This is a genomic window from Rhodopseudomonas faecalis (assembly GCF_003217325.1).
Lineage (GTDB): Bacteria > Pseudomonadota > Alphaproteobacteria > Rhizobiales > Xanthobacteraceae > Rhodopseudomonas > Rhodopseudomonas faecalis.
This window is the reverse complement of sequence record NZ_QJTI01000010.1, coordinates 56,170-113,051: the sequence shown is the minus strand read 5'-3', so window position 1 is coordinate 113,051 and position 56,882 is coordinate 56,170. Positions and strand designations below refer to the sequence as shown.

At 64.0% G+C, this 56,882-nt stretch carries 55 protein-coding genes (2 of these 55 only partly in view); 15 read left to right on the top strand and 40 right to left on the bottom strand.

Annotated elements, in window-relative coordinates; all coding sequences use genetic code 11:
* Positions 1–646 carry the 5' portion of a polyprenyl synthetase family protein gene (locus tag BJ122_RS10175; RefSeq protein ID WP_027279530.1) on the bottom strand. The gene continues 221 nt to the left of window position 1, outside the view, so only the first 646 of its 867 coding nucleotides appear in the window; its start codon is at positions 644–646; its stop codon lies off the left edge, out of view.
* Positions 647–751: 105 nt separating this feature from the next.
* Between BJ122_RS10175 and crtD the strand changes: the two genes are divergently transcribed.
* Both crtD and BJ122_RS10165 read left to right on the top strand, forming a co-directional pair.
* Positions 752–2,302: a 1-hydroxycarotenoid 3,4-desaturase CrtD gene (crtD, locus tag BJ122_RS10170; protein ID WP_181418922.1), complete on the top strand. Its 1,551-nt coding sequence runs from the start codon at positions 752–754 to the stop codon at positions 2,300–2,302.
* 35 nt (positions 2,303–2,337) lie between these two features.
* Entirely contained in the window at positions 2,338–3,297 is a 960-nt protein-coding gene (locus tag BJ122_RS10165) for a carotenoid 1,2-hydratase (protein WP_110780961.1), read from the top strand.
* A gap of 33 nt (positions 3,298–3,330) precedes the next feature.
* On the opposite strand, the gene BJ122_RS19255 is transcribed toward BJ122_RS10165, so the two are convergent.
* The 7 genes from BJ122_RS19255 to BJ122_RS10140 form a co-directional block, all read right to left on the bottom strand.
* The gene (locus tag BJ122_RS19255; protein ID WP_181418921.1) at positions 3,331–3,495 is read right to left on the bottom strand and encodes a hypothetical protein; all 165 of its coding nucleotides are present in this window, start codon (positions 3,493–3,495) and stop codon (positions 3,331–3,333) included.
* A gap of 138 nt (positions 3,496–3,633) precedes the next feature.
* Positions 3,634–3,768, bottom strand: coding sequence for a hypothetical protein (locus BJ122_RS19775; RefSeq protein ID WP_283808445.1), 135 nt, complete (start codon positions 3,766–3,768; stop codon positions 3,634–3,636).
* Between the two features lie 20 nt (positions 3,769–3,788).
* Positions 3,789–4,682, bottom strand: coding sequence for an oxygen-dependent coproporphyrinogen oxidase (gene hemF, locus BJ122_RS10160; RefSeq protein ID WP_110780928.1), 894 nt, complete (start codon positions 4,680–4,682; stop codon positions 3,789–3,791).
* A 229-nt stretch (positions 4,683–4,911) separates the two neighbouring features.
* Positions 4,912–5,964, bottom strand: a complete 1,053-nt coding sequence (locus BJ122_RS10155) for a phytoene/squalene synthase family protein (RefSeq protein ID WP_110780927.1) — start codon at positions 5,962–5,964, stop codon at positions 4,912–4,914.
* Positions 5,961–7,493: a phytoene desaturase gene (locus BJ122_RS10150; protein WP_110780926.1), complete on the bottom strand. Its 1,533-nt coding sequence runs from the start codon at positions 7,491–7,493 to the stop codon at positions 5,961–5,963. Before BJ122_RS10150 ends, BJ122_RS10155 begins: the two co-directional genes overlap by 4 nt.
* 95 nt (positions 7,494–7,588) lie before the next feature.
* Positions 7,589–8,476 carry an alpha/beta fold hydrolase BchO gene (gene bchO / locus BJ122_RS10145; RefSeq protein WP_110780925.1) on the bottom strand — a complete coding sequence of 296 codons (888 nt, stop codon included), beginning with the start codon at positions 8,474–8,476 and terminating at the stop codon, positions 7,589–7,591.
* Positions 8,477–8,488: 12 nt separating this feature from the next.
* Positions 8,489–9,442, bottom strand: a complete 954-nt coding sequence (locus tag BJ122_RS10140) for an alpha/beta hydrolase (RefSeq protein WP_110780924.1) — start codon at positions 9,440–9,442, stop codon at positions 8,489–8,491.
* 112 nt (positions 9,443–9,554) lie between these two features.
* Here BJ122_RS10140 and hemE point away from each other — a divergent pair, with 112 nt between their 5' ends.
* Positions 9,555–10,601 (top strand): uroporphyrinogen decarboxylase, encoded by a 1,047-nt coding sequence (gene hemE, locus BJ122_RS10135; protein WP_027279522.1) that lies wholly within the window; start codon positions 9,555–9,557, stop codon positions 10,599–10,601.
* A gap of 163 nt (positions 10,602–10,764) precedes the next feature.
* Here the strand turns inward: hemE and BJ122_RS10130 are convergent, their stop codons facing one another.
* Positions 10,765–11,094, bottom strand: coding sequence for a hypothetical protein (locus BJ122_RS10130; protein WP_110780923.1), 330 nt, complete (start codon positions 11,092–11,094; stop codon positions 10,765–10,767).
* Positions 11,094–12,800 carry a methyl-accepting chemotaxis protein gene (locus BJ122_RS10125; RefSeq protein WP_110780922.1) on the bottom strand — a complete coding sequence of 569 codons (1,707 nt, stop codon included), beginning with the start codon at positions 12,798–12,800 and terminating at the stop codon, positions 11,094–11,096. Before BJ122_RS10125 ends, BJ122_RS10130 begins: the two co-directional genes overlap by 1 nt.
* A 144-nt stretch (positions 12,801–12,944) precedes the next feature.
* Here BJ122_RS10125 and BJ122_RS10120 point away from each other — a divergent pair, with 144 nt between their 5' ends.
* Positions 12,945–14,336: a helix-turn-helix domain-containing protein gene (locus BJ122_RS10120; protein WP_110780921.1), complete on the top strand. Its 1,392-nt coding sequence runs from the start codon at positions 12,945–12,947 to the stop codon at positions 14,334–14,336.
* Positions 14,337–14,403: 67 nt separating this feature from the next.
* Here the strand turns inward: BJ122_RS10120 and BJ122_RS10115 are convergent, their stop codons facing one another.
* The 4 genes from BJ122_RS10115 to hemC form a co-directional block, all read right to left on the bottom strand.
* Positions 14,404–15,534 carry an acyltransferase family protein gene (locus BJ122_RS10115; RefSeq protein WP_146227178.1) on the bottom strand — a complete coding sequence of 377 codons (1,131 nt, stop codon included), beginning with the start codon at positions 15,532–15,534 and terminating at the stop codon, positions 14,404–14,406.
* Between the two features lie 341 nt (positions 15,535–15,875).
* Entirely contained in the window at positions 15,876–17,645 is a 1,770-nt protein-coding gene (locus BJ122_RS10110) for a magnesium chelatase subunit D (RefSeq protein WP_110780919.1), read from the bottom strand.
* The gene (gene bchI / locus BJ122_RS10105) at positions 17,642–18,664 is read right to left on the bottom strand and encodes a magnesium chelatase ATPase subunit I (RefSeq protein WP_027279517.1); all 1,023 of its coding nucleotides are present in this window, start codon (positions 18,662–18,664) and stop codon (positions 17,642–17,644) included. The genes BJ122_RS10110 and bchI overlap by 4 nt, the downstream gene beginning before the upstream one ends.
* A 41-nt stretch (positions 18,665–18,705) precedes the next feature.
* Positions 18,706–19,686 carry a hydroxymethylbilane synthase gene (gene hemC, locus BJ122_RS10100; protein ID WP_110780918.1) on the bottom strand — a complete coding sequence of 327 codons (981 nt, stop codon included), beginning with the start codon at positions 19,684–19,686 and terminating at the stop codon, positions 18,706–18,708.
* A gap of 291 nt (positions 19,687–19,977) precedes the next feature.
* On the opposite strand from hemC, the gene BJ122_RS10095 reads away from it, so the two are divergent.
* The 4 genes from BJ122_RS10095 to BJ122_RS10080 all read left to right on the top strand — a co-directional run bounded on the left by BJ122_RS10095 (position 19,978) and on the right by BJ122_RS10080 (position 24,978).
* A complete protein-coding gene (locus BJ122_RS10095) occupies positions 19,978–21,291 on the top strand; it encodes a DUF3422 family protein (RefSeq protein ID WP_110780917.1) in 1,314 nt (437 codons plus the stop codon).
* A gap of 21 nt (positions 21,292–21,312) precedes the next feature.
* Positions 21,313–22,938, top strand: coding sequence for a dienelactone hydrolase family protein (locus tag BJ122_RS10090; protein ID WP_245407685.1), 1,626 nt, complete (start codon positions 21,313–21,315; stop codon positions 22,936–22,938).
* Positions 22,939–23,178: 240 nt separating this feature from the next.
* Positions 23,179–24,408 (top strand): Coenzyme F420 hydrogenase/dehydrogenase, beta subunit C-terminal domain, encoded by a 1,230-nt coding sequence (locus BJ122_RS10085; protein ID WP_110780915.1) that lies wholly within the window; start codon positions 23,179–23,181, stop codon positions 24,406–24,408.
* 111 nt (positions 24,409–24,519) lie between these two features.
* Complete coding sequence (locus BJ122_RS10080; protein WP_110780960.1) at positions 24,520–24,978, top strand: DUF2383 domain-containing protein; 459 nt, start codon at positions 24,520–24,522, stop codon at positions 24,976–24,978.
* A 303-nt stretch (positions 24,979–25,281) separates the two neighbouring features.
* Here BJ122_RS10080 and BJ122_RS10075 read toward each other — a convergent pair whose 3' ends face one another.
* The 8 genes from BJ122_RS10075 to pufB form a co-directional block, all read right to left on the bottom strand.
* Positions 25,282–25,731 (bottom strand): hypothetical protein, encoded by a 450-nt coding sequence (locus tag BJ122_RS10075; protein WP_110780914.1) that lies wholly within the window; start codon positions 25,729–25,731, stop codon positions 25,282–25,284.
* Positions 25,732–25,824: 93 nt separating this feature from the next.
* The gene (locus BJ122_RS10070; RefSeq protein WP_110780913.1) at positions 25,825–28,989 is read right to left on the bottom strand and encodes a multidrug efflux RND transporter permease subunit; all 3,165 of its coding nucleotides are present in this window, start codon (positions 28,987–28,989) and stop codon (positions 25,825–25,827) included.
* A gap of 9 nt (positions 28,990–28,998) precedes the next feature.
* Positions 28,999–30,201, bottom strand: a complete 1,203-nt coding sequence (locus tag BJ122_RS10065; protein ID WP_110780912.1) for an efflux RND transporter periplasmic adaptor subunit — start codon at positions 30,199–30,201, stop codon at positions 28,999–29,001.
* A 486-nt stretch (positions 30,202–30,687) separates the two neighbouring features.
* Entirely contained in the window at positions 30,688–30,942 is a 255-nt protein-coding gene (locus BJ122_RS10060; RefSeq protein WP_110780911.1) for a hypothetical protein, read from the bottom strand.
* A 10-nt stretch (positions 30,943–30,952) separates the two neighbouring features.
* Positions 30,953–31,603: a hypothetical protein gene (locus BJ122_RS10055; RefSeq protein ID WP_110780910.1), complete on the bottom strand. Its 651-nt coding sequence runs from the start codon at positions 31,601–31,603 to the stop codon at positions 30,953–30,955.
* Positions 31,600–33,048, bottom strand: coding sequence for a PucC family protein (locus BJ122_RS10050; protein ID WP_110780909.1), 1,449 nt, complete (start codon positions 33,046–33,048; stop codon positions 31,600–31,602). The genes BJ122_RS10055 and BJ122_RS10050 overlap by 4 nt, the downstream gene beginning before the upstream one ends.
* Before the next feature lie 182 nt (positions 33,049–33,230).
* Positions 33,231–33,410 carry a light-harvesting protein gene (locus BJ122_RS10045; protein WP_110780908.1) on the bottom strand — a complete coding sequence of 60 codons (180 nt, stop codon included), beginning with the start codon at positions 33,408–33,410 and terminating at the stop codon, positions 33,231–33,233.
* A 24-nt stretch (positions 33,411–33,434) separates the two neighbouring features.
* Entirely contained in the window at positions 33,435–33,590 is a 156-nt protein-coding gene (pufB, locus tag BJ122_RS10040; RefSeq protein WP_027279504.1) for a light-harvesting antenna LH1, beta subunit, read from the bottom strand.
* Positions 33,591–34,405: 815 nt separating this feature from the next.
* Between pufB and BJ122_RS10035 the strand changes: the two genes are divergently transcribed.
* Positions 34,406–34,999 (top strand): LuxR C-terminal-related transcriptional regulator, encoded by a 594-nt coding sequence (locus tag BJ122_RS10035; RefSeq protein ID WP_245407684.1) that lies wholly within the window; start codon positions 34,406–34,408, stop codon positions 34,997–34,999.
* Positions 35,000–35,015: 16 nt separating this feature from the next.
* On the opposite strand, the gene BJ122_RS10030 is transcribed toward BJ122_RS10035, so the two are convergent.
* The 11 genes from BJ122_RS10030 to glgX all read right to left on the bottom strand — a co-directional run bounded on the left by BJ122_RS10030 (position 35,016) and on the right by glgX (position 46,223).
* Complete coding sequence (locus BJ122_RS10030; RefSeq protein ID WP_110780906.1) at positions 35,016–35,279, bottom strand: DUF2249 domain-containing protein; 264 nt, start codon at positions 35,277–35,279, stop codon at positions 35,016–35,018.
* 29 nt (positions 35,280–35,308) lie between these two features.
* On the bottom strand, positions 35,309–36,526 hold the full coding sequence (locus BJ122_RS10025) for an NnrS family protein (protein ID WP_110780905.1): 1,218 nt from the start codon (positions 36,524–36,526) through the stop codon (positions 35,309–35,311).
* 107 nt (positions 36,527–36,633) lie between these two features.
* Positions 36,634–37,350, bottom strand: coding sequence for an NnrU family protein (locus BJ122_RS10020; RefSeq protein WP_110780904.1), 717 nt, complete (start codon positions 37,348–37,350; stop codon positions 36,634–36,636).
* A 382-nt stretch (positions 37,351–37,732) separates the two neighbouring features.
* Complete coding sequence (locus tag BJ122_RS10010; protein WP_110780903.1) at positions 37,733–38,440, bottom strand: hypothetical protein; 708 nt, start codon at positions 38,438–38,440, stop codon at positions 37,733–37,735.
* 131 nt (positions 38,441–38,571) lie between these two features.
* Entirely contained in the window at positions 38,572–39,285 is a 714-nt protein-coding gene (locus tag BJ122_RS10005; RefSeq protein WP_110780902.1) for a helix-turn-helix transcriptional regulator, read from the bottom strand.
* 144 nt (positions 39,286–39,429) lie between these two features.
* Complete coding sequence (pgm, locus tag BJ122_RS10000; protein WP_110780901.1) at positions 39,430–41,079, bottom strand: phosphoglucomutase (alpha-D-glucose-1,6-bisphosphate-dependent); 1,650 nt, start codon at positions 41,077–41,079, stop codon at positions 39,430–39,432.
* 305 nt (positions 41,080–41,384) lie between these two features.
* Positions 41,385–42,242, bottom strand: coding sequence for a glucose 1-dehydrogenase (locus BJ122_RS09995; protein ID WP_110780900.1), 858 nt, complete (start codon positions 42,240–42,242; stop codon positions 41,385–41,387).
* Positions 42,243–42,305: 63 nt separating this feature from the next.
* Positions 42,306–42,524, bottom strand: coding sequence for a hypothetical protein (locus BJ122_RS09990; RefSeq protein WP_110780899.1), 219 nt, complete (start codon positions 42,522–42,524; stop codon positions 42,306–42,308).
* 87 nt (positions 42,525–42,611) lie between these two features.
* Positions 42,612–43,445 (bottom strand): alpha/beta fold hydrolase, encoded by an 834-nt coding sequence (locus tag BJ122_RS09985; RefSeq protein WP_110780959.1) that lies wholly within the window; start codon positions 43,443–43,445, stop codon positions 42,612–42,614.
* 115 nt (positions 43,446–43,560) lie between these two features.
* Complete coding sequence (locus BJ122_RS09980) at positions 43,561–43,935, bottom strand: response regulator (protein ID WP_110780958.1); 375 nt, start codon at positions 43,933–43,935, stop codon at positions 43,561–43,563.
* Positions 43,936–44,057: 122 nt separating this feature from the next.
* Positions 44,058–46,223 carry a glycogen debranching protein GlgX gene (glgX, locus tag BJ122_RS09975; protein WP_110780898.1) on the bottom strand — a complete coding sequence of 722 codons (2,166 nt, stop codon included), beginning with the start codon at positions 46,221–46,223 and terminating at the stop codon, positions 44,058–44,060.
* 181 nt (positions 46,224–46,404) lie between these two features.
* Here glgX and treZ point away from each other — a divergent pair, with 181 nt between their 5' ends.
* From treZ to BJ122_RS09960, 3 genes are read left to right on the top strand one after another with little or no spacing between them, the layout of a single operon-like run.
* Entirely contained in the window at positions 46,405–48,255 is a 1,851-nt protein-coding gene (treZ, locus tag BJ122_RS09970; protein WP_110780897.1) for a malto-oligosyltrehalose trehalohydrolase, read from the top strand.
* Between the two features lie 56 nt (positions 48,256–48,311).
* Complete coding sequence (locus tag BJ122_RS09965; RefSeq protein WP_110780896.1) at positions 48,312–48,902, top strand: VOC family protein; 591 nt, start codon at positions 48,312–48,314, stop codon at positions 48,900–48,902.
* A gap of 40 nt (positions 48,903–48,942) precedes the next feature.
* A complete protein-coding gene (locus BJ122_RS09960) occupies positions 48,943–49,269 on the top strand; it encodes a hypothetical protein (RefSeq protein WP_110780895.1) in 327 nt (108 codons plus the stop codon).
* A gap of 126 nt (positions 49,270–49,395) precedes the next feature.
* On the opposite strand, the gene BJ122_RS09955 is transcribed toward BJ122_RS09960, so the two are convergent.
* A complete protein-coding gene (locus BJ122_RS09955; protein WP_110780894.1) occupies positions 49,396–49,575 on the bottom strand; it encodes a DUF2934 domain-containing protein in 180 nt (59 codons plus the stop codon).
* A gap of 151 nt (positions 49,576–49,726) precedes the next feature.
* On the bottom strand, positions 49,727–49,957 hold the full coding sequence (locus BJ122_RS09950) for a hypothetical protein (protein ID WP_181418919.1): 231 nt from the start codon (positions 49,955–49,957) through the stop codon (positions 49,727–49,729).
* 162 nt (positions 49,958–50,119) lie between these two features.
* Here BJ122_RS09950 and BJ122_RS09945 point away from each other — a divergent pair, with 162 nt between their 5' ends.
* The 3 genes from BJ122_RS09945 to BJ122_RS09935 all read left to right on the top strand — a co-directional run bounded on the left by BJ122_RS09945 (position 50,120) and on the right by BJ122_RS09935 (position 52,797).
* Positions 50,120–50,368 (top strand): hypothetical protein, encoded by a 249-nt coding sequence (locus BJ122_RS09945; RefSeq protein ID WP_110780956.1) that lies wholly within the window; start codon positions 50,120–50,122, stop codon positions 50,366–50,368.
* Positions 50,369–50,638: 270 nt separating this feature from the next.
* Positions 50,639–51,016 (top strand): rhodanese-like domain-containing protein, encoded by a 378-nt coding sequence (locus BJ122_RS09940; RefSeq protein ID WP_110780893.1) that lies wholly within the window; start codon positions 50,639–50,641, stop codon positions 51,014–51,016.
* Between the two features lie 143 nt (positions 51,017–51,159).
* On the top strand, positions 51,160–52,797 hold the full coding sequence (locus BJ122_RS09935; protein ID WP_110780892.1) for a thiamine pyrophosphate-binding protein: 1,638 nt from the start codon (positions 51,160–51,162) through the stop codon (positions 52,795–52,797).
* Positions 52,798–53,067: 270 nt separating this feature from the next.
* On the opposite strand, the gene phnN is transcribed toward BJ122_RS09935, so the two are convergent.
* The 5 genes in view from phnN to BJ122_RS09910 are tightly spaced (at most 13 nt apart) and all read right to left on the bottom strand, a layout consistent with a single transcriptional unit that may run on beyond the window.
* Positions 53,068–53,646, bottom strand: a complete 579-nt coding sequence (gene phnN / locus BJ122_RS09930; RefSeq protein WP_110780891.1) for a phosphonate metabolism protein/1,5-bisphosphokinase (PRPP-forming) PhnN — start codon at positions 53,644–53,646, stop codon at positions 53,068–53,070.
* A complete protein-coding gene (locus tag BJ122_RS09925) occupies positions 53,643–54,797 on the bottom strand; it encodes an alpha-D-ribose 1-methylphosphonate 5-triphosphate diphosphatase (RefSeq protein WP_110780955.1) in 1,155 nt (384 codons plus the stop codon). Before BJ122_RS09925 ends, phnN begins: the two co-directional genes overlap by 4 nt.
* Before the next feature lie 13 nt (positions 54,798–54,810).
* Positions 54,811–55,509 carry a phosphonate C-P lyase system protein PhnL gene (phnL, locus tag BJ122_RS09920; RefSeq protein ID WP_027279485.1) on the bottom strand — a complete coding sequence of 233 codons (699 nt, stop codon included), beginning with the start codon at positions 55,507–55,509 and terminating at the stop codon, positions 54,811–54,813.
* A gap of 7 nt (positions 55,510–55,516) precedes the next feature.
* Complete coding sequence (phnK, locus tag BJ122_RS09915; RefSeq protein WP_110780890.1) at positions 55,517–56,314, bottom strand: phosphonate C-P lyase system protein PhnK; 798 nt, start codon at positions 56,312–56,314, stop codon at positions 55,517–55,519.
* Positions 56,307–56,882, bottom strand: partial view of an alpha-D-ribose 1-methylphosphonate 5-phosphate C-P-lyase PhnJ gene (locus tag BJ122_RS09910; protein WP_027279483.1) — the 3' portion only. Its footprint extends 306 nt past the window's final position; only the last 576 of its 882 coding nucleotides appear in the window; the start codon falls outside the window, past its right edge — the gene reads right to left on this strand; its stop codon occupies positions 56,307–56,309. Before BJ122_RS09910 ends, phnK begins: the two co-directional genes overlap by 8 nt.

Below are 56,882 nucleotides of genomic sequence, written 5' to 3'. Positions count from 1 at the left end.
CATCAGCGGCGGCGTCGCGCAGATCGTCGGCGACCTGATAGGCCTCGCCGATCTTCTCGCCGACCAGGCGCCACGGCGCCGGGTCCGCACCGGCCGAGGCAGCGCCGGCGGCGGTGGCGGCAACGAACAGCGCGCCAGTCTTTGAGCGATGATAATGTGCCAGATCGATCTCGGTCTCGCATTCCCAGGCCTGACCGGCCACGATGCCGAACGGCACGCCGACGGCATCGCCGATGATGGTGGTCAGCTTGAGCAGACGATCCGGCGGGCAATCGACCCGGGCGATGGTCTGGAACGCCAGCACGATCAGCGCGTCGCCGGTCAGCACCGCCAGCGGCTCGCCAAAAGTCTTGTGCACCGAGGGCCGGCCGCGGCGGGTGTCGGCACCGTCGAAACAGGGCAGATCGTCGTGAACCAGCGAGGCGCAGTGCATCAGCTCGAGCGCGGCACCGGCGGCTTCGGTGGCCGCGGGGTGATCCTCACCGCACGCCAAGGCGACGCTGTGGCACAGCCGCGGGCGAACTCGCGCGCCGCGCGGGAACACCGCATAATGCATTGCTTCGGCAAGGCGCGGCGGGCACCCTGCAGATGCAGCTAACCCAATCGCTTCGGTCAAAGCCCGTTCGATCCGGTTGCTGACGTCCATGGCAGGCTCCCTGGTCACGCGGAAGAAGTGTCAATTTGACTTGTCACATGCAAGTGTAAATAATTATGGACACCTGTCAATGACGTCACCTGGACTCGATATCAAATGCTGAACCGACGCATTGCGGAGGATCAAGCCGTCATCGTTGGCGCAGGAATTTCGGGTCTGACGGCCGCGATTGCTTTGGCGAGCCGGGGACTCGCGGTCACCGTGCTGGAACGGGCGGCGCAACCCGGCGGCAAAATGCGAACGGTGCCGATCGGCGCCTCGCAGATCGATTCCGGGCCGACCGTATTCACCATGCGCTGGGTGTTCGAGGAGTTGTTCGCCGCGGCGAACCGCAACTTTTCCGATCACGTCAAGCTGCGCCCGCTCGACGTGCTGGCGCGCCACGCCTGGGACGATAGCGGCCATCTCGATTTGTTTGCGGATGAAGCACGCTCGGCCGATGCGATCGGCGCGTTCGCCGGCGCCGCGGAAGCGGCTAGGTTCCGGCAATTCTGCGCGGATGCGCGCGAGACTTATCGCCGGCTGGAGCGGCCGTTTCTGCGCTCTGCGAAACCGAGCCTGCCCGGCCTGATCATCAGCAGCGGCTGGCGCGGCCTGTTGCAGCTGCCAAAAATCCGGCCATTCACCACGATGTGGAATGCGCTCGGCGATTACTTCCATGATCCGCGGCTGCGGCAATTGTTCGGCCGCTACGCCACCTATTGCGGCTCCTCGCCCTATATGGCGCCGGCGACGCTGATGCTGGTCGCTCATGTCGAGCAGGAAGGCGTCTGGGTGATCGAAGGCGGCATGCATCAGCTGGCGACGGCGCTGGCGGACTGCGCGATCGCGCTCGGCGTGCAGATTCGTTATGAGCAGGAGGTGCGCGAGGTCACGATCGGCGCCGGCCGCGCCAATGGCGTGCTGCTCAGTTCGGGCGAACATATCGCGGGCAGCAATGTCATCGTCAGCGCCGACGTCACCGCGCTCGGCAGCGGCTTGTTCGGCGCCGAGCCCGCGCGCGCCGCGGTGCCGGTCAAGCTGAATGAGCGTTCTCTGTCGGCGGTGACCTGGAGCCTGGTGGCGCGCACCAGCGGCTTTCCGCTCAGCCGCCACAACGTGTTTTTCTCGCGCGACTACGCCGCCGAATTCGATGACATTTTCAGCAAAGGCGCGGTTCCGGACGACCCGACCGTCTATGTCTGCGCGCAGGACCGCGCCGACAACGAAGCGACGCTGCTGCGCGACGACGCCGAGGAACTGCTGGTGCTGATCAACGCGCCCGCGGTCGGCGATCGCTATCCATTTGGGCCGGCTCAGGTCGAGCGCTATGCCGAGCGCGCATTCGCCGTGCTGCAACGCTGCGGCCTGACCGTCACGCATGATCCGCAAGCGACGGTCGCGACCACGCCCAACGATTTCCACCGCATGTTCCCCGCCACCGGCGGCGCGCTGTACGGCCGCGCGTCGCATGGCTGGACCGCTTCGTTCCGCCGCCCTGGCGCGCGCACCCGCATCCCGGGACTTTATGTCGCGGGCGGCAGTACGCACCCTGGACCCGGAGTGCCAATGGCGGCGTTATCCGGACGCTCCGCCGCTGCAAGCCTCTATGATGACCTCGCAGAGATGCGGGGCTGGAAACAGGCGCGCGATCCGGCTACGCGTTGATCTGCAAGCGTGCCCAATGAACTCCCGGAGACATGATGCTGCATTGGCCTGACCGCCCCACTGCCGACACCGCCAGCGCCGGCTTCAACCTGCAGGTTCCGGACAATGGTTATGCCTGGTGGTACATCGACGCCATGAGCGACGATGGCCGCGAAGGGCTGACCATCATCACCTTCATCGGCAGCGTGTTTTCGCCGTACTACCGATTCGCGCGCCGCAATCAGCCGGTCGATCCGATGAATCACTGCGCGATCAACGTCGCGCTGTATCGCGAGAACGGCAATCGCTGGACCATGACCGAGCGCGGCCGTGGTCATGTCGAGCGCAACGCCACGCAGCTGTCGATCGGCCCGAGCCGGGTGTTCTGGGACGGCACCGCGCTGAATTTCGAGATCGACGAAGTCACCGCGCCGATTCCCTCGCGCATCAAGGGCCGCGTTCGCGTGATTCCGCGCGCCATCACCCAGCAGGCGTTCACGCTCAACGAGGACGGCAATCACCGCTGGTGGCCGATCGCGCCGTGCTCGCGCGTCGAAGTCGAGCTGGAAAAGCCCAAGCTGCGCTGGAGCGGCAAAGGCTATTTCGACATGAATGTCGGCGACGTGCCGATCGAACAGGGTTTTACGGTCTGGGAATGGTCGCGCGCCGCGCTGCGCAACGGCACCGCGATTCTGTACGAAGCCGAGCGCCGCGACGGCAGCCGGCTCGACCTCGCGCTGCAATTCGACGAAAGCGGCGCGATGCAGATGTTCGACTTCCCGACGCTGCATCCCTTGCCGCGCACGCCGTGGCGCGTCAGCCGCAGCGCGCGCAGCCAGACCGAGGCTGCGGTGGTCCGGACGCTGGAAGATTCGCCGTTCTATGCGCGCTCGATGATCGCCACCACGCTGCTCGGCGAGCAGACCACCTTGATGCACGAAAGCCTGTCGCTGGAACGATTCCGGATGCCGGTGGTGCAGGCGATGTTGCCATTCCGGATGCCGCGGCGCGGCTAAGACTTGATGATTAGCGGCCGCGGCGACGCGGCCCTAATTTTTTGTGGGGGCTTTGCTGCTCTCGGCGTCGCGGCGCGCTTTGTCGGCCTCGCGCTTGCGGTCGAGCCGGCGGCCCTGCCATTCCAGCAGCATCCAGCCGCCCACAAACGTGCCGAGCATCAACAGTTCAAAGTAGTTGACGGCGCTGTCGCTGTTCATGGCCCTCTCCGCTATGCGATCGGCGCCACGCCGATCCATACACACAGCTCAATGTGCTAACAGTCTCGTCCCCTGCCAGGCATGGATGGCCGGGACGAGCCCGGCCATGACGTGCGGAGTGGTTGGTAGCCGTTGGTATCAGCGGTCCTGGTCGCGTTCCCGTGCCTCGCGGGCGCGGTCGAGCCGCTTGCCCTGGCGGTCCAGCACCAGCCAGCCGACACCGAGCATCACAAAGACAAAGATCAGTTCGATCAGTCCGGCGTAATTTTCCACGATGCCCTCGCCTGCTGCGCTCAGCTCCAGCTCACCAGCGGCGGCATTGAGCTCATGATGGTTTCGATATTGCCGCCGGTTTGCAGACCAAACATGGTGCCGCGATCGTACAAGAGGTTGAACTCGACATAGAGCCCGCGATAGCTGAGCTGCTCGGCGCGCTCGGCCTCGGTCCAAGACTCCTGCATGCGCCGGCGCACGATCTGCGGATAGACATCCAGGAACGCCTGGCCGACCTCGCGGGTGAAGGCGAAATCGCGTGCGAAATCGCCGCTATTGAGATTGTCGAAAAAGATGCCGCCGGCGCCGCGCGCCACGCCGCGATGCGGCAGGAAGAAGTAGCTGTCGGCCCACGGCTTGAACTTGGCGTGGTAGCTTAGGTCATGCGCGTCGCAGGCGCGCTTCATGGCCGCGTGGAACAGGACCACATCCTCGGCCTGCGGGTTGCGCTGCGCGGTCGTGGTCGGCGTCAGATCGGCGCCGCCACCGAACCAGCCCTGCGAGGTGCACAAAAAGCGGGTGTTCATATGGGTGGTCGGCACACGCGGGCTGCGTGGGTGGATGATCAGGCTGATGCTGGTCGAAACATAATCAAGCGTCTGGCCGTCGCCCGGCATGGTGCGCGCCATCTCGGGCGTCAGCCGGCCATTGGCCGATGAGGTGTGAATGCCGATCTTCTCGAACAGCCGGCCATTCGACAGAAAGCCGCCAACGCCGCCGCCCTGCCCGGTCTGACGCAGCCAGGGCTTGAAGATGAAGGTGGCGGGCTCTCCCGGAAACAGTTCGGCCGGCGCCTCGCGTTCCAGCGTTTCCAGCGCGGCGCAGATCCGGTCGCGCAGCCCCTCGAACCACGCCCGCGCCTGGCTGCGCTGCTGCTCGATCGGCGAAAGGGGAGCGTCGGCTTCAATGGTCATGAGACGTTCCATTGCGGAGTGGCGTGGCCGGCTTGCGTTTTATTGCGAATGAATAGCAGTAAATCCAGCGACCGACAAATGCCGTTGCGGCGATCGCAAGGCTGCTTGCGGGTCGAACCGGCTTGAGGCGGGTGCCCTCACCCGCCGCGCGGCTGCTGGTGTCGTCCCAAAAAGCGAATGCCCGGGACAGGCCCGGGCATCTTAACGATCACTCAGGATCGGTACGCTTTCAAACGCGGCTGCGCTGCATCATCTGATCGCGGCGCTCGAGCCGCGAGAACAGATCCACCAGCCAGGCGACCTTGGTCTCAATCGGCTTGGTGGGCTTGGCGGCGGGCTGCTCGCGCACCTGGGTCGCGATCACGGCGTCGACCAGGAAGCGGGTTTCGGCCATGTCGCCGAGCCGGTTCTGAACGTTCTTGGCCGGCTTCCATTCGGTTTCGTTGAACACCAGCATGCGCGCCAACACGGCGAGCTTGCGGCCGGTGGACACCACCGCGCGGCTGGAGATCGAATCAAGACCAGCGCGTTCAACTTCGCGGCCGATTTCGGCATAAAGCGCGCGGGCCGCGTAGATACCGGGACGGCAGGCACGCGGCAGATTGGCGATGCCATAGGTGGCGCGGTCGTACAGCATGTCGGCGGTGTCGATCAGCCGCTTGACGATGCTGGCGATTTGCGGATTGAACTCCGGATTCTTCAGCCACTGATCGGGATCAAGCCCGGCTTCGCGCATCCAGGACAGCGGCAGATAGATGCGGCCGTTGCGGGCATCCTCGCCGACGTCGCGGCAGATATTGGTGAGCTGCATCGCGCAGCCGAGATCGCAGGCGCGCGCCACCACTTCGGGCGAGCGCTGGCCCATCACCAGGGTCATCATCACGCCGACCGTACCGGCCACGCGCGCGCAGTAGCTGTACAGATCGGACAGCGTCTCATAGCGCCGGCCCTGGGCGTCCCAATCGAGCCCTTCGATCAGCGCCGCCGGCACCGCTTCGGGAATACCGTAGCGCGCCACCACATCGGCGAACGCGCGATCGGCGGGATACGGCATCGGCAGACCGCGGCAGATGCAGTCCAGCCGGTCCTTCAGCACTTCGACCGCGGCAGCGCGGTCGACACCGAGGTCGACCGCGTCGTCAGCGACGCGGCAGAAGGCATACAGCGCCACCGACGGATCACAGATCCAGCGTGGCAGCACCAGCGAGGCCGCGTGGAAGGTGTGAGAACCTTCCTTGAGCATTTCCCGGCAGGCAGCGAGGTCGGCAGCAGATGATGTCATGACTTCACCAAGGCGTGGGCATCGGGGACGAGCGCATCGAGTACCCGCGCCGAAGACAGCACACCGGGCAACCCTGCACCGGGATGAGTCCCGGCGCCAACGAAATAAAGGCCTTTAACGTCTTCGCTCTGATTGTGCGGCCTGAACCAGGCGCTCTGCGTCAGAGTCGGCTCGAGGCCGAACGCAGCACCGCGGAACGACGACAGCCGGTCCTGGAAGTCCTGCGGCGTCTGAATCCGCGAGGTCACCACCTGGTTTTCCAGGTCGGGCAGAATGGTGTTGCTCAGCTCCGTGGCGATCAGCTTGCGATAGCTTTCCGCCTTGGTGTGCCAGTTGATGCCGCTTTCCAGATGCGGCACCGGCGACAGCACATAGAAGGTATCGCAGCCGGGAGGCGCCAGCGACGGGTCGGTCGCGGTCGGGCGGTGCAGATACAGGCTGAAATCGTCAGCGCAGATCTTGCGATTGAAGATGTCGTTGATCAGTTCTTTGTAGCGCGGCCCAAGCATGATGGTGTGATGCTTGACGTCCGGATACTGACGCTTGGTCCCAAAATACCAGAGGAACAGGCTCATCGAGTAGCGCGACTTCTCGATCTTGCGATCGGTCCAGCGCGAGCGCACCGAAGCCGGCAGCAGATAGCGATAGGTCCAGGCCGAATCGGCGTTCGACACCACGAGGTCGGCATTGATCACCTCGCCATTGGCCAGGCGCACGCCGGTGGCGCGGCCGCCCTCGACGATGATCTCACGCACGTCCTGCTGATAGCGGATGGTGTTGCCTTGGCCCTGGATCAACTTGACCAGCCCTTCGGCCAGCTTGCCGGTGCCGCCCATGGCGAAGTGCACGCCCCAATGCTTTTCCAGGAAGGTGATCAGGCAGTACACCGAGGACGCGGCGAACGGGTTGCCACCGATCAGCAGCGGGTGGAATGAGAACACCACGCGCAGCTTGGGATCGCGGAAGTGCTTGGCGACCAGACCGTACACGCTGCGATAGCTCTCCAGCTTGATCATATCCGGAGCGATCTTCAGCATGTCGGTGAAGCTGTTGAACGGCATGTCGCCAAGCTGTTCAAAGCCGACCCGGAAGATGTCTTCCGACGCCTTCATGAAGCGATCATAGGCCGGCACATCTTCGGGGCAGATCTGCGCGATCTGCCGCAGCACGTCTTCCTTGTTGTCGGAATAATCGAAGTGCGTGCCGTCGTTGAAGCGGATCCGATAGAACGGGTCCATCGGCTTTAGGATGATATCGTCCGACAGCTTCTTGCCGCAGAGCTTCCACAGCTCCTCAAACAGATAGGGTGCGGTGACGATGGTCGGACCGGCGTCGAAGGTGAAACCATCCTGGCGATAAACGTAGCCGCGGCCGCCAGGTGCATCGAGCTTTTCCAGCACCGTGACGCGATAGCCCTTCGCGCCCAAGCGCACGGCGGCGGACAGACCGCCGAACCCCGCGCCGATCACGATGGCATGCGGACTATTTTCGGGGAGGCGAGAAATGGGTTTGGAACCTGCGTCGAGCATTTGGCACTACCTGGAACAGAGGCCTGGAGTGTAACTGTTTCTTGACAGTTTTCCAGCCTCGGCCTGTAAGATTTTCATGACACTGGGGACACTGGTTAAGCGACTGCATCCGGAAAAGCCATGTTCGCATATTTCCGGATGAGTCCTGCTATGATTTGTGGTCGCTCCTCATGTGCGAGATGGCCGAGGCCCGACAACCTTTCGATCACCGCATGGCGCTGCACCTCGGCAACCCGCACCGCCTCGCTGGGCGGAATCGCCCGGTCGCGCTCGGCCGCGACCAGCACCAATTGCGGCTTAAGCCGCGGCAAAGCCTGCAACACCGGCTGCAGATCCCAATTCGACATCATGCGCAGCGCGGATGCGACATGGCCGGGGCTGCGGATCAGCTTGGCATAAAGCGCCGTTCCCGCCGGCTCAATCCGAGAGCCGGTGTTACCGAGCAGGCGCTCGACCGCACCCGGCATGTAGGCCTGCAACGCAAACAGCCGTGGTACAAACGGGTTGAGTACCAGCATTTTTGCCAATGGCGAGAACAGGTTGGCCGCGTGGCCGCCATAGGGCAGAAAAGCGCCATTGAGACTTATCAGCAGCTCGGGATCAATCTGGCCATCGAGGCACATGCGCGCTGCGATCGCCGCGCCGGCAGAATGGCCGACCACGATCCGCGGCTCGACCTGCAGCACGCGCAGCAAGGCAGCGAGATCAGTGGCCATGCCCGACAGCGATAGCCGGTGCGCCAGCGGCGTCTGGGTAAAGCCGTGGCCAGGCAGGTCTGGAGCGATCACCGTGAAATCAGACGCCAGCAACGGCGCCAGGCCGCGCCACGAATGTGACGCGGCGCCGGTGCCGTGAATCAGCAGGACGACAGGTCCCTGCCCCATTCGTTGCACATGCCAACGAAATCCACCGGCTTCGATGAATTCGCTGGACTGACGATGGGGCCAGTCCCTGCCATCCCTGCTCCAGACCAGGTCCGACATCGGCCTCCCCGGCTAGGCGGTGCGCGGCGCCGGCATCGCGGCCTGGAACATGTCGTAGTCACGCATGAACGCATCCGGCAGCTCGAAATGCGGCATCGCGCCGGTCTGATACACGGTGACCACATAGTTCGACAGCCGCGACACCCAGCCCTTATTGCCATAGTCGATGAAGTCGCCGCGCACGCCGTGCGACATCCACACCGGCATGCGCAGCTGCTGGTACAGCATCGGCGCATCCTGGCTGAACAGATAGCCTGAGACGAAATAATACGGCGCGTGCTGCGCACCGGGCTGATGGGTGGTGAGATAGTCGTAGTCGAGCAGGCCGCGATCGTACTCGTTGGAGCCGAAAGTCTTCTTCAAGAACCAGCCGATCACCGGGCGCAGGGTGAGCAGACCGAAAATGGTCTCGCTCCACAACGGGTTCTCGAAGAACCTGTGCAGCCAGGGAATCGCGCGCGAGCCGTTGATCCAGCGCCCTTGCCGCTCTTCGAGTCCGGTCGGACTGATCAGACCGATGCTGCGATAAGCGCTCGGCATCTCATTGGCGGCTCGCGCCAAGAATTCGCAAGACAGCGACAGCGCCATCGCGTCGATCGGCGCATCACCGTGAATTCGCTGGATTTCTTTGGTCACAGCGAGAATCGCGTCGGTCATCATCCGAATTGTGTATTGACGCTTTTCGCGGCTGGTATGACCAAAGCCGGGCAACTCGACCGCATAAACCGGGCGGACGGCGCTATAGTGCTCATAGATCGGCTTCATCTCATAGGCCGATCCGGCAGCGTTGATGCTGTGAATGAGCAACAACGGTGTCGTCGTCGTGACGGTCTCGGGCCGTGCCGTCCAATAGCTCAGCCGACCGGCAGGGCTGTCGATCTCATGATGTTGTCCTGAGACCGGTGCGGGCAAACCCGAAACGCTACGGGTTGTGGGCGAGGCTTGGGATGGAGTGTCAGCATTCATCTCGGAATTCCTGTTTCAGCCTATCTGGACCGCATCTCGCCGTGGTCAAGACGGTGGCGGCAGTGTATCAGACCCGTCAAGAAATCTTGGCAAACAACAATGGGAACATCTCTTGACACAGAATCTCGTAACCAAACCGTTCCTTGAAGTGCTTTCCGGCAACCGGCAGGCCTCGCCGCCGATGTGGATGATGCGCCAAGCCGGCCGTTATCTACCGGAATACCGGGAGACCCGTACCAAGGCTGGCAGCTTCCTCGATCTGTGCTTCAACGCCGAGCTCGCTGCGGAAGTCACGCTACAGCCGATTCGCCGATTCGGCTTCGATGCCGCGATCATCTTCTCCGACATTCTGGTGGTGCCTTACGCGCTCGGCCGCTCGGTGCGGTTCGAAGTGGGTGAAGGTCCGCGGCTCGATCCGCTGGATTCGCCGGACAAGGTTTCCTCGCTCAGCAAGGCGATCGACCTGTCGAAGCTACAGCCGGTGTTCGACGCGCTGCGCATCGTCCGCCGCGAACTGCCGAAGGAGACGACGCTGATCGGCTTCTGCGGTGCGCCGTTCACGGTCGCGACCTACATGGTCGCCGGTCAGGGCACCTCGGACCAGCATCCGGCGCGGCTGATGGCCTATCAGCACCCGGGCGCGTTCGCTAAGATCATCGACACCCTGGTCGACAGCTCGATCCAGTATCTGCTGGCGCAGCTCGAAGCCGGCGCCGAAGTGCTGCAGATCTTCGACACCTGGGCCGGCATCCTGCCCCCGCGTGAATTCGAGAAGTGGTGCATCGAGCCGACCCGCCGCATCGTCGACGGCATCCGCAAGGTCAAGCCGGACGCCAAGATCATCGGCTTCCCGCGTGGCGCTGGCGCGCTGCTGCCGGCGTTCATCGAACGGACCGGCGTCGACGGCGTGTCGATCGACTGGACCGCGGAGCCGTCGCTGGTGCGCGAGAAGGTGCAGAACAAGGTGGTGGTGCAGGGCAACCTCGATCCGCTGCTGCTGATCGCGGGCGGCGCTGCGCTCGACGAAGCCGTCGACGACGTGCTCAAGAGCTACTCGGCTGGCCGCCACATCTTCAATCTCGGCCATGGCATCACGCCCGACGCGTCGATCGCCCATGTCGAGCAGATGATCAAGCGGGTGCGCGCCTATAAGGGCTGAGCCGCACGCACGGCAACGCAAACGACAATGGCCGGGTGATCCCCGGCCATTTTTATTTCTGTCTGCTGGTTTTCTGTCTGCTGGTTTTCTGTCGGCCGATTTTCAGTCGGCTGATTTTTTTGAGTTCCGCGGCCTGCCGCGACAGCAAGCGCGTGGCGCGGTCCTAAGACCGATCGCGCACCGCGGCAAAACGCGACAGCGTCCGCACCTGATGCGTCAATTGCCGGCCGGCATCGCGTAGCTGCGAGCGCTTGTTGCGCAGATTACGGCGCAGCGTCAGGCGGGTCTCCTGATCCGGCAAAAAGTCGATGGTGTCTTCGACGCTATCGAGATGGGCGATCAGCTCGTCGATGCGAAAGTGCCACTGCGCCGCCGAGGCGGCGACATCGGAAATCGCAGTCGAGAGCGAAACTGGCGAATCCTCCGCCGGCGGCGCTGCCGAACCGGCTTCGCCGCCTTCGTTGACCGGTTTTGAGGATTCGCCGTCGCTCATCATGCCGCCCGAACAGTGTCGAGGAATTTGGACACTTCCACCTTCAGCCGATCGCTGTCGCGCGAAAGAGTCTGGGCCGCAGCCAACACTTGTGAGGAGGCCGAGCCGGTTTCAGCGGCTCCGCGCTGCACATCGGCGATATTCGACGATACTTCGCCGGTTCCCGCCGCCGCCTGCTGCACGTTGCGCGAGATTTCCTGGGTCGCCGCACCTTGCTCCTCAACGGCTGCGGCAATGGTGGAGGAAATCTCAGACATCTGCGCGATTGTGTCACTGATTTCCTTGATTGCCAACACCGACTCCTGAGTCGCAGCCTGGATGCCATCAATCTGCTGGCCAATCTCGCCGGTGGCCTTCGCAGTCTGTTCGGCCAGCGCCTTCACTTCGCTCGCCACCACGGCAAAGCCGCGACCCGCTTCGCCCGCGCGCGCCGCTTCGATCGTGGCGTTGAGCGCGAGCAGATTGGTCTGACCGGCGATGGTGTTGATCAGTTCCACCACATCGCCGATCCGCGACGCCGCGCGCGACAATTCTTCGACGCGGCCATTAGTCTTGCGGGCCTGTTCGACCGCTTCGTGCGCGATCCGCGCCGAGTCCTGCACCTGCCGGCTGATCTCGTTCACTGACGAGCTCATCTCTTCGGCCGCCGAAGCAACCGACTGCACATTGGTGGTGGCTTCCTCGGACGCAGCAGCCACTGCGGTGGCAAGGTCCTGAGAGCGCGAGGCCGTGGCGGTCAGCGAGCTCGCCGACGCTTCCAGCTCGGTCGAGGCCGAAGAGACGGTGTGAATGATTTCGCCGATCGCCGCTTCGAAATCGTTGGCCAGCTTGTTGCTATGCGCCCGGCGTTCGTCAGCCGCACGGCTCTCCTGCAACGCATGCTCCGCTTCCAGCCGCTGCCGTTCGATCGCGTTGACCTTGAACACTTCGACCGCCTCGGCCATCTCGCCGAGTTCGTCGCTGCGGCCGATGCCGGGAACCTCGACCTCGAGCTTACCGCTCGCGAGTTCCTTCATCGCCGCGGTCATGCGGATCAGCGGTCCGGTGATACGCCGCGCCATCAGCACCGACGTGACCAGAAGAATGACGATCACAATACCTGCCGCGATCAGCGAGTTTTCGGTGGAGGCCCAGGTCTGCGCGTCGAGATCGTCGATGTAAACGCCGGTGGAAATCACCCAGCCCCAGGGCGCGAAGCCCACGACGTAAGACAGCTTGGGCTGCGGCTGTTCGGCACCAGGCTTGGCCCAGACATAATCGACAAAGCCGGAACCGCTCTGCTGCACGATCGCCACCATCTCGACGACCAGGCGCTTGCCGTTCGGGTCCTTGGTTTCCGACATATCTTTGCCGACCAGCGCCGGCGTGGTGCCATGCGCCACCATGCGCCGCTGCATGTCAGCGATAAAGAAGTAGTCGCCATTACCATAGCGCATCGCCGACACGCGATCGGCCGCACGCTTTTGCGCCTCCGCTTCCGACACCTCACCACGCTGCACAGCGGCATGCTGGTCCTTGATCACACCAAGGGCCAGCTCAGTCAGATGCTGCAGCTCGATCTGCTTCTGACGTTTTAGCCCGCTGGCCAGCTCGTTGGAGTCCAGGACGGAAATGCCGATCAGGCCAACAAAGCCAATTGCGATCAGCGCGTAGATTTTCCGTCCGATGGTCAGTCGCAGTCGTTTGGTGCTGGTCGAAGTATTCATAGGGATCGATCATCCGTCAAAGGCGTAGGTCGATAAACTCAATGATGCCGGTCATGCCAAGACGACGGCATCCACACATTGCCGCAAAGGTGGTGAAATTTTCTGAAATCACCGGACGGCAGAATTGCGCCCACGGCGCTCAAAATGCGAACAGCGTTTGTGTCGGGTGTACAAACTTTGAGTTCCCGTCCGTTCGCTCTGCGAGCAGACGTCTCTCTGGAAGTCGCAACAAATCAAAAACGGTCAATAACTGTTGTTCAGTTCATTCTAACTGTCGACAAACCGGCTACCGCTGCTTGCTACCTGGACATTAATCGTGAGATGTATTCGCATAATTTCATGACGCGGCAAGAACCCCCATCGAGTTCACAGCAATACGTACATCGGACCCAGCTGGGCGATGTACTAGTTCCGTTTTCGGCTCTCGAACACACCGTCGCGTGCAACAATCTCGGCTTCGCCAAAATCGACGTTGCAACCAAGCGAATAATCGCCGCCAACCCGCGGTTTTGCGAACTGGTCGGATACTCGCATGACGAGATCGTCAGCCACCTTACAACTGAAGATTTGGCCCACCCCGAGCAGCTCGCGCTGTGCTCCAATTCCGTGCGCCAGCTGGTACGGGAGGAAGTCGACAGCTGCACGCTTGAGTGCCGGGCCGTTCAAAAAGGCGGCACGCCGATTCCGCTGCGTGTCACCATGACCGCGCTGGAACGCTCTGAGGACAATGGCCGGCTACTGACTATCGGCTTGATCGCCTGCGCCCGGATGAATACCACCGAGACGGCCGCGCCGCAGTCCATGCCAGCGGCTGAGGTGAACTCATTCGTCAGCAGCCGTGGCGACCTCCATGGGGTGTCGTTCTGGTCCTATGATTTCCCGAATCGGACCGGGGTCTGTTCAGCCGGCTTCCTGCAGCTGATGGGGCTACCGTCGAATGCGCCGGTGCCGAAATTCCGAACTTGTCTGACGCAGGTCCATCCCGACGATCAGATGCGCGTGCTCAGCGACATGCAGCGCGTCAAGAAGGGTATCTTCATCTCCAGCGAATTCCGGATCTATCGCGGCAATGGCGAGCTGCGCTGGGTCAACCAGGCCATGAAGCCGGTGATCAATCTGGTCGGTGAAGTGATCGGCGCGGTCGGCGCCTGTCTCGACATTACCGACGCCAAGCGCCTTTCCGAACATTCGCCCTATGGCCACACGGTGCAGACCGTGCGGCAATATGTCGATCAGCATTGGGACCAGCCGCTCAGCGTCGCCGGTCTCGCCAAGGTGGCCGGGGTCAACAGCCGGACGCTGTTCAAGCACTTCAAGCTGGCCTGCGCCCACACGCCCCAGGAATACATCAAGCTCGTGCGGCTCAATCATGCCCGCGCGATGCTGCAGATGGCCGACAAATCGACCACCGTGCTCGGCACGGCGCTGAAATGCTGCTTCCAAAATCAGGGCCATTTCGCGCGCGACTATCGGCTGGCATTCGGCGAGCGGCCGTCAGAGACGCTGGAACGCGCCCGCCGCCGTGAAGTGCCTTAGTCGCAGCGCGATCAAAGCTCGGCAGCGGAGCGGCCGCGCCATCCACACCGCCGACGAACGGATCAAGCTATTCGGCAACCACTCGTCTCGGCGCTTGGGAAACCAGCCTGCGGCTCCATAGCCGGCCAGGCTCCTCGATATAACGCCAAGTGAGCATCGCCATGGCGATCGTTGCGAGCAGCATCGCGATCTGCAGCAGATCGGCCAGCCAGGGCGACCCGGCCACCCAGAGCAGGCGCGTTGGTTCCCCGCGGTAATCGACACTGTCCACAAACAAACGCCAACCAAAACTGTGTTCGAGCGCCATTGCGCTTGCCCGCACCACAGCGCGGACCAGGGCATGAACCATGTAGATGGAATAGGACAGAGCGCCGATCAGCAGTAGCGGCCGAGTGGTCAGCAATCGGCTGACCGCGCCGCCCTGGCGTGCGAAAACCAACACCAGCACGGCAAACAGAAATGGGCTGGCGACCGTCCACGAATAAGGGCCGCTTGCGAGGCTGAGGCAAACGAAGACGATGAGCGTCGCGGCGACTTCGATCAAAGTGTCGGCGGCCATTCCGAGCGGACGGGACAGCTCCGGCCATCTTTGGCGCAGGTCGAAGCAGATCACGCCCAGCGCAAAGCCATAGATACAGCGCACGAAGCCGTAATCGTAGGTCGAATCCATCGCATACGGACTGACGAACGCCAGCACCAAGGGCCCAGCGATGATCGGCAGCGTCCAGGGCAGCAACCCTTCGCCCACGCGAATGACGACCAGCGCGAACACGATGTAGGCGGCGAACTCGGCGCTGATGCTCCAACTCGGAAAATTGAGCCACAGCTCATTGTTGACGCCGAGGCTGTGCAGCAGCAGCGTGTTCGTGACGAGCGCGCGCCACAGATCGGGACCGATGCCATCCTTGGCGATGTCGATCGGGATGAACAGCAGCATCAGAACGAAATGCAGCGGATAAATGCGGCCGAGCCGCAACAGCATGAACCGCCCGAAGCCGAATCCATGAGCGAGTCGCGACCGGTAATTCGCTGCGATGACGAAGCCGCTTAGAACAAAGAAGAAGTCGACGAACAGATAGGCGTTCTTGACCAAGCTGAATTCAGAAATGTGGCTGACAGCTGCGAAATGAAACAGCGCCACCATACACGCACAAATTCCGCGCCAGCTATCCAACGCTTCGAAGCGATTGTGCGACACGTTGTTTCTCGATCACAATACTATTTTACTATTCGTTTCGGCATAACCGAGGCGAGTTAACAGATCGTTCGATGTGATTTCGCCGATCGCTCTGAACGCCGCCAGCAGGACCGACGCCCTGTCCGCCGTTGAGCTGGGCGGTTTCGCGCTGAGCAGGGCTGATCGTGACGACGCAATTCATCGAGATCCACCCGCGGGCCGCGCGGCGCACGACCCAATGCGGTGCGCCTGACGCGCGTCATGCGATCAACAGCCGCTGACGACAAAAACAACAGCCGCGGTTCTGAGCTGATCAGAACCGCGGCTGTTGTACGTTAATGCCTGGTCGATTGAGCGCGCTGTTACTGCGTGCTGGCCAGCACGGCCTGCGACAGCACCGTGGCGTTGGCATAGGGCAGCGGCAGATAGCGCGCGCCCATTTCCTTGGCGATCTTCTCGCCCTGCGGGCCCGGCCGCGGCGACATGTCGATCAGCACCGCGTTGATGTTGGCAGCGCGCAGCTGCCGTGCCGAGGCCAAGGCGTCTTCCTCGGCCTTCGGGCGGCCCGGCGCACCATCGCGAGCGATGTTGGCGCGGCCGTCGGTCAGCATGATCACGGTCGGCGTCTGGCCCTTGCGGCGGATCGAGTCGGCGAGCGCGAACGCGGCGTCCAACCCGGCCGCCAGCGGCGTGCCACCGCCGCCCGGCAGACCAGCCAGGCTACGCTTGGCGCGGGTCAGCGACCGCGTCGGCGGCAGCAGGATTTCGGCGATCTCGCCGCGGAACGCGATCATCGACACCTGGTCGCGGCGCACATAGCAGTCGGCGAGCAGCAACTCGACCGCGCCCTTGGCTTCGGCGAGCCGGTGCAGCGCCGCCGAGCCTGAGGCGTCCACCACGAAGATGGTGGTGGTCTCGGTGCGCATCTTGAAGCGCGCGATCCGGAAATCGTCCTTGCGGATCAGAATTTCCGGCTGGGCGCTGTCGCGGCCGGACGCCGCGGCTTCGCGGCGGCGCAGCGGCTGCCAGGGCGCCGCGGCGCGCAGCGTTTCGATCACGCTCAGCTTGGCGCCGGCGCGCAATTCGCCGCGCAGCGTGCCGGTCGGGCGGCCGCGCTTGTTCGACTTCTGCAATTCGCCGGCCTTGCCGGACGAGCGCGCCCGCGAGCGCCCCGAAGAGGCGCGCAGCGAGGCCAGCACGTCGTCCGGGATCGCAGCCTTGGCCGCGGCCAGGATCACCTCTTCCAACGCCTTGTCGAAATCAGGGGTCTGCTGCTCCTGATCCTGGTTGTCGTTGGAATTGTCCTCCGGGGGCGGCGGCGGCTCGGGCGGCGGCGGCTCGGATTGATCCGGCTGCTCGGGCTGCGGGAAGTACAACGCGCGCGGCGCCAGCACCAGCCGCGCGGCCAGCGAAATGTCTTCCTTGTCGATCTCGTTATGGCCGCTCAATGCGGCGGCGGCACGGGCCGCGCGGATCGCCAAAAGCGGCGCGCGCAGCGAGACGATACCCATCGCGGCCGCGGCGGTGCAGATCGCCTCGATCTGCTCGTCGGTGGCCCGGATCGACGGCAGGCGCGCGCGCGCCGTGTCGATATCGCTGGCCGTGATGTCGAATTCCTCGGTGTCGCGGAATGCGAACCGATCGAGGTCGAGATGGAACGCGAGCCGGTCGCGCAGCGCCGCCGGCGCGAACTCATCCTCCAGCCCTTCATCGAGGGCGATCACGCCGAACCGTGCCGGCATGCGCAGCGACAGGCCGTCGCGCTCGATCAGGGTCTCGTGCGAGTCCATCGCCGCGGTGACATGCACCGTGGTCGAGGACGGCATGCGCTCGGCCATCGCCAGCACCAGCACGCCGCCATCGGCTTCCGCCAGCAGGCCGCGCTCGGCCACCGGCCGGCCGGTGATCAGCGTTGCCGACAGGTCGAGGCCGCCGAGCAGACGGCCCTCGGCGATATGCAGCGGCAGATGTTTATGCGCGTCGGTCGGCGGCAGTGCCGCACGCAGCATCGTCAGCCAGCGGTCGCGCACCGGACCGGCGCGCGAACGCAGCAACACGCCGGTGCCGACCGGATCGACCGCGAACAACTGCGCCGCGGTCGCCGCATCGGACCATGCCAGTGCCAGGTTCATCCGAACACTTCGGCGATAGCGCGATCGACGCGGACCGTGGAGCCGGCGTCATCGAGCGGGTTACGGCGCAGCCGATGCCGCAGCGCGGACGGCGCAATGCGCTTAAGATGATCGTCGGTCACGGTTTTGGCGTGCTCGATCGCCGCCAGCGCGCGCGCGGCGCGCATCAGCGTCAGCTCGCCGCGCAGACCGTCAGTGCCGAGCGTCATGCACAGCGTCGCGGCGCGCTCCAGCGCGGCATTGGACACCGTGACCTCGGGCAGCCGTTCGCGCGCGGTGGTGATCTTCTTGCGCAGCTTGGCCTCTTCCTTGGTCCAGGAGGCGACGAAGCCGGCCGGATCGTTCTCGAAGGCATCGCGGCGACGCACCACTTCCATGCGGCTCGGCAGATCGTCCGGGGTCTTGACCTCGACCGACATACCGAAACGGTCCAGCAACTGCGGACGCAGTTCGCCTTCTTCCGGGTTGCCGGTGCCGACCAGCACGAAGCGCGCCGGATGACGGACGCTGAGACCTTCACGCTCCACGACGTTCTCGCCGGAGGCGGCGACGTCGAGCAGCAAGTCGACCAGATGGTCTTCCAGCAGGTTGGCTTCGTCGATGTACAGGAAGCCGCGATGGGCGCGGGCCAGCAGGCCCGGCTCAAACGCCTTCTCGCCGCGCGCCAGCGCGCGTTCGAGATCGAGCGCACCGACCACGCGGTCCTCGGTCGCGCCGAGCGGCAGATCGACCACCGGCACCGGCGCCTGCACGGTCTTCAGCTTGCCGGCGGCCTGCTTCTCCTTGCAGTCCTCGCAGAAGCGCTCGGGATGCTCGGGGTCGCAATTGTAGCGGCAGCCGACGACCACCTTCATCTTCGGCAGCAGCGCCGCCAGAGCGCGAACCGCGGTGGACTTGCCGGCACCACGGTCACCAAAGGCCAACACACCGCCGACCTTGGGATCAACCGCAGCGATCAGCAGGGCGAGCTTCATCTCGTCCTGGCCGACGATGGCGGAAAACGGAAAAACAATCGCCATGCTATGCTTTCGTCACGTGAGACTTATCTTGCGGGAAACGGTCACTCGGGCCGGGTACGTTCGATGATCGCAGCGGCGCCCTTGTCGAGCAACTCCATGGCGACGGCACGGCCGAGCTCGCGCGGCCGATCGGCCGAGCCGGTGCGGGTGGTCTCGATGAACGAGCCGCCCTCCTCGTCGAGCACCGAGGCGCTCAGCGTCATTTCCGAGCCATTGATGGTGGAGAAAGCGGCCATCGGCGAGTTGCAATGGCCGTTCAGCACCCACAGCACTTCGCGCTCGGCATCGCAGCTCAGCCGGGCCACCGGATCGTCGATCAGCGACAGATAGCGGCGGGTCTGCCAGTCATTGACGGCGCATTCCACCGCCACGATACCCTGGCCAGCCGAGGGCAGCATTTCATGCGGCGAGAACTCATGGGCCATGCGGTGGATCAGACCGACCCGCTCCAAGCCGGAGCGCGCCATGATCAGCGCATCGACCGGACCGACTTCACCGCCGCCCGGCAGCCGCTGCTTCTCGCGATTGTCGAGCTTGCGCACCCGGCTGTCAGCAGCGCCGCGGAAGTGAATGATCTCGATCTCCGGAAACAACCGCTTGGCATAGGCGCCGCGGCGCACCGCATTGGTGCCGATCGAATAGCCCTTACCGCGCGACTTGCGCAGGTCTTCCAGGGTCACGCCCTCGCGGAGTACCAGCGCGTCGGTCGGCGGATCGCGGCTCAGCGTGGCGCCGATCACCAGGCCGGGGGTGTCTTCGTTACCCGGCATGTCCTTGAGCGAATGCATGCAGGCGTCGAGCTTGCCCGCCACCACCGCGCCGCGAATTTCTTGAACGAAAGCGCCGCCCTTGCCGCCATGCGGAAGCAGCTTACTTATCTGGTCGGAATCACCGATGGTCTCGAACTTGACGATCTGGACATCGAGCTCGGACGCCGCGGCCGACAAACGACGCGCGATGTCCTCCGTCTGGGCGAGCGCCATTACGCTCTTACGAGTGCCGATACGGACTGGAATTGCCACCGCTTACGCTCCATTCGACAACCGCGCGAAAGTACGCGGTATTTTGGGCGCCGGAGATAAGACCAGGCTGCGCCGAAATGCAAACGGATGGCGCAAGGTCTCCGGCGATTGTTCGTGTTGGTCGCGAACCTTCTGTTTTCGCGACAGATTCCGTGCGCGGCAAAGGGTTCGCCCCCTCTGCTTCGCGACGCGGTACCTTTCAGCTTCTGTCTGTCGCAACGCAATGCTACTCAAGTCAAGGATGATGTGCCCAAAATGCAATTTCAGCCCGGAGACCGGCAGGGAGTGGGAATGAGCAGTGATGTCCTGATTGGCGACGGCGAGTCGCGTCTCGTCCCTCATCCGCTGCGCGCTGCCGTTCTCGGCGAAGTGCATGCCCGCCCCTTCACCCCGCTGAAGACCCCGTCCCGCGTGGTGCATTTCGCCTTCGACACCTCGGGCAACCGCGCCCACGACGACCGTGCTCAGCTCCAAGCGTTTTGCGAGGAACGCGGCCTGCCGCCGCCCTCGCCCACCGAGAAGCACCATCGCCTGACGTTCGGCTCCACCGTGCTGCGCTGGGAGCAGCATTCCGAATTCACCACCTACACCTGGGAGATGCGCGCCGACCCCGGTGCGGTGCCATTCTATCCCGACGCAGCTACGCTGGCCGCCCCCATGCGGCTATTGCCGCAACCTGGACCGCTGCTGGTCGCGATCGATCTGCACCTGCTGGCTGAGGATCCCCCGCGCACCACCCCGGAAAACCTGTTCGACCGGGCCAGCCTTGCCGTCGCCGAAAACTCCGACGGGGCGGCGCTCTATGCCACGGATTTCCAACCCAGCCCATCCGGTTTTGTACGGATATTGGTGATCGACCGCGGCATGGCGGCCGAGCGCGCCGGCGCGCTGGTGCAGCGCGTGCTGGAGGTCGAGACCTACCGCACCCTGGCGCTGCTCGGCCTGCCGGAAGCGCAACGTCTGCTGCCCTCGATCGGCGCCTCGGAAGCGCGGCTCGCCGAAGTGACTGAGCAGATGCGGCTCGGCGGTGACCTTGCCAACAATCAGAAGCTGCTCGACGAGCTGACCTCGCTGGCCGCCGAGGTCGAGGCTGGCGCCGCCACCAGCCTGTTCCGATTCGGCGCGAGCCGCGCCTATGAGGAAATCGTCACCCAGCGGCTGCAGACCATCGGCGAACGCAAGGTCGGCGGGCTGCCGACCTGGTCGTCGTTCCTGGCGCGGCGCATGAAGCCGGCACTGCGCACCTGCGTCACCACCGAGGAGCGGCAGTCCAACCTGTCGCAGAAGCTGGCGCGTGCCGCCAACCTGCTGCGCACCCGGGTCGACGTCGAACTCGAGCACCAGAACCAGGAGCTCTTGAAATCGATGAATGCCCGCACCCGGCTGCAGATCCGGCTGCAGGCGACGGTCGAAGGGCTGTCCACCGCGGCCATCACCTATTATGTGGTTGGCCTGTATAGCTATCTGGTGAAGGGCGTGCAGGACGCCGGGCTGCTGCCGATTGACCCGGGCATTGCCGTTGCGGTGTTCGTGCCGTTCGCGGCGGCCGGCATCTGGTGGATGGTGCGGAGCATCCGCAAGCGCCATATCGGCAAGGAAAGCTAATCCCATGCGCAGCCGCGCCCGGTGCCTGTCTTGATTCGTCATCTCGCCGTGGTGTGGCGCTGGCTGGTTGCCGTGCTGGCGCTGGCCGCCATCGTACTGTCGCTGGTGCAATTGCAGCGTCAGGAACAGGGGCTGCGCATCACCGACCACACGGTCGGGGAAACGCCGGTGCGGGTGTTCCGGCCGGCCCATGGCGACAAGGCGCCGGTGGTGGTGATCGCCCACGGCTTTGCCGGCTCTCAGCAATTGATGCAGCCATTCGCGCTGACGCTGGCCAAAAACGGCTATGTCGCGGTGACTTTCGATTTCACCGGCCATGGCCGCAATCCGGTGCCGATGCGCGGCGATGTCGACGAGCCGACCCGGATCACCGGCGTATTGGTGGCCGAGACCGGCCGGGTCGCCGATTTTGCGCGCGCGCTGCCGGAAAGCGATGGCCGGATCGCGATCCTCGGCCATTCGATGGCTTCCGACATCGTGATCCGCTACGCCCAGGCCCATCCAGAGGTCGAAGCGACCGTCGCGGTTTCGGTGTTTTCGCCGGCGGCGACCGGCGAGCGGCCGGGCAATCTCTTGATCATCATCGGCTCGCTCGAGCCGTCGATGCTGATCAATGAGGGGCTGCGCATCATCAACCTGTCGGTCGGCGGCGGCGCCGAGCCGGGTCGCTCCTATGGCGACTTCAAGGATGGCAGCGCGCGCCGGCTGGCGCTGTCCTCGGGCGTCGAACATATCGGCGTCTTGTACAGCCAGGACAGCATGCGCGAAGCACTGACATGGGTGAACGAAGCGTTCGGCCGCCATGGCGACGGCTGGATCGATCGCCGCCCGATCTGGATGGCGCTCTTGTTTGCCGGGCTGATCGCGCTGGCCTGGCCGCTGTCGAAACTGCTGCCGCAGGCCGCCCCCGAACCGATGGGCGCCAGCCTGACTTGGAAGCAGCTTTTGCCAGCGGCATTGCTGCCGGCGGTGCTGACGCCGCTGATCCTGTGGAAGGCGCCGACCGAATTTCTGATCATCCTGCTCGGCGATTATCTGACGCTGCACTTTCTGGTGTACGGCCTGCTCACCGCAGCGATCGTGCTTTACCTGCAACGCCACACTCGCACCGGCTTGTTCCAGCCGCGCCCCCGGCCGCTGCCCGCACCGCATCACGGCCCCGGCACCCGGCTCGACCGCTTCCTGGCCTCGGGCACGGTGGTGCCGTCGGCCGGCAAGCTCGCGATCGCGGCGCTGGCGGTGTCGGCTTACAACATCTTCGCATTCGGCTGGCCGCTGAACGCCTATGCGTTCTCCTTCATGCCGATCGAGCCACGGCTGCATCTGATCGCCGCGGTGGCGGTCGGTTCGGTGATCTATTTCGTCACCGCGGAATGGATGTCGCACGGCAAGCATGCACGGCGCGGCGCCTATGCGCTGGTGAAGCTGTGCTTCCTGCTGTCGCTGGCGATCGCGGTGGCGCTCAATCTGAAGAAGCTGTTCTTCCTGATCATCATCGTGCCGGCGATCCTGCTGCTGTTCCTGGCATTCGGCCTGATCAGCAATTGGAGCTACCGCGCCACCAACCATCCGCTGCCCGGCGCGCTCGCCAATGCCGCGGTGTTTGCCTGGGCGATCGGCATCACTTTTCCGATGGTGATCCGCTGACGCCCCGAGCCGGCGCGCGGCGCGGCATTTGATCCAAATCTAACCGCGGCGCGCCGCCGGCGTTATGGATCAGAGTGCCGGGACTTATGGCGAATGGCGAGCGCGAACGCCGCTTTCTACAACAGCGCCGATTGGCGGTGAGGTGGTGGCGCGCGCCGGCTTTCAGCCGTGGCCAGGCTGCGAGGTCTGGTTCCGACGCCAATTCCGATGCCAAATTCCGCTACCAAGTGAGTGTCAGGCATGCTCGATCGCACCAACCCGAACTCTCCGCTGTGGACCCCGCCGCTGGCCGAGCCCGCGCCGCGCGAGCTGTGCACCGATTGCGGCGTGTCGCGGATGAGCGACCCCAAGCAATGCGGGCAGGCCTGCCAGTTCATCAAGCCGGACTATCCGGCGATGGAGCGGCAGGTGCATGGCCGCACCCGCGACCCGTCGCGGCCTGACGAACAGTTTTTCGGTCCGTTCCGGCGCATGCTGCGCGCCGCGATGAAGGCGCCGCGCGAGGGCGCGCAATGGACCGGCATCACCACCAGCCTCGCCCAGCGCCTGCTCGAAACCGGCACGGTCGAAGCAGTGCTGACCATGGCGGCCGACCCGAGTGACAAATGGCAGCCGGCGCCGGTGATCGTCACCGATCCCAAGGCAATGGCGCAGTGCCGCGGCATGCGCATGGGCTATGCACCGCTGCTGTCGCTGCTGGAGCCGGCGCGCGCGCGCGGCTTCAAGCGCATCGCCGTCACCGGCATCCCGTGCCAGATCTATGCGCTGCGCCGGCTCGAGAAAGAACTCGGCTTCGAGCGCATCTACGTGATCGGCACGCCCTGCTCCGACAACACCACCACCAAGAGCTTCCACCAGTTCCTGGACCTGCTGTCGGACCAGCCCGAGACCATCACCTATCTCGAATTCCGCGCCGACTATCATGTCGAGCTGCGGTTCGAGGACGGCAAGGTCAAGGAAATCCCATTCCTGCTGCTGCCGATCTCAAAGCTGCCGTCGGACTTCTTCCCGATCACCTGCCGGACCTGCGTCGACTACACCAACACGCTCGCCGACATCACCGTCGGCTATATGGGCGGCCAGGGCCAGCAATGGCTGCTGGTGCGCAACGAGCGCGGCGAGGAAATCCTTAAACTGCTCGGCGATGAAGTGCTGCTGAGCGAGCCGGGCAGCGCCGGCAAGCGCGCCGCGCCGGTGAAGGGCTTCTTGAAGAACACCGAACTCGCCGCGGGCGGCCTGCCGGTGCGCGGCATGCCGAACTGGCTGCGGCCGTTCATGGGCTGGCTGATGCCAAAGGTCGGGCCGCGCGGCCTGGAATTCGCCCGCGCCCGCGTGGAAATGAAGGCGGTGGAAACCGTGCTGCATCTGCGCCGCGCCTATCCGCACAAGATGAAGAACATGGTGCCGGCCCATGTCTGGGAGCTGGTGAAGCCGTACGGCGTCGAGCCGCAGGACGGCGAGCGCCGCTGATCACACCATGCGCGGTTGCGCCGCGGGAACCAGACCGGCGCGGTCTGGTTGTTGGAGCGCGCGCGGCCATTCCGGCCAGCGCAAGTTATCCAACTTGCTCCGGAGGCGACCGTGGATCAGGACATTCTCGACCATCTGAGAAAACTGCATACCAGGGCGATCGACGCCCGCAATGGCTACCAGGAAGCGCTGGACGAAGCCGACGGCCACGGCTGTTCGGCGCTGTTTCACGACATGATCGCACTGCATGAGGGGCACTCCCGCGCTCTGGCGGCTGAGCTGACCAAAGCCGGCGAAACGCCGGACGATGGCGGCTCATTCATGAGCCTGGTGCATGAGGCAATCATGAATGTGCGCGCGCTGTTCAACAGCCTCGACGAAAGCGTGCTGCCGGGCTTGATCGACGGCGAAAAGCGCAATGTCGAGACCTATGACGACGCGCTGCGCGCCATCACCCGCCCGCCGCTCGCCACGTTGTTGACCGCGCAGCGCGACGAGTTGCGGCAGCAGATCGCGAAGATGGAAGCGCAGCAGGCCGAGTTCGAGCACGCCGCGGCCGAAGCCCGGTAGCCGATCGCGCGTCGGCCTAGTCGCGCTTATAGCAACGGCGATTGCTACCAACCTATCCGCATGTCATGGCCGGGCTCGTCCCGGCCATCCACGTCTTTGATCTTGCAGCGATCTTAAGACGTGGATACCCGCGACAAGCGCGGGTATGACGGTCATTGATACGACCTGATGGTATGACACAGCGACCTTATGGAAAAAGGCCGGAGCAGCTCCGGCCTTTTTGCTGTGTCGAACTCAACGCCGAACAATGGCCGGGGCGAGCCCGGCCATCACCAGCGGCGCGATTCTAATCAATCGCGGGCGCTATTGTTCTTTGGTCGGCGTGCCGGTGTTGCCGGGCGAGGCACCAACGCCAGCGTCAGATCCGGTCGGCGAGACGCGCTGATCGGTCGCCGGATTGGCCGGCTGATAGGGCTTTGGCTGGTTCTGCGATCCAGGAGCCTGCAAGCCGCTCTGGCCGGTGGTCTGGCCGGCGGGCGACGGCGCCTGCGCGGTAAGCGAGTCGGACTTGTTGTTGTAGCCCACCGCCAGCAGCCCCATCGCGATCAGGGCGAATGCGGTGACGGCCAGCAGTTCCGGTCCCGCGCCGCTCGGCGCCAGAAAGCGGCCGTGGCCATCACCGGCCAGCGTATCTTCGGCGACATCGCGATTGCTGCGCGAGCGCAGGAAGTTGATGATGAAACCACCGACGATCACCACCCCTGCGGCCAGGGTGAAGAACATCAGCCAGCTGATGGGTTGATCTCCGTTCATGACTTTCCTCCGGTCTGTTGACGACCGAAGGAACGGAGCTTTGCGCGGTTAGTTCCCAGCCAATGATCGCCCGTGCCGGTTCCGCGGTCACGATCAGTTTCGCGCGTCGATCTGACCGTGAGCCGGCACCGCCTTGCCGCTTTCCGTGGACGGACTCTCGTCGGAGCGATCGCGCGCCAGCAGCCGCTGCACCGTGACGAAGAACACCGGCACGAACAGCAGCGCCAGCACCACCACCGCAATCATGCCGCCAGCGACGCTGGTGCCGATCGCGTGCTGGCTCTTGGCGCCGGCGCCGCTCGCGATCACCATCGGCAGCACGCCGCTGATGAACGCAAGACCGGTCATCAAGATCGGCCGGAAGCGTAGATGCGCCGCCTCCATGGTCGCCGCGGTCAGCGGTTTGCCTTCCTTGCGCAGATCCTTGGCGAATTCCACGATCAGAATCGCGTCCTTGGCCGCGAGACCGATGATCGTAATCAGCGCCACGGTGAAATACACGTCGTTGGGCAGGCCGCGGCCCGCCGCGGCAACCACGGCGCCGATCATGCCGAGCGGCACGGTGAGCAGCACCGCGATCGGAATCGTCCAGCTCTCGTAGAGCGCGGCCAGGCACAGGAACACCACCAGCGCCGACAGCGCTAGCAGGAACGGCGCCTGCGAACCCGACAGCTTTTCCTGCAGCGACTGACCGGCCCAGTCATAGCCGAAGCCGCGCGGCAACTGCCCCGCCAGCCGTTCCATCTCCTTGATGGCGTCGCCCGACGTGTAGCCGGCCTTAGCTTCGCCGGAGATACGCACCGCCGGATAGTAGTTGAAGCCGACGATCTGGGTCGGTCCCTTGATCCATTCGATGGTGGCGAAAGACGAGAACGGCACCAGCTCGCCGCGCGAATTCTTGACGTTGTAGGCCAGGATTTCGTCGGCATTCATGCGCGCAAACGTGTCGCTCTGCACGATCACACGCTGCATGCGGCCGCGGTTCGGGAAGTCGTTGACGTAGGCCGAGCCGAGATTGGTCGAGATGGTGTTGTTGATGTCCTCGAAGGTGACGCCGAACGCGCCGGCCTTCTCGCGGTCGATCATCAGATTGACCTGCGGCGACGGCGGCAGACCTTCGACATAGACCCGCTGCAACACCGGGCTGGCATTGGCGGCCTTGATCAGCTGGTCGGTCGCTTCCATCAGCGCCGTGTAGCCCTTCTGGCCGCGGTCCTGCAGACGGAAGCTGAAGCCCGCCGAGTTGCCGAGGTTGTCGATCGGCGGCGGCTCCAGCGCGGAAATACGCGCGTCGCGGATCGTGGACAGCGATTTATTGGCGTCATCGACAATCGCGCCTGCCGAATCCTCCGATCCACGCTTCGACCAATCCTTCAGGGTGACGAACGCCTGCGCCGTGTTCATGCCCTGGCCGAGGAACGAGAAGCCGGTCAGGAACGTGACGTTCTCGACGCCCGCGCGGTTGATCAGCCAATCCTCGACCGTGCGCACGACATTATAGGTGCGGTTATAGGAGGATTCCGGCGGCGTCTGCACGTCGACTGTCAAGAAGCCCTGGTCATCGATCGGCAAGAAGCCGCCCGGCATGCGCACGAACGCCAACACCAGCCCCGCGACCAGCACGGCATAGATGATCATCAGCCGGCCGGTGCGCTTCAGATTCCAGCCGACCACCCGCGCGTAGCGATTGCGGATGCCGTCGAGCGCGCGATTGAAGTAACCGAACACGCCCTTTTCGGCGTGGGCGTGCCCCGCTGTCACCGGCTTGAGCAGCGTCGCGCACAAAGCGGGCGTCAGCGTCAGCGCCATCAGCGCCGAGAAGCTGATCGCCGACACCATGGTGATCGAGAACTGCCGATAGATGATGCCGACCGAGCCGGGGAAGAACGCCATCGGCACGAACACCGCGACCAGCACCAATGTGATGCCGATAATGGCGCCGGTGATCTGCGACATCGCCTTCTTGGTGGCTTCCTTCGGCGCCAGCCCTTCCTCGGACATGATGCGCTCGACGTTTTCCACCACGACGATGGCGTCGTCGACCAGAATGCCGATCGCCAGCACCATGCCGAACAGCGTCAGCATGTTGATGGAATAGCCGAACAGCAGCAGCGACACGCAAGTGCCGAGCAGCGCCACCGGCACCACGATGGTCGGAATGATGGTGTAGCGGATGTTCTGCAGGAACAGGAACATCACCACGAACACCAGCAGCACCGCTTCGGCCAGCGTCATCAACACCTTGTTGACCGACGCCTGCACCACCGGGGTGATGTTGTAGGGGATCTCGTACTTGATGTTGGCCGGGAAGAAGCGCGACAGCTCCTTCATCTTGGCTTCGACCGCGCTCGCGGTCGCCAGCGCGTTGCCAGTCGGCGACAGCAGCACCGACAGACCGGCCACCGGCTTGCCGTCGAGCCGGGTGTTGAACTGGTAGCTGAGACCGCCGATCTCGATGCGCGCCACGTCGCGCAGCCGCACGGTCGAGCCGTCGGGATTGGCGCGCAGCACGATCGCGCCGAACTCGTCGGCCGACGACAGCTGGCCCTTCACGAGCACCAGCGCCGCGATCTTCTGGTCCTTGTTGGACGGCTCGGCGCCGACCGCGCCGGATGCGACCTGGGCGTTTTGCGCCGTGACGGCCTTGGTGACGTCGTCGGCGGTCAGATTGAAGCCGACCAGCTTGGCCGGATCGATCCAGATGCGCAGCGAACGTTCGGTGGAATACAGCGTGGCGCGGCCGACGCCCGGAATACGCCGGATTTCGCCGAGCACGTTGCGGATCATGAAGTCGCCGAGCCCGATTTCATCGAGCGTGCCGTCGGTCGAACTCAGCGTCACGATCTGCAGCACCGCGCTCGAGGCTTCTTCGATCAGAATGCCTTGCTGCATCACGGCCCGCGGCAAGCGGGCCTCGACGCGTTTGATGCGGTTCTGCACTTCCACCGAGGCCAGGCTCGGATCGGTGCCCGGCATGAAGTTGGCGATGATTTCGACCTGACCGAGCGAGTCCGAGGTCGATTCGAAGTTCAGAATGCCGCTAGCGCCGTTCAACTCCTCTTCAATCAGCCGCGTGACGCTGTTGTAGAGGTTTTCCGGCGAGGCGCCGGGATAGCTGGTCGACACCGAAATCGAAGGCGGCGCAATGATCGGATATTGCGCGACCGGCAGTTGCGGAACCGTGATGGCGCCGATCAGACAGATGAACAGCGCGATGACCCATGCGAAGATGGGGCGGTCAATGAAAAAAGAGGGCATGGCGGGCGCTTACTGGCTCGCTTTGACGATGGTAGCGAAATTGGTCTCGACCTGGTCCTCGCCAAGGTCGCTGACGACTTGGCGCGGCTTCACTTCATCGCCCGGGGCGAATTTCTGAAAGCCTTCGATCACGACGCGGTCTCCGGGCTTCAAGCCATCGAGCACCAGCCATTGGCCATCCTGCAGGCCACCGGTGCGAACCGGCTGCACCGCGATGCGGTTGTCGTCCTTGACCACGAACACCTCACTGCGGCCGGCGGCGTTGCGCTGGATCGCCTGCTGCGGCACCGCGATCGCGTCGGCGTCGACGCCCTTCTCGATCAGCACCCGGACATACATGCCGGGCAGCAGCTCGCGGCCGGGATTCTTGAACTCGCCGCGCAGCGTCACTTGGCCGGTGAAGGCGTCGACCTTGGCTTCTGAGAACAACAGCTTGCCGGCCAGCGGATAGATGGTGCCGCCGTCGAGCACCAACCGCACGCGCACCGCATCCGGCGCGATTTGGTCAAGCTCGCCGGAATCGAAGGCGCGGCGCAGTCGATTGAGTTCCGCCACCGGCTCGGTGAAGTCGGCATAGACGTTCTCGATCTGCTGAATGGTGGCGAGGCTGGTCGAGTCGTTCTGCACCACCAGCGCGCCTTCGCTGACCAGCGCGGCGCCGATCACGCCGCTGATCGGGGCGCGGATGGTCGCGTAATCGAGATTGAGCTTGGCGCGGGCCAGTTCCGCCTCGCGCACCGCCAGTTCAGCGCGCGCCTGGCGCATGGTGCCGGTCGCGATCTCGCTCTGCGCCTTGGAGGCGGCATTCTGGCTGGCCAGCGAGGTCATACGCTCGGCCTGCAGCGTCGCCTGCTCGAGCGCGGCGTGGGCCTTGGCGACCGCGGCCTCGGCGGCCTGCAATTCGACCTCGAACGGCCGCGGATCGATCCGGTATAGCGGGTCGCCGGCCTTCACTTCGCTGCCCTGCTGGAACATGCGCGCGACAATGATCCCCGAGACCCGCGGTCGGACCTCGGCAACCCGGATCGGCGCAATACGGCCCGGCAGCTCACGGATGATGGAACGGGGCTGCGCCTTGACGGTGTAAATCGTGACGTCTGGCGCGACTGTCGAGGAAGAGGCGGAGGCATCGCCCGGCGAATCGCATCCGGCCAGCAACGTCGCCAAGCTCAGCGTCGCCGCCAATCCGAACAGTCTTATCACCCGACTCATCAGTCCTATCCTCTCAAGCGTCGTCCCCCGGACGCCGCCACGAAAAATTCACCAATATTCCCTGCTCCCCTCCCCCCAGAGGTCACATGAAATAGATGAACAGACATTAATGTCGGATTTGTGCGGCACAACATAAGGCGACGGCGGCGCGTTGTCACATTCCCCCATCCCATTGCCGCAAAAGGGAAAAACTTTCCCCCCGGCGACGATTGGCCGCGTCTTGCGGCACCGGCAGCCCAAATCCTCGTTCCGCAGATGGCGGAACCGCGGATCATTTGCAATGGCAATGAGGCAAGTTTGCGGTCTGCGAGCGCCCCGCGGGGAGCCACGCAACGCCGGGGCGCGCCCGGTAGTGGCGCAAGGAACTGGCGATCGCTGCCGGCGGCGGGTGACGCTTGCGCGGAACCACAGGCTCGTGCGCAAAAAGCAAAACGCCGCAGGCATTGCTGCCTGCGGCGCTTTCGTGTCCGAAACGGACGTGTCGTCTTACTTCGACAGCAGCAGCGGCTGGCCGGAGAAGGACTTGTACTCGCCCTTCTGCTCGAGGATCAGCGGCGAGCCCGAAAAAGTGGTCTTGCTGTCGATCAGCAGCGGGGTGCCCGAGAAGAACTTGTTGCTGTCGAGCAGCAGCGGCATGCCCGAGAAGAACTTGTTGCTGTCGAGCAGCAGCGGGGTGCCCGAGAAGAACTTGTTGCTGTCGAGCAGCAGCGGCTGGCCGGAGGTACCTTTGTATTCGCTCATGGTGGTGATCCTACTTCAAGAGGACGGGAAGACCCAGCCAAGAAGACAGCGGGGTCGGGTTGTTCAGCAGCAGCGGAGTCCCCGAATAGTACTTCTTGTCGTCAATCAGCAGAGGAGTGCCGGAGAACGACTTGTAGGGACCGCTGCTGTCGAGCAGCAGGGGAGTGCCAGAGAAGAACTTGTCGCCCTTGAGCACAAGCGGCGTGCCCGACAAGAACTTCTTGCTATCGAGCAGCAGCGGCGTGCCCGAATAGGACTTGTACTCGCCCGACGTATCGAGCAGCACAGGGGCGCGCACGATCTTGGAGAACGGCGCAGCCTTGCAATCTTCATCATCAGCGTTGACCGACGCGCTGCTGGTCGCGGTGATCTTGCCCGGACCGAACTTGTCGAGCAGCGCCGACGCCTTGGCGCCGAAGCCGAACGACGCATTCACCGACACCAAAGCGCCACCGCGCTTGATCGCATCGAGGCAGGCAGCCTGCTCGCCGCGCGACACACCGGCGCGCCCAAGCGCAGCCAGGATGCTGTCGTCCAAGGTCGCACCATTGCTCGGCTGCGCGCTGGTCACCACGGCGTACCGATAGCCGTTGTTCTTCAGCTCGGTCTCGATCGACGGAATCTGTCGGGTCGAGTCGTACAGTCGGGTGATCTGCGTCATGACTTCTCCGTTTCAGTCTCAAGGCCGATCTCCGGCCGCGCCAGCAACTCATCCGCCTCGGCGAAGCCTTTCGGGCGCCGGATCAGCGGGATCATTGCTACGAGTGTCGCAAACAGCAAAACTATTTCGAGCGAGTAAACGAAGTGGTACCCCGCCGCAGGACCGAGCACAGTATTTGGTGCGAGAGCGTGAACAATGTCTCTCAAGATGCCACCAAGCGCGATCGCAATACCTGCAGCGGAAGCCTGTACCGCGCCCCACGCACCAAGCGCGAGACCGGCTTGATCCTTCGGCGCAGCGTTCATGGTGGCGGTCAGAGTGCCGTGACCAAACAGGCCGGCGCCAAAACCGATCATCAACGTGCCGAAGCCGAACAGCAGCGCCGATGAGAACGGCGCGGCCAAAATCACCGCCATGAACGCCGGAATACCGACCAGCGCGCCATAGCTCGCCATCCGGAACGGATCAGCACCGCGGCTGAGCACGCGCGACGCCAGACCGAAGCCGAACAGACCACCGACCGCCAGCGCAGCGGTGAGCTTGGTGGTGTCGCCGACGCTGAGATGCAGCACCTGGCCACCGAACGGCTCGAGCAGCACGTCCTCCATGCTGAACGCCATGGTGCCGAGGCCAACGGCGATCAGGCGACGCATCGCGTTGTCGCCCTTGATGTAGACGTTCCAGGAATCGCGGAAGGTGGTGGCCTGCTGCTGCGCGCGCGCCTTGGCCGCGCTGCTGCGGGTTTCCTGCTTCCAGACCGCGATCGCGTTCAGCACGATGGTAATCACGGCGGCGCCCTGAATCACCTGAATCAGGCGGCCCGGCGAAAATTCAGCAAGCAGCGCGCCATACACGAAGGCCGCGACGATCATGCCGAGCAGCAGCATGGTGTACATCAGCCCCACCACCTTGGGGCGGGACTCGGGCGCGGCAAGGTCGGTCGCCAGCGCCAGACCAACGGTCTGGGTGGTGTGCACGCCAGCGCCGATTAGCAGGAATGACAGCGCGGCTGCAAATTGGCCGATCCACACCGGCGCATGACCGGCTTCACCGCCGCCGGACAGCACCAGCAGCGCGAACGGCAGAATGGCGAGACCGCCGAACTGCACCATGGTGCCCTTGTACAGGAACGGCACGCGGCGCCAGCCCAGCACCGACTGATGCACGTCGGAGCGATAGCCGATCAGCGCACGGAACGGCGCAAAGATCAGCGGCAACGAAATCATCACGCCGACGATCGACGCCGGCACGTTCAATTCGACGATCATCACCCGGTTGAGCGTGCCAACGAGCAGCACCAGGGACATGCCGACGGAAACTTGAAAAAGGGAGAGTCGCAGCAGCCGCGACAGCGGCAAGTCTGGCGTTGCGGCATCCGCGAAAGGCAGAAAGCGGGTGCCCAACGCGATCCAAGCCTTCATCACTTTTTGGCTGACTGGATTCATCGCCGAGCGTTCCAACTAATGCGAGACAGGCGGATCAAACGGATGCAGCACCGGCCTCTATCGAGAAGGTGGAATTTCCTCTTCGTAGCCACGCCGTTCAACCCAACGCCTCATGACCACAAAGTAAGCGACCGGGACCCTTAGATCCCGGTCCAGCAAAACTAGCTCACTGAAGAGCTGGCTTAGCCAACGTTGACCGAGCTCTCGATCGCCGCGGTCTTACCGTTCCAGTACTTCGGGAACCAGGTGGTGTTCGACAGCAGAGCGAGGTGGACGAGGATCGCGATCACGGTGACGCTGCCCAGCAGGAGGGGCAGACCAACGGTCGGCTTCACAACGGTCCAGATACGACCTTGATTCATTGTTTCTACTCCTTCGCTTAGCGCTTAGTGCAGCCAGGGGGTGTAAACGTAGGCGAGGAAGTGAGCGAAGATCGCCACCGCGCCGAACACGCGGGTGCCGTCGATCACATGCTTGTGGAGCTCTTCCGACTCCGCAATCGTCAGACCAGTCGGCCAGACCTTGTTCAGATCGTCTGCCATTAGAAACCTCCTCAGAGACTTACGACCAATTCGTGCTGAACCCGCACGAGGGTTTTGCCGTGGCATCGAGAAAATCTCGGTGTGCCCCGGCCGGTCCAAAGTCCCGCTTGGCGCCGGCCGTCTTGTCTGACTTTCAAACAAGACGACGTCCGACCAGCGCGATGGCTCTGGGCTTCACTGCAGCGCCTTCAAGCCAGACCTATGGTCTTGGATAAAGGCTCCCGTGAGAGCGGGTGTAAGAAACACCTGACACCGGTTCTTGTCAACTAAACGTGACAATGGGCCGCTGTTTTGTGATTTGGCGGAAAGTTCGGATTTTGGAACTGGAACCGGAAGGTTTCGCGCCCCGCACGGAACGGGGCGATCGCCTCAACGCGCTCCTAGCCGGTTAATCGGTTGATTCACATCCCATTCCGGCTTTTGTCCGGCTACGGCCACGGCTGCGGGCGATGCAACGGCCGCGCCTACCCCGCCCACGCAGTGCTGCCATGCGGGCGGCGCTGTCAGGAATATTCTGACTCGGCCGAGTGGGCCGCCCGGCCCGGCCGATCACGGCGCGACCTGCCGCCGATGAGATTGGTTCTCTGGTTCTTGAGCCGCATCAAAGATATGCGGCAGTACCATTGTCAATCTAGCATGACGCTTTGGGTGGTCCGCGACATTCCTGCAAGCAGCCTGAAACCGCTTCGCGGTTCCAGCGCGGACGCTCTTGTTGCCGCCCCAACCGCAGAATGCCGGTGTGCCCGATGGATCAACGGTTAAAGGACACGGAAACGTTGGCGCCGCTCCGCGCGTTCGTGGCAGAAGATTGCCCAATGGTGTTCAACCGCGTCGATACGGTGCGCGGTTTTGATGGAACCCGTTCAGCCGATGAGACCGCGACGCGCGCAGCCGTCGATGGCCGCTCCAATGTCGTGGTGCTCGATCTGACGGCGCCGGACAGCGACGGCCTGGAAACGGCGCGCGCCTTCATGGCCAACAGCCCCGGATGCCGGGTGCTGGCGCTGACCGCGCAGGATGCCGACCGCAGCTATCTGCGCCGGCTGCTCGATGCCGGCATCTCCGGCTATGTCTCGCAGCGCTCCAGCGCCGCCGAACTGATGCAGGGCATTCGCACGGTCGGTGCCGGCGGCGTGTACCGCGACCCGGCGATCAGCGATCGGCTGGTCCATAGCCGCCCGGCCGAAACCGATAGCCGCGCGGCGGTTGCCGAGCTGAGCGCCCGCGAGATCGAAGTGCTGAAACTGGCGGCCGCCGGCCACAGCAACAAGACCATCGCCGCCAAGCTGCAGATCGGCTCCAAGAGCGTCGAGACCTATAAAGCGCGCGGCATGGCCAAGCTCGGCTTCCACTCGCGCGTCGAAGTGGTGCGCTTTGCCTTGAGCGTCGGCTGGCTCAGCCCGCAGTAATCCGCGTAGCCTTTCCTTACAGCGCGGTGCGCGTCAGCCGCACCCGCCACACCGTCGGCCCCAGTTCGAGATCGTGCCATTGCGCCTGGTCGCCATGCACCATCTCGAAATAGCCGCGGATCGGCTGCGGCGAATGGTCGGAGATCAATTGCAGGCTGGCGTCTTCCGGCAAGCGATCGATCAGCCGGCGCACCGTGTCATGGCGACGTTGCGGCTCGATGGTGCGCACGTCGAGAATGGCCTCGTTGTTGACGGGGTTATGGTCCCGGACATCTGGCATGCACGATCTCCCTGAAGTGATGATGGCCGTCATTCCGCGACCGCCGGGGATGGCTTCGAGATTGGCGGCGATCGCCGCTGATAGCCAAACAGCAGCGGACCAAAGCTGATCGCAAAGCCGAGGAACGCCAGCACCCAGGCGAAGGCCGCCACATGCAGCAGCACAAAACTCCAGTCCGTATCGAGCGCCGCCCAGATCCGCGCGAGCGCCGCCACCGCCGCCGCGCCGTAGATCGCCTGCGTCGAGATCGAGGCCGCCAAGCGCTGGCCGGTGTGGCCGAGGCTGGCGCGGGTCATCACCGCCAGCGTCATCACGCCGGCCGCACCCGCCATCCAGGCGTGCAGACCGGCGCTCGGTGCCAGCCAGCCGAAACAGGCCGCCGCGGTGAGCAGGAAACCGGCCGGCACGAACAGATAGCCAATATGCAGCACCAGCACCAAGCGGTCCCTGAAGGTGCGATAGCCGGCCCAGCGGCCAAGCCGCACCGCCTGCAAGAAGCCGGCGAGCGTGAGCGCCAGCCCGGCGATCACCGCATTCGGCAGCGCCACCCACAGCGCCAGCGCGATCACGCTGGTCGCCACCGTCGCGGTGTCGAAGCGGTTGAACGGCGTCGGCAACCGGCCTGGGTTTTCTCGCACCAGCCAGTTGCGGGTGAAACTCGGAATGATGCGGCCGCCGATCAGGCTGATCAGCAGGATCACCACCGCGGCACCGATGCGGATGGAAAGATCGGCGCGGCCCTGCATATGCGCTTCGAGATGGAAACCGGCATTGCCGGCGAGCAGCAGCGTGGTCAGCAGCACCACCGGCAGATTGTTCCATTTGCGCCCGGCGATGATCTCGCGGGCGATCACCACCACCACCGCGGCCAGGAACGCGATATCGACCAGCATCGCCGGCAGCCAGCCGAGATCGGCGGAAAAAGCGGTGGCCACCCGGCCCGCAAACCACAGCACCACCAAAGTGAGCAGCGGGCCGCCCTGCAGCGGCAGCCGTCCGGTCCAATTGGGGATCGCGGTGAACAGGAAGCCGGTGATTACCGCCGGCAGATAGCCATAGAGCATTTCATGGGCGTGCCAGTCGCGCGGCGCGAACGCGGTCTGCAAACTGAGCTCGCCTTCATAGAATGGCAGCCAGATCAGCACCGCCAGTGCCGCGAACAGGGCGCCGCTGAAGAAGAACGGCCTAAAACCGCTCGACAACACGGCCGGGCCACGATGCGGATGAAAACGGGGGATCGGACTCATGATTAGCGGTTCCCGGATCAAGGACGCCGCGGCACGCCGCCGCCTTAATGGTCTTAATCAGGACCGAGACGGCGAAGTTGTTCCAGCGCAAGCTCAGAGGTGATTGATCAGGGCAGCGGCGACACGCCGATCACTGGTGCGTGAAGCCCGAGCAGCGTCAGCCAAACGGCCATGGCGATCAAAAGCCGCTTCACGCTGATGGCGCGCAGATCGGGGCGCCAACGCCCGGTGATAAGCGCGGTCAACGGCAGCAGCGAGGTGTTGCGCGCCAGCTCCGTCCAGCGCGCGGCGCCGAGCTGGCGGCGCTTACGGCGATCGATGATCACCATGCCGAGCAGCGCGATCAGCACGAACAATCCGAACAGAATGACATGCGCGAGATCGCCATTCGGCAATAGATGCGCGCCGGCCCACAGCGCGATCGCCCAAAGCAGCGGATGCCGCGCCACGCCGGCGATACCCGGATGATCAGGATCGAACGCCAGCTTCGGATTGCCGCCGAATGATAGCGGATTGGCGGCGCCCACTCCGAACGCGGCCAGCACACAGGCGAGCGGCATCGCCAGATTGGGACCAAGCATCTGCCAGGTCGCAAATGGCCACAGCTCCACGAATGGCGCACGCCCGGCGGCAACGATCAGCCAGCTCAGCACCGCCAGCGACACCGTGCTGTACAGCACCAGGAACCAGCGCTCGCCGCACCAGCGGATCAGCGTGGCGCGCACCGCAGGCCGCGCCGGCAGCGCATGGCTGAGCAGGAACAGCACAAAGGCGGCGCTGAACTCGAACCAACCGCTAACAGGCGCGACTGCGGCCGTTGTCATACTCTGCCCTCGTGCCGTCGAGCTTGATCGGCATTCATCGATCATGCGCTCTTAGGGCACTGCCGCCACCGAGACTTTGTTGCAGGGCAACCTTCTGGCTATTCTTGCTGTGCTATCAGCCGCGACACATCGCGGGCGCCGTCGACGATGCGGACGATCTGCACGCCCTGCTCGACCGAGCGGTACAGCGCAATCCAGCGCTCGATCACCAGCATCCTGGCGTCGGCGGCAATGTCGCTGCGCTCCGGGCCGGCGTCATGGCGGCGGATGAGTTGACGACGGCAATCGCGCTCATGGTTCGCTTTCCTCTCGGTCGGATGCCCACAACGGCATCTCGCCTCGGCGGGCCGATGCTGGAACCAGCGACATCGACAGAGCGGAACTACCAAGTAATGTAGATGTCACCGCGATCAGCGGTCCACATTGCGAGGGCCTTCCCCTGATCGATGGCATCTTTAACTGCCCCGGTCGGATTGGACTGATGCGTGACGCTCATCCCCTGCAAGCCCCCCGGGCTGCCAGAATAGCTGACCGACGACTGATAATTGAGACCAGCGACGTCGGAGGCTTTCTGAATCTGGATGGTGCCACTGTCGATGGCCGTCTGCAGCGCCGCGACTTTCTCTGCGGGGGCCCCGGATAAGGAGGTCAAGAGAGCATCTTTGATCTTGTCGATAAACGCACCATCCGAGATCGTAGGATCGCCATATTTCGAGCCAGCTTCCCATTGGGTTGTGCCGCTGGTTGGAGTTTGCGTGCGGCCGCTGAGTTTGTCGAACAACGACGTTCCATCGTCGGACTTTGCCTTCGACGCGGAGGTCTTGCCCTCAGGGCTCTGCAGCGATTGCACCAGATCCGAGAGTTTGCTGGCGGCGACCTGCTCCGTCTTGGCCCGCGCCAGAATCTGCTTAGCGCGGTCGGAGAGATCGACGATATCGACCGGGTTGCCGCTGGCCGATGACGCGACTTGGTCTGACTTCGTGGTCGCTGAGGCGGACGTGCCGTCAACGGTCGCGGCCGACGCCGCATTCCTCAAGAGAGAGGCGACGGCACTGGTGGCGGATGAATTGACGGCGGCAATCGTGCTCATGGCTCGCTTCCCTTTCGGTCTGATGCCCGCAACGACATCTCGCCTCAAAGTAGCAACTTGCTGCAACTCAACAATCTGTTGAAAGGCAACGATTTTGGCCGTTTGTATGAAGAAACGGTTAAGATCGACACTCAGAGTAGGTCGAGGCGGACGGCCTTGGCGACCGCCTGCTCGAGCGTCGCGCAGTCCAGCTTGCGCCGCGCCGTTCGCAGGTAGCCGTGAACGGCGCTGTTCGACAGATCCAGGTCGCCGGCGATTTGTGCCGCCGTGCGGCCACGAACCAAGCCGTTCAGGCATTGTCGCTCGCGGCTCGACAGCGGACGCATCACATAATCAAGCCGCAAGCCCGCCAGCCGCATCGCTCGATCGTGAAGGTAGTGCGCCAGCAGGTGAAAATCTCGCAAATAGCTGAACCGCCACCGATGCCAATGATCGTCCGCGGCGTTGGTCGTGACGGTGAACAACGCGCGCTCGGCGGCAGGGCCGCGGATCGGCAAGGTAAAGCCATGGCGGCCAACGCCAAAACTCTCCGCCTCGGCGAAGAAGTGGCACGCCTCCGGCGTGGCATGCTCGACGCTCATCCAGTCGATCGGCAGCACGGCGTGTCTGCCAGCGACGACGACCGGGTCGATGCTAAAATAGCTCTGCTCCACGTAGCGCTTCACCCAGGCGTCGTCATAGGTCAGCAGCAGCACCGGATTCGGCTGTTCGCAGGAGGGAACATCGGTGGCGTGATAAACGAGATGCGCAACCCCACTTTCGCTGCGCCAATCGACAAGGATGCTGGCCAGACCATCCATGCTCGTTGCGCGTTCGATAGCCGTGAGTGCTTGATCGATTTCCATGCGTTGCTCCGCGCACAAATCTATCAACGCAGATGCACAACACAATTCGATTTGTACGGACGTTCCGCTGCTAATCTACGGTGCTGAAACACCCGTCCCTCCTGGAGTGCGACTGGGAATCGCACCTCCAGACAGGGCAGCGCGTCACACGTTGAACACCGCCGTCAGCGCCGCTTTGGCTTCTTCCTGGATCCGCCGCAGATGATCCTCGCTGACAAAGCTCTCGGCGTAGATCTTGTAAACGTCCTCGGTGCCGGATGGACGCGCCGCAAACCAGCCATTGGCGGTCACGACTTTGACGCCGCCGAACGGCTGGTCGTTGCCCGGCGCTTTGGTCATCACCGCTTCGATCGGCTCGCCGCCGAGCTCCTGCATGCAAAGCGATTCCGCCGTCAGCGACTTGAACTTGGCCTTCTGTTCGCGGGTCGCCGGCGCATCGATGCGCTCATAATAAGGCTGGCCCAGATCCTCGGCGAGCTTCTGATAGAGCTGGCCCGGATCGGACTTGGTGACGGCGGTGATTTCCGCGGCCAGCAGACCGAGGATCAAGCCGTCCTTATCGGTGGCCCACACCGTGCCGTCGCGGCGCAGGAACGAGGCGCCGGCGCTTTCCTCGCCGGCAAAGCCGAACGAGCCATCCTCGAGCCCTTCCACGAACCATTTGAAGCCGACCGGGGTCTCGACCAGCTTGCGATCCAGCCGCGCGGCGACGCGGTTGATCATCGCGCTCGACACGATGGTCTTGCCGATCGCGCTGTCCGCGCGCCAGCCCGGACGATGGCGGAACAGATAGTCGATCGCCACCGACAGGAAATGATTGGGATTCATCAGGCCAACCGACCGGGTGACAATGCCATGCCGGTCAGCGTCGGTGTCATTGGCGAAGGCGACGTCGAAGGTGTCGCGCATGCCGATCAGCCGCGCCATCGCATAGGGCGAGGAGCAATCCATCCGCACCTTACCGTCCCAATCGGCGGTCATGAAGCGGAAGGTCGGGTCGATGACGTCACTGACCACGGTGGCGTTCAGGCCATAGCGCTCGATGATCGGCTGCCAGTAATGCACCGCGGCGCCGCCGAGCGGATCGATGCCGATCTTCACGCCGGAGGCGCGGATCGCCTCCATGTCGATCACATTGCCGAGGTCCTCGACATAGGGCATGATGAAATCGTGCCGGTGAATATGCGGCGACTTGCGGGCGCGATCGAGCGGAATCCGCTTGATGCCGCGCAGCATGTTCTCGAGCAGCGCGTTGGCGTTCTTCTCGATCACGCTGGTGATGTCGGTGTCGGCCGGGCCGCCATTGGGCGGATTATATTTAAAGCCGCCGTCTTCGGGCGGATTGTGCGACGGCGTGATCACCACGCCATCGGCCAAGCCACTGTCGCGGCCGCGATTATAGGTGAGGATGGCGTGCGAGATCACCGGGGTCGGCGTAAAACCGTCCTGCGCGTCGATCATCACATCGACTTCATTGGCGGCGAACACTTCCAGCGCGCTGGCGAGCGCCGGCTCGGCGAGCGCATGGGTGTCGATGCCGACGAACAGCGGCCCGGCGATGCCGGCTTCGCGGCGATAGTCGCACACGCTCTGCGCCACCGCCAGAATGTGGGCTTCATTGAAGGCGTTGTTGAAAGCGGAGCCGCGATGGCCGGAAGTTCCGAATGCCACCCGCTGCGCAGGCACGGCCGGGTCGGGCTTGCCGGAAAAATATGCCGTCACCAGCCGAGGCACATTCACCAGCATTGACGATTCCACCAACTGACCCGCCAACGGGCTGACTTCCGCAACCATTCCCCACTCCTGAATCAATCAGAATCACCGCGGCCCATGGCCTCCGGCCGACCGCAACATGCCACGCCGACGAGCAGATTTGAATTTCCCTCGCCTGCGACCAAGGTCTGGCCCGCCGGCGGCCCCACAGACCGGCGGCCGCGCGCCGACCACGGCCGCTGCCCAAGCTGTTGGAACCATTGGCAGCCGACGACACGCCTATGCTGGCGGCTCGCTAGGCGCGTGCCGCGCGGCCGTCAAGAGCCGGCAGTTTTGTCCTGGGGAGAAGCGGCGCTGCGATGCCATCAACATCGCAGCGTTTCCAGCTAGATGAACGGCCGGCCGCCGGTGACAGCGATGGTGGCACCGGAGACATAACTCGACAGCGGATCGGCCAGCATCACATAGGCGGTGGCGAGCTCGGCCGGCTGTCCCGGGCGCTGCATCGGCGTCTGTTTGCCGAATTCAGCCACCGCCTGCTGCGGCATGGTCGAGGGGATCAGCGGCGTCCAGATCGGCCCGGGCGCGACCGCGTTGACGCGAATGCCGCGCTCCGCCAGCATCTGCGCCAAGCCGCCGGTGAAATTCTGGATTGCACCCTTGGTGGTGGCATAGGCCAACAGCGTCGGGTTCGGATTGTCGGAATTGACCGAGGCTGTGTTGATGATCGAGCCGCCCGGCTTGATATGCGGCACCGCCGCCTTGGTCAGATAGAACATCGCGTGGATGTTGACCTTGAAGGTCAGCTCCCACTCCTCGTCGGAAATGTCTGCGATGTCCTTGAACGAGGCTTGGTGCGCGGCATTGTTGACCAGAATGTCGATGCCGCCGAATGCCTGCACTGCGTGATCGATCACCCGCCGGCACTGCGCCGGGTCCTGCAGATCGCCCGGCACCAGCTCTGCACGCCGGCCTTCGTGCTCGATCAACGCTTTCACTTCCTGCGCGTCGTCATGTTCGTTGAGATAGGAGATCAGCACATCGGCGCCCTCGCGCGCATAAGCGATCGCGACCGCGCGGCCGATGCCGCTATCGCCGCCGGTGATCACCGCGCGCAAGCCCTGCAGCCGACCGGAGCCTTGATAGCTGTGCTCGCCATGATCAGGCCGCGGCTGCATCGCCGCGGTGCTGCCGGGCATCGGTTGCGGCGGCGAGGTAAAGGGCGGCTTTGGAAAATCAAGCATGGTTCCTCCATGGCCACAGCGCCCGGACAAATCACCGGGGCTCGGCGCGGTCGTCGTCACTGATCAGGGATGACTATTCTGGAACGCCTTGATCGCCTTGTTGGCGATCCGGATCTTGTTGCGTTCGCCGCGGCAATACAGATCGACCACCACATCGAGCAGTTGCTCATGGGCACCGAACATCGGCGGAATAGCACCCGCAAGCCGCAGATAATCGAAGGCGATGTCATAGGCCTCGTCGACCACCGCAAACCCGGCGGCGAGCGAATTGGAAGCCAGCATACGCGCCACTCCTTTGAGGAGTGGAAAACATGGTGCGCGATTTCGTTCCTCGGCGAACCGATCCGGCGAACGGGTTCCTGGCGCCGACTACGGACCCATGGCGCGCGGATCGATCACCGGCTTGCGCGGCACCACCGGCGCGAGGTTGCTCGCCTCTTCCTTGCTGAGGAACTGATCGAGCGTACTTTGGATCTTCTCCTTGACCTCGTCCGGACCGCGGTCGCTCATGTCGGTGTGCTGGAAGTCGGTCGGCACGATATCGATGCCGGCTTCCTTGGCGGTCTGGTCGTCAGGCAGCACGCCGGGATCGGTCTTGAAGCGCGGATCGTTGGAGCGGAACGACAGGATGCGCGCCGCGCCGGAGGTCACGAACGGCACGCGCAGATTGTCCAGGGTGACGACGCGGCGCACCATTTCCGGATGCTGCTGTGCAAAAAACATCGAGATGTCGCCGCCATTGGAATGACCGACCAAGGTCAGGTGGTCGTAGTCGGCGTCGGGCATCAGTTTCTTCAGATTGCCGAGCGCGAAGAAAATATTCTTCAAGCCGCGCTCATAGACGCCGAGCCGGCCGACATAGAGCGAACCCGGCTTGGTCATCAGCGGCACGTCGGACGGCAGATCATGCTGGATGCTGGCGACCAGATAGCCGCGCGCCGCCAGCACGTTGGCGATGAAAGAATATTCCGTGTTGCGCACGGTGTTGCCATGGCTGACGATCGCCACCGGCAATTTCTGGATGCCGGCAATGGCTTTCATCTCGACGTCACGCCGCACTGCCAGCGCCACCACCACCTCGCGGTTGCGAGACGCATCAAGCCAGGACACGGTTTCGTGCCGGATAGCGAACTTACTTGCCAGGTAGTACTGCGCGGTCGCGAGCACCAAGATCCCCAGCAGCACAAAGAGTTTCTTCTTTATCGTCATCCGCGCAACTGGCCTGCGATGTTGAGACACCAATTGATAGCGCGAAACCACAGGGTTTTGCACGCCCTGTGTTGACGGACTCGTAGGTATGTTTACCGCGGTTGTCCGCTCAGCGTGTCAGTTCGGCCAGCGTGCTTTCAATCTGCGCCGCGCTGTACGGTTTCGGTACAAACCGGGCGCGTACCGGCAGGTCCGGCTCGTTGATATGGACATGGCCGGAGGTGGTAATGATCTCGATCGGCGGCCACCGGCCGCGGACCGCCTGGGCCAGTTTTAGGCCGTCCATCGAGCCCGGCATCTGGATGTCGGTAAACACCACGCGGATGTCGTTGCGGCTTTCCAGGATCGCGATCGCCTGGTCGGCATTGGCGGCTTCCAGTACGACAAAACCCGCCGACTCGATCATGTCGACGGCGTGCATTCGCAGCAAGGGCTCGTCCTCGACTACCAAGATTACTGGCCGCGGGTGCGCCAATCCCGACATCTGATCAACCTCGTTCAAGCTTAACCAAGTGCTTGATGCCGCTATTGTTCCCGCTCGTTGCGAGCTTCCTGTGGATCATCCCAGGGCGGAAGGGCATCAAGCGCACCTAGTCCGCGCGGCAGTCAAGATTGCCGCGCTTCCCACAGTGACAGCGAGCGGCCCGCCATGTCGTAGTGAGCGCCCTTTCGCGCCAGCGGTATCCGGTTTTCGCCCGGCCGGTTGGTATCGATCAGGCATTCCCAGACCCGGCAGCGCGGCACATCGGGAAACACGAAGCGCACCGTGTCATGGTGGGCGTTGAACATCATAAACAGCGTGTTGTCCGAGCCCTTGCGCCGGATGCCGGTGACCTGCGCCCGCCCATCCAGCAACATGCCGACGCAGCGGGCATTGCCGTCGTTCCACTGATCAGGCGTCATTTCCGACCCGGCCGGATCGACCCAGGTCACATCCTTGATCCCCAATTCCTCATTGAATGCGCCGGTGAGAAACCGGCCGCGATGAAACAGCGGTTGACGTTGCCGGGTCTGGATCAGCTTGCGGGTGAAGTCGATCAGCGCGCGGCCGTCATCATCGATCGCGTCCCAGTTCAGCCAACTGATCTCGTTGTCTTGCGCGTAGGCGTTATTATTGCCCTGCTGGGTCCGGGCGAACTCATCACCGGCCAGGATCATCGGCGTACCGCGCGACAGCAGCGTGGTGGCGAGCAGGTTGCGCATCTGCCGGAAGCGCAGATCAACGATGGCGCGGTCGTCGGTCGGCCCCTCGACGCCATGGTTCCACGACAGATTATGGGAGTGGCCGTCGCGATTGTCCTCGCCATTGGCCTCGTTGTGCTTGTCATTGTAGGAGACGAGGTCGTTGAGCGTGAAGCCGTCATGGGCGGTGACAAAATTCACCGACGACCACGGCTTGCGACCGCGCTTGTTGAACAGATCGGGCGAAGCCGACAGCCGCGTCGCGAATTCGGCGAGCTTGCCCTCGTCGCCCTTCCAGAACGCCCGCACCGTGTCGCGAAAGCGATCATTCCACTCCGCCCAGCCCGGCGAGAACCGGCCGACCTGATAGCCGCCCGGCCCGCAATCCCAGGGCTCGGCGATCAGCTTGACCTGGCTCAGTACCGGGTCCTGGCGGCAGGCATCGAGGAAGCCGCCGCCCTCATCAAAGCCATAGGGCTCGCGCGCCAGAATGGTGGCGAGGTCGAAGCGGAAGCCATCGACCCGCATATCCTGCGCCCAATAGCGCAGGCTGTCGGCGACCATCTGCAACACCCGCTGGTGGGACAGATTCACCGTGTTGCCGGTGCCGGTGTCGTTGATGTAATAGCGCCGGTCCGGCGCCAGCCGGTAGTACGAGGCGTTGTCGATGCCCTTGAACGATAGCGTCGGGCCAAGCTCATTGCCCTCGGCGGTGTGGTTATAGACCACGTCCAAAATGATCTCGATTCCAACCCGGTGGAATTGCGAGACCATTTCCTTGAATTCATTGACCGAGGGGCCGGACAGATAGCGCGCCTGCGGGGCAAAAAAGCCGATCGTGTTGTAGCCCCAGTAATTGCGCATGCCCTTGTCGACCAGATAGCTATCGTCGATGAAGGCATGGATCGGCAATAGCTCAACCGCGGTGATGCCGAGATCGCGGATGTAATCGATCACCTGATGATACATCATGCCGGCAAAAGAGCCGCGCAGCACTTCCGGCACCGCCGGATGGCGCATGGTGTAGCCGCGCACATGGGCCTCATAGAGCACGGTGCGCTCCCAAGGCACGTTGGGGCGGCGCTCCTCACCCCAGGTAAAAGCCGGGTCGATCACCCGGCTTTTCGGCATGAACGGCGCGCTGTCGCGCTCGTCGAATGACAGATCGGCGTCGGGCGAGCCGATCGTGTAGCCGAACAGTGCCGGGTCCCATTGCAGCTCGCCGACAATCTGGCGGGCGTAGGGATCGAGCAGCAGCTTGTTGGGGTTGAAGCGGTGGCCTTCGGTTGGCGCGTAGGGGCCATGCACGCGGTAGCCATAGATCTGACCCGGCCGCGCATCGGGCAGATAACCGTGCCAGACCTCATCGGTGTATTCCGGCAGCTCGATGCGCTCGATCTCGCGGCTGCCGCCACTCTCGAACAGGCACAGCTCGACCTTGGTGGCGTGCGCAGAAAACAGCGCGAAATTGACGCCGAGCCCATCCCAGGTGGCGCCGAGCGGAAATGGCCGGCCCTCGAGCACGCGATGGCGCAGGATCGCCGGCGCATTCGCGGGCACGCTGCCGATCACACGAGCAATTTGGTCCACGGAAAGAGCCCCCTTTTTCATTCCAACTGCCATCAACCCGGAACTGGCGAAAAAGTTCAGCGTTCGCAGTCGCCTCACGCCGGAACCGATGTGACGGCCAGCCGTTTGTTCCGACGCGCTCACCACTTCCGCACAACCTCCACCTCACGGATCGTCACGCAGCCTTTGGGATAGTCAGGTCATGACGGTTGCCAGCCCGCCACCCGCCAGCACCACCTCTGCCAGCACGGCGCCGGCCCCGACCGCTGGCCGCCTGCCGCGCTTTGGCCCTCAGCTCGTTGACGGCGGCGTGCTGTTTCGGCTGTGGGCGCCGAAGCGGCCGCGTGTGTTGTTGCGGCTGGAGGGCGAGAGCGTGGCACGGGCCATGCGACAGGCCGATGACGGCTGGTACCTGTTGGAGCTGCCCGGCGCTGGGCCGGGCAGCCGCTATTGGTTTGAGTTCGAGGACGGCTTGCGGGTGCCCGATCCGGCGTCACGCTTTCAGCCGCTGGATGTCCATGGCCCGAGCGAGGTGATTGACCCGCAGCGTTATCGCTGGCGCGATCAGCATTGGCGCGGCCGGCCCTGGCATGAGGCGGTGATCTACGAACTTCATATCGGCGCCTTCACGGCAGCAGGCACCTTCCAGGCGGCGATCGAGCGGCTCGACCATCTGGCCGAGCTTGGCGTCACCGCAATCGAGCTGATGCCGGTCGCGGAATTCCCGGGCCAGCGCAATTGGGGCTATGACGGTGTGCTGTTGTTCGCGCCGGACGCCAGCTATGGCCATCCCGACGATCTGAAAGCGCTGGTCGATGCCGCGCATGCCCGCGGGCTGATGGTGCTGCTCGACGTGGTCTATAACCACTTCGGCCCGGACGGCAATTACCTCGCCGCCTACGCGCCGCTGTTCAACGACCGCCATCACACCCCCTGGGGCGCGGCGGTGAATTATGACGGCGACGGCGCCGCGCTGGTGCGCGAATTCATGCTGCAAAACGCGGCATTCTGGATCGAGGAGTTTCACTTTGACGGGCTGCGGCTCGACGCGGTCCACGCCATCAAGGACGACAGCGCCAATCATCTGCTGGCTGAAATACCCGCACGGCTGCAACGGGCAGCAAATGGCCGGCCGATCCATCTGATCATCGAAAACGAAGAGAACGAAGTGTCACGGCTGCTGCGCAGCGATGACGACGCTCCGGTGCAATACACCGCGCAATGGAACGATGACGTCCATCATGGGCTGCACACCGCGGCCACCGGCGAATATGCCGGCTACTATCACGACTATGCCGGCGACACCGCCAAGCTCGGCCGCGCCCTCGCCGAGGGCTTTGCGTTTCAGGGCGAGCTGATGGCCTATCGCGGCGTACCGCGCGGCGAGCCATCGGCCGCCTTGCCGCCAACCGCGTTTGTCGCCTTCATCCAGAACCACGATCAGATCGGCAACCGCGCCTTCGGCGAGCGGCTGACCGCGATCGCACCTGCGGCGGCGGTGCGCGCGCTCGCCGGCATCTATCTGCTGCTACCGCAAATCCCGATGCTGTTCATGGGCGAAGAATTCGCGGCCAGCTCGCCATTCCCGTTCTTCTGCGATTTTTCGGGCGATCTGGCGAGGGCGGTGCGCGAGGGCCGCCGTGCCGAATTCTCACGCTTCCCGGAATTCGCCGATCCGCAGCAGCGCGAACTCATTCCCGATCCGGGAGCGGCCCAGACGTTTGCCGCCGCCAAGCTCGATTGGAGCGAGCTAGCCCGCGAGCCACATGCGCAATGGCTGGCGCTCTATCGAGAGCTGCTACAAATCCGGCAGCGCGAGATCATACCGCGGCTGCGCGGCATCAAAGGCCACGCCGGCCGCTGCACCGTGCAGGAACCTGGCGCGCTGATAGTGCGATGGAAAATGGGCGATGGCACGCAGCTAGCGCTGACCGCCAATCTTCACAACGACGCGGCCGGCGAGCTGACGGCGCCTAGCGGCCGCGTGATCTGGAGCGCAAAGCCGGAGCTGTCCGCACACGCGCCCTGGCAGGCGATCTGGACCCTCGGCTGACGCTGCGAGGAACGGAGCGAGCGCTGCCTCGTTAACCCGGGCGAGGATTGTGCGTCATGGCCAAGATCAACGGCATTCTTGAATCCGCGATTTATGTGGACGATCTCGAACGTGCCCGCGCCTTCTATGGCGAGTTGATCGGGCTACGCTCGATGCATGATGATCAGCGCATGTCGGCCTATGACGCAGGCAATCACAGCGCCTTTCTGGTATTCGCGCGCGGCGGCTCGACCACACCAGCGAGGTTGCCGGGCGGGCTGATCCCGCCGCATGATGGCCACGGGCCGCTGCACGTCGCGTTCGCCATCCCCGATGATCAGCTGCCAGTCTGGGAACAACGGCTCGCCGCGCATCAGATCGCGATCGAAGGCCGGGTCAGTTGGCCGCGCGGCGGCGAAAGCATCTATTTCCGCGATCCCGAGGGCCATCTGGTCGAACTCGCCACTCCCGGGCTGTGGGATAATTATCTGAAAGATGCGCCGATGGCTGCTGCTGACGACGACCGCAAGCGCGCCGAGCAGGAACGCCGCATTCAGAACAAGCAAGGCGGTCATCATTGGCCGCCACGTGCCGACGACGGTCCACCGCTCGACGACACCGACCGCAACACCGACAAGGTGATCAAGCCCTCGCGGCGCAAGCCGTGACCCACAACAGATACGAACAACAACAGCACTGGAGTGACGAATGAGCGTTGCACTACAGCCTTTGATCTTCACGATCGACGTGGGGCAGCGTCCGGTCCTGGCCTTTGAGGCCAAGAATTTGCGGGAAGCGCATGAGATGTGCCACGAGAGCTGGCTGCTCAGTGACTTGAAAGAGCTGCGCTCAAATGGCGAGCAGCTCTGGGACGGTAAGACCAAGTTGCGCGCCCGCTACGCCGATGACAACGAGAAGGCCGCCTATCGCGCCGCTGGCACTGCGCCGGATCAGGCCGAATGCGACGAACTCGAGTGTGATGATCTACAGCTGGTGTTCTTGATCGCGATCGACCGCAACGGCCCTGGCGGTTAGTCCTCTCGATTTCGTCGAGACTCATCGCTGGCAGAGAGATTCGTGCCTCCCTCCCCCCGCGTAGCGGCGGGGAGGGTCGGCCGAGCGAAGCGGAGGCCGGGGTGGGGCTTCCCGAGCAGCGCCCAATTACAGACTATTCTTGGTCGTCGTGGGATCGGCCTGCAGCTTCTCCCTCGTCTCGCGTTCGCCAAGCACCTGTTCCTCGGCCTTGAACCAGAACTCCTCGTCGCGCCCTTCCGGACGACCGGCGATCTCCCACATTTCGCGGGCCCGGCGCGCGATATCTTCTTGCGATAAGTCAGTCATGGATCCTCTCCTCCAGGGTTTGGCGATGTTGAACTTTCTCGTTGTTATGCTGTGCAGGCGGGCGCAGCGCTCGGCTCCGCTCGCAACTTGCCTTTCAGGTTACTGCTGAGCCGTGATCGCCAGATGACGGAGCGACGGCGAGCGTCCGCCGCTAGGATGCCGCCATCCGGCGCCGCTCGTAGCGTGCCAGCAGCGCGGGCGCCAATTGCCAGGCGATTGGCATGGCGACGACGAAGCTGGTGAGCACCAGCAGCGGAATCAGCTCCATGGCGTAGGTCGCCAATGCCGGCACCAGCAGCAGGATAATCAGCCCGGCGCCGAATAGCACCGCATTGATCATCGCATAGATCAGCGCTGCGATCCCGAAACGAGTCTTCAGCATGATGACACTCCCGATCACGTGCACCAGTAATTCAACCGGAGCGGGGTTGTTCCAGGCGCTGTGCGCAACGGTGTTGCACGCACGGAACTGCAGCGCTGCTGAACTCTTGATGTCAGCAGCGTCTGGTCGGAGGATGCGATCAGGCTTGAGGAGGCTATGCCGGTGTCCGATGCCAGCGACTATTTCCGCGCTTATGCCGTGCGCGCGCTGAACAAAGCCCGGGTGATGAACGCCGGCTGGCGCAAATCGCGGCAACGGCTGATCGGCCGACTCTACCATTTGCTCGCTAAACAGGCGGACCGGCAGCCCAATCTGCACCATCTGGACGATTTTCACGCCGCGCGCACCCTGGAAGCGAGCCTGGACCAGGACGGCCGACCGGCCGTCACCCGCCCGCCCCGGGACCATTGATCGAGCTGCGGCGCACCGAATTGCCGCGAACGGACCGCGCATCTTGCGGTCACCCGTTACTCCTCAAGCCCTTGCGGCGCAGCCGCCCGGCCGGTGCGTCGCAAGCAGACGGTTCAGACGAGGCCAAGGCCCGGCCGCCAGCGATCGTGATGCGATTTGACACAGCATCGGTCATTCAATTCACCATCAGCCGATGCAGTCGCGATTTGCACCGAAAGGTGTCGGTGGTTAGATCGTCAGACATGCGGCCAATGATTTGGAGGGATAGGAATGAAGACGGTGCAGGCGATGATCGCAGAGGCGGACGCAGTGGTGCCGCGGATCAGCCCGCAGGATGCCAAGGAGCTGGTTGGACGAACGGACGTATTGTTTCTCGACGTCCGTGAGCCGGGTGAAGTGGCTGCCTCGGGCAAGATTCCGGGGGCGCTGAACGTGCCGCGCGGTCTGGTGGAATTCCGGGCCGATCCGAACTCGCCGCTGCATGATGCGGCGTTCGATCGCGCCGGCTCCATCGTCGCCTATTGTGCGTCGGGCGGACGCTCCGCGCTGGTCGGCAAGGCGCTGCTCGAACTCGGTTACAAGAACGTCAAGAATCTGGGTGCCTTCAAGACCTGGCTCGATGCCGATGGCGATGTCGAGCAGCCTTAATGTCGAGCAGGCTTAAGGTGATCGCGATCTGAACGCGTTGACAATGGCCGGGCCCGTCCCGGCCATTGTCGTATCAGGCGACGAGACTTTCCTGCCGCGGGCAAATCGCTACAGTCTCGGCCGAACAATGGGAGGACGAGACCATGGCACGACGGGCGAGCGATGTGCTGCTCGACATTCTGCGTGACGAAGGCATCACCCACATTTTCGGCAATCCCGGTTCGACCGAAATGCCGCTGATGGACGCCTTGGTCGATGCCTCTGACATCACCTATGTGCTCGGTCTGCAGGAGGCGACCGCGGTCGGCATGGCCGATGGCTGGGCGCTGAGTTCGGGCAAGGTCGGCTTCGTCAATCTGCATGCCATGGGCGGGCTCGGCAACGCCATGGGCGTGCTGGTCGCCTCGATGGCCAGCGAAACGCCGCTGGTGGTCACCGCCGGCCAGCAGGACACCCGCCATCTGATGACCGAACCCTGGCTGTCGGGCGATCTGGTGGCGCTGGCCGCCCCAGTCACCAAATGGGCCAAGGAAGTTCGGCGCGGCGAGGACGTCGGCAGCGCGCTGCGCCGCGCCTTTGCGATCGCGCGCACCCCGCCCTGCGGCCCGGTGTTTCTGTCGCTGCCGATGGACGTGCTCGACCAGCCGGTCGAGAGCGAAACGCCGCCCGCCTCGGCGCCGCCGCGGCTCGGCGCCTCCCCCGACGTCGAGGTGTTTGCCGAGGCGCTGGCCAGCTACGACCCGGATAAGGTGTTCATCCTGCTCGGCGACGATCTGCCGGCCGCAGCCGCCGCGGGCCTGGTGGCCTTTGCCGAGGCGGGCGGCTATCCGGTGTGGGGCACGCAGCTGACCTCACGCTCGGCATTCCCGTCGGCGCATCCGTGCTGGTCGGGGGTGTTGAAGCCTGATTTTGCCGTGATCCGCGAGCGGCTGGAGGCAACCGAAGCGCTGGTGCTGGTCGGCGGCCGCGCGTTCGTCGCCTATCCTTATCGCGACGTGCGCCCGATCCCGGAGGGCACCAAGGTCTTTCACGTCTCTGACGATCCCGCCGCATTCGGCCGCGAGCACCCCGCCGATCTGGCGCTGCTCGGCGACATCGGCGCGACCTTGCAGGGCTGCGCTCATCGGCTCGCGCATTTGCTGCCGGCGCCCGACATCGCCAACCGGCTGAGCCGGCGCGCTGCCGCCAAGCTGCGCCATATCGAAACGCTGCGCGCTGAGATCATGCGGGATCAGCAGTTGTCGCCGCTGACGGCCGACGTCGCGGTGCTGACCGTGTTTGACGCGCTGCCCGACTCCGCGCTGATCGCCAATGATTCCGCGGCCACCTTCGGCAAAGTGCAGGAGCTGATGATGACCCGGCCGGGGCGTTATTTCTTCTCACGCGGCGGCGTGCTCGGCTGCAATCAGCCGGCCGCGGTCGGCGCGGCGCTGGCTCATGATGGCCCGGTGGTGTCGCTGGCCGGCGATGGCGGCGCGATGTATTCGCCGCAAGCGCTGTGGAGCGCCGCGCATTATCGCACCAAGGTGATCTTCATCGTGTTCAACAACCGCCGCTATGGCGTGCTGCAAAACATCGCCAAGCAACTCGGCTGCCCGAACGCGAACCAGGATCGTTTCGTCGGCATGAATATCGAACAGCCCGCGATCGACTTCATGGCGCTGGCAGCGTCGATGGGTGTGCCGGCTGTACGCGCCGACGAAACGCAAGCGATCCGCGACGCGATTGCGACGGCACTTGGCCGCGACGGCCCGTCGCTGATCGAAATCGCGATCCGCTGAGGCGGCTAGTTCATCGGGTTTGATTGGAGGACAGGCGATCGGCTGCCAGCTCCCTCCCCCCGCGTAGCGGTGGGGAGGGTCGGCGCGTAGCGCCGGGGTGGGGGGCTATGCGCCGACGTCACCTCAAAACTTCAACTTCATCGTTTCACGCCGCACGATCCAACAAGCAAAACCCGAACCGTCGCAGACTGGTCCCCCCCCCCACCCGTCCGGCCCGATGAGCATCGGGCCGTCCACCCTCCCCACAAGGGGGAGGGAAAAGAAACGGCTCTACCCTTCAATCGCCCGCAGCAATTCGCGTGCGTGGTCGGCGGCGGCGCCGACATTGACGATGGTAACGTCGGGCTGCAGCGCGGCGTGATCGACTGCTCTTTGCAGGCGTTCATCGAGCGGGCCGTCGGTGTCGCGGCCGCGCGCGGCGAGCCGCTGCGCCAGCACCTCGACCGGCGCGGTCACCGACACCACCACCACATCGGCATAGGCCGCGCGCAGTGCCGGCACCACCGAGCGCGACACATTGGCGACCACGCAGGCCCCGGCACCGATCGCGTCGTTGATCGCAACCGGCAGGCCGTAGCAATGACCATGCGCGCGCCAATGCACCGCGAATGCGCCGTCCGCGATCGCCGCGGCAAACTCAGCCTCGCTCAAGGTCTCGTTGTCTTCCGCCGCCGATGACGGCCGGGTCACGATCCGGCGCGGAAACAGCACGCGCTCATTATCGCGGCAGGCCTCGCGCACCAGCTCGATCAAGGTGTCCTTGCCGGCGCCGCTCGGCCCGACCACCAGCACCAGCCGGCCTGGGCCGATTGGCGCGATCATCGCGCTATTATGCAACGCTGCGGTCATGCCACCCGATGCCCCTCGCGCCACACGCTGCGCACCACCGGCACATCATGGGCGATGTGAACGCGGATCAGATCGGCGCGCTTGCCGACCACGATCTCGCCGCGATCGAACAGCCCGACCGCCTCGGCCGGCGCCTTGGTGACGGTGCGCACCGCCGCCGCGAGGTCAATCGCCTCGGCATGCTCCGGCAATTGCAGCGCCGCCATCAGCAGGCTGGAAGGCACATAGTCCGACGACAGGATATCGAGCAGGCCCTCGCGCGCCAGCTCGGCCGCCGCGATGTTGCCGGAATGCGAGCCGCCGCGCACCACATTGGGCGCGCCCATCATGATGTCGATGCCGGCGTCGTGCAGCGCGCGCGCCGCCTCGATCGTGGTCGGGAATTCAGCCACAGCAACGCGGTCACGCACCGCGTCGGCGACGTTCTCCTCGGTGGTGTCGTCATGGCTGGCCAGCGGAATGTTGTGCTGATGCGCCAGCGCGACGATCTCGCGCATATTGGCCTCGGCGTAATTTTCCTTGCAGTAGATGCGGCGCGCGAACATCGCGTCAAGCTCGGCATCGCTCATGCCGCCGCCCTTGCCGCGATAATACTCGCGCAGCTTGACCTCGTCGCGGAACTGGCGCTGGCCAGGGGTGTGGTCCATCAGCGACATCAGCCGGATATCGGGCCGGCCGACCAGCTCCTTGGCCTCGGCCACCACATTCGGCATCGGGATTTCGCAGCGCAGATGCAGGAAATGATCGGCGCGCAGCAGATTGGCGTCGCGCGCCGCGCTGATGGCATTGGCGAGCACCGCGGCCTCGCCATCGATATCGGAGGATTCTTCCTCGCGCCACACCCGCAGCGAATCCAACACCGTGGTGATGCCGCAGGTGGCGAGCTGGCCATCATAGGACACCACGGCCGCCAGCGGATTCCACTGCACTTTCGGGCGCGGCGTGTAGTGCGCTTCAAGATGATCGGTGTGCAGCTCGATCAAGCCGGGGATGATCAGATCGCCGCCGACATCGAGGCTGCCGGCCGGCACGCCGCTCTCGCCAATCTCGGCGATCCGCCCCTGCGCCACCGCCAGCCAGCCGTGCTCGATCACCCGATCAGCGAGCACGATCCGGGCATTGCGCAGCACGAATTCAGAATTGGTCATCATCAGTTGGTCTTTCTCAGGCTGCGGCGGCAAAGGAGGACACGTCGATCAGCCGATCGGCGATCCGCTCGCGCACTTCATCATCATGGACGATCGCGATCATCGCCACACCGACCTTCTTCTTTTCGGCGATCATGCTCATCACCACCTCGCGATTGCCGGCATCGAGCGAGGCGGTCGGCTCGTCGAGCAGCAGGATCGGGAAATCGGAGATGAAGCCGCGCGCAATATTGACGCGCTGCTGTTCGCCGCCGGAAAAGGTCGCCGGCGGCAGCGTCCACAGCCGCTCGGCAATGTTGAGCCGGCGCAAGAGATCGCCGGCGCGCTGCCTCGCCTCGTCCTTGCTGACGCCGGACACCACCAGCGGTTCAGCAACCACATCGAGCGCGGCGACGCGCGGCACCGCGCGCAAGAACTGGCTGACATAGCCGATTGTGGTGCGGCGCAGCTCGAGCACCTGGCGCGGCTCGGCGGTGGCGAGATCGATGGTGGCGCCGCGGTGCAGAATTTCGATGCGACCGGAATCGCAGCGATAATTGCCAAAGATCATCTTCAGGATCGACGACTTGCCGGCGCCGGACGGCCCGGCCAGCACCACGCATTCGCCAGCCGCGACATGGAACGAGACGCCGCGCACCACCGGCAAACGGATGCCGTTTTGCAGATGCATCGTGAACGACTTTTCGGCGTCGGACAGTTTGATCATCACAGACATTGGAGACTCACGCCGGCAGGATCGAAGAAACGAGAAGCTGGGTGTAGGGCTCGCGCGGATCGTCGAGCACCTGGTCGGTGAGCCCGGTCTCGATGACACGGCCGCCCTGCATCACCATCACCCGATGCGACAGCAGCCGCGCCACCGCGAGATCGTGGGTGACGATCACCACCGCGAGACCAAGCTCGGTGACGAGGCCGCGCAGCAGATCGAGCAGCCGCGCCTGCACCGACACGTCCAGTCCGCCGGTCGGCTCATCCATGAACACCAGCCGCGGCGCCGTCACCAGATTGCGGGCGATCTGCAGCCGCTGGCGCATGCCGCCGGAATAAGTGCGCGGCGCATCGTCGATACGGTCGAGACTGATCTCGACGCGCTGCAGCCAGGTGGAAGCCGTGTCGCGGATCTTGCCATAATTATTCCAGCCGACCGCCATCAGCCGCTCGCCGACATTGGCGCCGGCCGACACCGCCATGCGCAGCCCCATCGCCGGGTCCTGATGCACAAAGCCCCAATCGGTGCGGAACAGAAAGCGCCGCTCGGCCTCGCCAAGCTCGGTTAGATCGCGCAGCACGCCGTCGCGCATCCGGTATGACACCCGCCCGGCGCTCGGCTGCAATTGCGTCGACAGCATTTGCAGCAGCGTCGATTTGCCGGAGCCGGATTCGCCGACGATCGCCAGCACTTCGCCCGGATAGAGCTTGAACGACACGCCGCGGCAAGCTTTTAGCCGGCCATAGGATTTTGCGAGATTGTCGGCGACCAGCAGCGGCTGATCCGCAGCAAAAGACGTGGGATCAAACATCAGCCCGCTCCGTTTCGGGGGCGTTCGCCGAACCAAAATGGCCCTCGGCGCGCCTTGTTTCGCAATAATCGGTGTCGGAGCAGACGAACATGCGCCCGCCCTTGTCGTCGGTAACGATCTCGTCGAGATAGGAATCCTCGGCGCCACACAGCGCGCACGGCGCGTTCTGCCGATAGCGCGTGAACGGATGATCCTCGAAATCGAGCGACACGACTTCGGTGTAAGGCGGCACCGCATAAATGCGCTTCTCGCGCCCCGCGCCGAACAATTGCAGCGCCGGACAATTGTCCATCTTCGGATTGTCGAATTTCGGCGTTGGCGAGGGGTCCATCACATAGCGCCCGGCGACTTTCACCGGATAAGCATAGGCGGTGGCGATGTGGCCGAACTTGGCGATGTCCTCATAGAGCTTGACGTGCATCAGCCCATATTCGGCGAGCGCATGCATGCGCCGCGTCTCGGTTTCGCGCGGCTCCAGGAAGCGCAGCGGCTCCGGGATCGGCACTTGATAGACCAGCACCTGCCCTTCATGCAGCGGCGCTTCCGGAATCCGGTGCCGGGTCTGGAT

Excerpts from the sequence above, each read along its gene's own strand:
- crtD (WP_181418922.1), top strand. The coding sequence starts at position 752 with ATGCTGAACCGACGCATTGCGGAGGATCAAGCCGTCATCGTTGGCGCA.
- BJ122_RS10165 (WP_110780961.1), top strand. The coding sequence starts at position 2,338 with ATGCTGCATTGGCCTGACCGCCCCACTGCCGACACCGCCAGCGCCGGC.
- BJ122_RS19255 (WP_181418921.1), bottom strand. The coding sequence starts at position 3,495 with ATGAACAGCGACAGCGCCGTCAACTACTTTGAACTGTTGATGCTCGGC.
- hemF (WP_110780928.1), bottom strand. The coding sequence starts at position 4,682 with ATGACCATTGAAGCCGACGCTCCCCTTTCGCCGATCGAGCAGCAGCGC.
- BJ122_RS10155 (WP_110780927.1), bottom strand. The coding sequence starts at position 5,964 with ATGACATCATCTGCTGCCGACCTCGCTGCCTGCCGGGAAATGCTCAAG.
- BJ122_RS10150 (WP_110780926.1), bottom strand. The coding sequence starts at position 7,493 with ATGCTCGACGCAGGTTCCAAACCCATTTCTCGCCTCCCCGAAAATAGT.
- bchO (WP_110780925.1), bottom strand. The coding sequence starts at position 8,476 with ATGTCGGACCTGGTCTGGAGCAGGGATGGCAGGGACTGGCCCCATCGT.
- BJ122_RS10140 (WP_110780924.1), bottom strand. The coding sequence starts at position 9,442 with ATGAATGCTGACACTCCATCCCAAGCCTCGCCCACAACCCGTAGCGTT.
- BJ122_RS10130 (WP_110780923.1), bottom strand. The coding sequence starts at position 11,094 with ATGAGCGACGGCGAATCCTCAAAACCGGTCAACGAAGGCGGCGAAGCC.
- BJ122_RS10125 (WP_110780922.1), bottom strand. The coding sequence starts at position 12,800 with ATGAATACTTCGACCAGCACCAAACGACTGCGACTGACCATCGGACGG.
- BJ122_RS10120 (WP_110780921.1), top strand. The coding sequence starts at position 12,945 with ATGCGAACAGCGTTTGTGTCGGGTGTACAAACTTTGAGTTCCCGTCCG.
- BJ122_RS10110 (WP_110780919.1), bottom strand. The coding sequence starts at position 17,645 with ATGAACCTGGCACTGGCATGGTCCGATGCGGCGACCGCGGCGCAGTTG.
- bchI (WP_027279517.1), bottom strand. The coding sequence starts at position 18,664 with ATGGCGATTGTTTTTCCGTTTTCCGCCATCGTCGGCCAGGACGAGATG.
- BJ122_RS10095 (WP_110780917.1), top strand. The coding sequence starts at position 19,978 with ATGAGCAGTGATGTCCTGATTGGCGACGGCGAGTCGCGTCTCGTCCCT.
- BJ122_RS10085 (WP_110780915.1), top strand. The coding sequence starts at position 23,179 with ATGCTCGATCGCACCAACCCGAACTCTCCGCTGTGGACCCCGCCGCTG.
- BJ122_RS10075 (WP_110780914.1), bottom strand. The coding sequence starts at position 25,731 with ATGAACGGAGATCAACCCATCAGCTGGCTGATGTTCTTCACCCTGGCC.
- BJ122_RS10070 (WP_110780913.1), bottom strand. The coding sequence starts at position 28,989 with ATGCCCTCTTTTTTCATTGACCGCCCCATCTTCGCATGGGTCATCGCG.
- BJ122_RS10065 (WP_110780912.1), bottom strand. The coding sequence starts at position 30,201 with ATGAGTCGGGTGATAAGACTGTTCGGATTGGCGGCGACGCTGAGCTTG.
- BJ122_RS10060 (WP_110780911.1), bottom strand. The coding sequence starts at position 30,942 with ATGAGCGAATACAAAGGTACCTCCGGCCAGCCGCTGCTGCTCGACAGC.
- BJ122_RS10055 (WP_110780910.1), bottom strand. The coding sequence starts at position 31,603 with ATGACGCAGATCACCCGACTGTACGACTCGACCCGACAGATTCCGTCG.
- BJ122_RS10050 (WP_110780909.1), bottom strand. The coding sequence starts at position 33,048 with ATGAATCCAGTCAGCCAAAAAGTGATGAAGGCTTGGATCGCGTTGGGC.
- BJ122_RS10045 (WP_110780908.1), bottom strand. The coding sequence starts at position 33,410 with ATGAATCAAGGTCGTATCTGGACCGTTGTGAAGCCGACCGTTGGTCTG.
- pufB (WP_027279504.1), bottom strand. The coding sequence starts at position 33,590 with ATGGCAGACGATCTGAACAAGGTCTGGCCGACTGGTCTGACGATTGCG.
- BJ122_RS10035 (WP_245407684.1), top strand. The coding sequence starts at position 34,406 with ATGGTGTTCAACCGCGTCGATACGGTGCGCGGTTTTGATGGAACCCGT.
- BJ122_RS10030 (WP_110780906.1), bottom strand. The coding sequence starts at position 35,279 with ATGCCAGATGTCCGGGACCATAACCCCGTCAACAACGAGGCCATTCTC.
- BJ122_RS10025 (WP_110780905.1), bottom strand. The coding sequence starts at position 36,526 with ATGAGTCCGATCCCCCGTTTTCATCCGCATCGTGGCCCGGCCGTGTTG.
- BJ122_RS10020 (WP_110780904.1), bottom strand. The coding sequence starts at position 37,350 with ATGACAACGGCCGCAGTCGCGCCTGTTAGCGGTTGGTTCGAGTTCAGC.
- BJ122_RS10010 (WP_110780903.1), bottom strand. The coding sequence starts at position 38,440 with ATGAGCACGATTGCCGCCGTCAATTCATCCGCCACCAGTGCCGTCGCC.
- BJ122_RS10005 (WP_110780902.1), bottom strand. The coding sequence starts at position 39,285 with ATGGAAATCGATCAAGCACTCACGGCTATCGAACGCGCAACGAGCATG.
- pgm (WP_110780901.1), bottom strand. The coding sequence starts at position 41,079 with ATGGTTGCGGAAGTCAGCCCGTTGGCGGGTCAGTTGGTGGAATCGTCA.
- BJ122_RS09995 (WP_110780900.1), bottom strand. The coding sequence starts at position 42,242 with ATGCTTGATTTTCCAAAGCCGCCCTTTACCTCGCCGCCGCAACCGATG.
- BJ122_RS09990 (WP_110780899.1), bottom strand. The coding sequence starts at position 42,524 with ATGCTGGCTTCCAATTCGCTCGCCGCCGGGTTTGCGGTGGTCGACGAG.
- BJ122_RS09980 (WP_110780958.1), bottom strand. The coding sequence starts at position 43,935 with ATGTCGGGATTGGCGCACCCGCGGCCAGTAATCTTGGTAGTCGAGGAC.
- treZ (WP_110780897.1), top strand. The coding sequence starts at position 46,405 with ATGACGGTTGCCAGCCCGCCACCCGCCAGCACCACCTCTGCCAGCACG.
- BJ122_RS09965 (WP_110780896.1), top strand. The coding sequence starts at position 48,312 with ATGGCCAAGATCAACGGCATTCTTGAATCCGCGATTTATGTGGACGAT.
- BJ122_RS09960 (WP_110780895.1), top strand. The coding sequence starts at position 48,943 with ATGAGCGTTGCACTACAGCCTTTGATCTTCACGATCGACGTGGGGCAG.
- BJ122_RS09955 (WP_110780894.1), bottom strand. The coding sequence starts at position 49,575 with ATGACTGACTTATCGCAAGAAGATATCGCGCGCCGGGCCCGCGAAATG.
- BJ122_RS09950 (WP_181418919.1), bottom strand. The coding sequence starts at position 49,957 with ATGCTGAAGACTCGTTTCGGGATCGCAGCGCTGATCTATGCGATGATC.
- BJ122_RS09940 (WP_110780893.1), top strand. The coding sequence starts at position 50,639 with ATGAAGACGGTGCAGGCGATGATCGCAGAGGCGGACGCAGTGGTGCCG.
- BJ122_RS09935 (WP_110780892.1), top strand. The coding sequence starts at position 51,160 with ATGGCACGACGGGCGAGCGATGTGCTGCTCGACATTCTGCGTGACGAA.
- phnN (WP_110780891.1), bottom strand. The coding sequence starts at position 53,646 with ATGACCGCAGCGTTGCATAATAGCGCGATGATCGCGCCAATCGGCCCA.
- BJ122_RS09925 (WP_110780955.1), bottom strand. The coding sequence starts at position 54,797 with ATGATGACCAATTCTGAATTCGTGCTGCGCAATGCCCGGATCGTGCTC.
- phnL (WP_027279485.1), bottom strand. The coding sequence starts at position 55,509 with ATGTCTGTGATGATCAAACTGTCCGACGCCGAAAAGTCGTTCACGATG.
- phnK (WP_110780890.1), bottom strand. The coding sequence starts at position 56,314 with ATGTTTGATCCCACGTCTTTTGCTGCGGATCAGCCGCTGCTGGTCGCC.